Raw genomic sequence first — 55,570 nt, 5'->3', positions numbered from 1 at the left:
CAGCGCATAGGCGCGGTGCTGGTGCTCGTAGGCCGTGCGCCATTTGCCGCAACGGCGCGCGCACTCGGCGGTGTATTCGATCAGGCGTATGCGGTCCAGCGGCATCACGGTTGCATCGTCTGTCAGACCGCAGTGCGCCAACCCCCACGTCAGTGCCTTAGCCGAGCGGCCGTCGGCCACCATCACCTGCATCTCCAACCACACCCGGGTGGCGGTGGTGGCATTGGTCAGCACGTCCGACTGCGGAGCACGAGCGAGGTATTGGCGGGCCTCGTCGAAGCAACCCGACGCCACCAGGGCCTGGGCGATCTCTTCGTCGCGCTGCAGCACAGGGGGGTCGCCGGGCTGAATCACCGGGATGAGGTGCGTCCGCGCCAGCACCAGCGCCTCATCGTTCAACCCCATCGCCGACAGGCACTGCAACAGGTTTCCAGCCGCGAAGATGCGCTGCCGCCGGGAGCCGATGGCGAGCGACAACTCAAGACAGCGCCGCAGCAGCGGCTGCGCATCTTCGAGGTTGTACAAGTCCAGTTGCACCGAGCCCAGGTTGTTGAGGGCATTGACTTCCAGGCTCGGCAGGCCCGTGCGGCGGGCGATCGTCAGGCCGGCGTAAAAGCTGGCCAGCGAATTGTCCTGGTGGTCCAGCATGCCCTGCACCGTGCCCAAGGCCATGACCGTGAAGAAGGCATCCACCGGCGGCCGCTGAGCGGCCAGCGCGTGCAGCCGCGTCAGTTCGCCCAGCGCGTCGTCGTTGCGGCCCTGCCGACGAAGCGCCTGCGTGCGCACGTGGCGGGCCAGGAGCTCCCCACGCGCATGCGAATGACGCGACAGCGCGGCTTGGGCCTCATCCAGCCGGTCGATTCCGGCCGCCAGTTCGCCCTCGCGCAATTCGACGAAGGCCAGAATCAAGCGGCCCATGGCCTCACCGCCTTCGTCGCCTGCAGCCCGGGCGTCCTGAGCCATCGCCTCGGCGCGGCGGCAGGCCTCGGCGGTATCGGACAACACCGCGGCCAACGCAAGATCGACCGCGTCATGCGCGGTGCTGGCCAGAGTGGTCGGCGGCACGGCTTGGCGAGCAGGCATGGCGGCAGGAATGGCAACAGGGGCTGCCCGGTCGCAATGGCCGCTGCAGGCTGCCGGCCCATCATATCGGCGAGCCGGCGTTCCGGGGTAGGCTGATGGCCTTGACACCTGTCAACGGGCGAGACGAATGCCTCGCCTATCGTCTTTGACAGACGTCGACCGATTTCCATCGCCAGAAGCCCCCATGACCACCACCGCCGAGACACCGAACCAATTCACCATCGAGCTGAACCAGTTGAAGGACTTCCAGTTCCAGGTTCAATTCGACAAGCCGGGCCTGCCGCTGTTGGCCACCGACGAGCCACCTCCGCTCGGGGGCGATGCCGGGCCCAACCCCTCTCGCCTGCTGGCGGCTGCGGTGGCCAACTGCCTGGCTGCCAGCCTGCTGTTCGCCATGCGCAAGTTCGGCAACCAGCCCGATCCGTTGCGCGCCACGGCCACGCTACAGCTCGCGCGCAATGAGCAAGGCCGCTGGCGCGTGGGCCACATCGCGGTCGACCTGCATCTGGGTCAACCCTCGGATGGCTTCAAGAGCCTGGAGCGTGTGCTGGCCCAGTTCGAAGACTTCTGCGTGGTGACCCAAAGCGTGCGGGCGGGCTTCCCCGTCGCCGTGCAGGTGCTGGACCCGGCCGGCACCGTGCTGCACCGCCACGAAGGCTGAGGGTACAGCCGGCCGCGCCTCAGCTCAGGGGCTGGCCGTTTCGGCCGAGTCGATGAGAACGATGGCCGGGTGGGTGCGCGCGGAGCCCAGTTCGCCCGCCGTCTGGGCGCGCAGCGTGGACCGAGGCTGCCCCCGGACTACACGCTCAGCCAGGCGCACGTGGACGAAGCTCCTGCCAACGGGTGGCGGCCAGCGCATGACCGCCCCGCGCCGCACCGACGAGACCAGCGGAACCCAAGGATCCGGTGGCCCGTCGTCACGCATCGTCGACACGATCTGGTGCGACTCGCGTGCCCTGGAGAGCGCCACCTGATGCGCCTGTTCTTCACGCCGGAACACTGTGTCGGCAATGTCGATGATGGGGCCGGCACCGACGCGGTAGGAGGCGGCCCATCGATGAAGGCCGCGATCCCAGGTGAATGTGCAGACTTCCTGTGCCCCGCATCCGTAGCGGTTGATCGACATGTGCGGCTCCGATGCCCTTCTACATTCTTTGAGGATATGCCCGTCGTCGAGGAGACTTCTGGACCGCTGTCAATCCCCTGCCTCTACCCGATCCGAGCCGCTCTGAAAAGACTGAACACGATGTGGATAGGCCGCCAACACGTTCCGTGGTCGATCCCCAGCCCCCGTGACGCATACCATGCCTTTACGGCGTTAGCGGCTGGAAGCCAGTGCAATCGCCGTCGACCAGAAACCCAATCAACGGAGACTCTCAAACGATGCAATGGAGTCGATCTGCCGCTTCAATGGCGGTGGCCGCCGCAGTGGGCGCGATGTCGGCAACCGCAGCAGCAGCCGACCGCTATACCTGCCAGGTTGCCGAACTCCCTCATCCGTCGCCGAGCTTTGCTGTCGCCTACAGCCTCGACGTGAACGGCCAGTTCGTGGGCGTAGGAGACGCTGACGCCGTAACCTGGAAGGAGACCGGTGAAACGGCCACACTGCCCAACCCCGTCCCGGGCAGTTCGGCCAGGGCGCTCGACATCAACGACGTGGGCGATGTTGTTGGCTTCAGCTACGACGGCACCCAGGGCCTGTCGCTGCCGCTGCATTGGAAGGACTCCCGAGCCACTGTATTGCCGCTGCCGGCCTTCCAGTCCAGCGCCGAAGCCAGTGCCGTCGATGGCATGGGCATCATCGTCGGAACAAGCCGCCGGGGCAACGGCGAGCCCAAAGTTGCGACCATATGGCGCAACGGTGGTCCCGCCCTGCTGAACAGCGGCAATGCGGCCTCCAGTTCGGCCAGAGACATCAATGGTTCGGGGACCATCGTTGGCGACATCTATGACACCAACTCGCACCAGTCCCAAGCGGTCTGGTGGGACCTTGACGGCACGATGCATACGCTGCCTTCCCTGACCGGCGCCAAGGTCACGCTGGCCGAAGCGGTCAACGACTACGACGTCATCGTGGGATCGAGTGGCGTCGACTCCACCTCGCCTCGCGCAGTCACCTGGACTGACGGCAACATTCGAGAGTTGGGCGCCCTGCCCGGCTACAAGGTCAGCCGGGCCAAGGGCATCAACCGCGCTGGCACCGTGGTGGGCGAAGCCGTATCAGACACCAAGCTTTCGAGCATCGCGGTCGTCTGGAAAGGACCCAAACTCCACCCCAGAAAGTTGTCCAGCCTGTTGGTCGCCCCCTGCGAGTACCAGGGCAAACGCTTGAAACTGGAGCAGGCCACGGCCGTCAACGACAAGGAGCAGATCCTGGCCAGGGCCAGCTTCGCCACCGCTCAGGGCTCGCCTCAGTACGTTCCCGTCCTCTTGACTCCTTCAACACAAGAGGCCAACACGGGTTCCGACGGCCAGAACTAGCCACCACACGCGCTTTCGCGTTTCCCAACCCGCCTTGCAGCATTGGTCGCTATCAGTGTTTGACGTAAGTCGGGACATGAGAAAGCCGATGGCCTGGGCTGTCTGGCGAGGCGCAATCCACAGCGATACCCGGTGCATCGCGAGGATTTGCAACGGCGTCAGGCGGCCAAAGGCGCGGGCTTGTGCTCCGCACAGCGTCGAACACTGCACCAGCACTTGAGGAGATCCAGATGTATTCCTTCAGTTTTCGCTGGGCGCGCCATTTGCTGCACGCCCTGCTGCTCGTCATCTCCGGCGCGGCCCTCTCTGCGCCCACCTACCGCCCCGAAGTCATTGCGGCGCCGTACTTCGACCTTGGTTGTTGGTGGTATGACACGGCGATCACGATGAACAACCACGGCGAGTCGTTGCTGTGGAGCCGCCAGTGCGGGACCCCGGACATGCGAACAGATCTCTATTCCTCGACCGGCGAATTGCTCAAGGTGGTAGGCAGCTTTAGCGGCCGATACGGCTCGCGCGACGTGCGGATCATCAATGACCGAGGCAGCCTTGCCGGCAACGACTCCACGGGGTTCCCGCACTTAGTTTTCGTCGACCCAGCCAAAGGCGAGGACTTCTACATCTCCGGCTTTGTCGAAGGCGACTCGGGTGGCATGCTCAGCGACGCCTTTGCCTATGGCGCGAGCGATGCCGGACACATTGCGGGACAGGCGCTCGGCGCACTCGACGGACGACTTCGTGGCTACGTTTGGCACCGGGGCGTCATGCAAGAGATTGGCACGCTGGGTGGCAAGTCCAGCACCGCCTACGGAGTAAACAGCCACGGCGTCGCCGTGGGCACCGCGGATGTCCACGGCAGCACCCACCATGCGTTCGTTTTCAGGAAGGGCAAGATTGCCGACTTGGGCACCTTGGGCGGAAAGAACTCCGTGGCCAGGGCCATCAATGACCGCGGCCAGATCACCGGTTTCGCCGACAAGGCCAATGGCTATGAGCACGCGTTCATCTTTGCCGATGGTCAGATGAAGGCCTTGCCGACACCACAAGACACCGTCATGTCCTTTCCAGAGTCGATCAACGAGAGTGGCCACGTGGTCGGGGAGTACCACCTCCCGGACTACAGCGTCATCCCGTTCTTGTTCGACGGCAGCGTTGTGCATAGGATTCAGGACTTGCTGAGCCCTGAGGATCAACTCCTCTGGACGGTCACCCGTGCTGTCGCGATCAATGATCGGGGTTGGATCCTGGCCGACGCCTTGCGGGCCGGTGACACGCTTTCCACCGTCGTTCTCCTCAAGCCGATGCCTTGAGCCTGGAGGCCTGGAGGCCTGGCGCCTCCCTCGCCCCTTGATCCATTCTGGCTCCTGATGCGTGGCGGCAGCAGTCTCGCCAAGCGCGGCCTGCAGCCGCTTTGGATCGATGTGTGCCGGAGAGACAGCGCCGAATCGACCGCCGCGTCCACGCGTCGTCGCCTCGGTGCCGTGACAACCTAGTCCATGAGAGAACTTGCTCACGAGTATCTGAACGCCTACGCACGCGGTGAAGAGATTGAAGGTGGATGGGCGTTTGCCAAAGCGTTGCGCCAGGCCCAGCTCGACCTCACCGACGACAGCCTGGAACGACTCGAACTCTTCCTCCAAGCGCTGCGGCGAGAGGTCCGGCCCGCGGCGCAGGCCGTCAGGGAGACGACGCCAGGGCGCAACCTCTGCGCATTGCTCGCCTTCTATCTGATAGAAGTTGTGCAGCGTCGCACCGGTGCGACGATCGAATGGCACACCCGTGACGACGCGGCGGCACTGCTGCCACTCGGTACATCTCTGCCTGATATGTCCTTCACCCGCTTGGTCGCCTTTGCAGCGGACCATCGGGTTCTGTTCATGCCGCTTGGGTGGGTGGAGCGGCGGGTGCTCGGTATCGGCCAACAGCACGGCACCCGCGAATTCATCGACAGTCTGGTGGCCAGGCTGAATCGCGACGGGCCGGCCGCCTGGAGGACGGCCATGAACGCCGTCGGGCGCATGGCCTCGTGGCAGATGATGTTCGCGGCCGAAGGCGGCCGGATCTCGCCCACGCTGATGACTTCCCACTCCCCCTCCACCTTCCTCCATTTGACGACGAAGGGCGATGGTGGTGCGGCGCTTCAACGTGGCGCCCAATTGGTGAAAGAGAATCCGCGCAACGCGATGTGGCAAGTGCTCAGCTACGACGGCATGGCTTGCCTGGAACAGGGTCGCTGTGACGCGATCATGGTGGTAGTGCACAGCTACGGCACATCACCTCTGCGACTCAAGATCGCCTTCCCCTATCGCCAGTCCAAGGACGGCCGCGTCTCGGCCGTTCTGGATCCGACGCTCGTCACGGCCAACGTGGAACCGTACAAACTCGCCATGCTGAACGGCTCGATGCGTCGAGGTATCGAAAGTATCAAGTGGCCGTTCGGCACCACCTGGGACCAGTTGAGGGCGTGAACACTCGCACGCATCCGTGCCGACATGTCCCGGCCCCTCGCTTCAGCGGTCTTGCCAGTCGCGCGACACGGCGCATCTCACAGGCTGGCGATGACGAGAAACTCGTCTGTCGGGACCACGGCGCCTATGCGCTGACAACCATCGATCGACCTGCTCATGCGACATTGCCCCGATGCTCAAGTCTTCAAGGAAGCGCTGATCGCAGTGGCGCACGGCCCCTTTGTGCCGGAGCACAGATTCCGGAGGCTGTTTGGTATAGAGCGAAGCGTGGCCGCCGTGATCGCGGAGTCGTTTCCGACCAATACCCCTCTCGAACAGGACGCCGCGTTGACGCTACGGCATGCCGTGATGCAACTGTTGAGCCAGGCTCATGCCCTGGAAACTGAATGGCAGCACTGGCTGTCCGTCACTCCCGCCGAATTGCGAACGATCTGGTCGCGTTGGCGCACCGTCAACGACTTCGCTTGAAACGGGCCCTCGGCCAGCCAGCTGAAAGCATCGTGTGGCCACCGTAGACGATGTCGTCCAGCAGAACGGGGGTACGGCCGCGCAGGCTCGCATCGGGCCGCCAAGCGTCGGCATGGACGTCGACGTCGCGGTCACCATGGCGCTGCTTTCGCATCACGCGCCACGGGCAGGCGGCCAACTCGGCGACCCGCGCCACCCATTGCTCGCTCTCTTCGTCGGGCCCGATGATCAGGGGTCGATCCACCTCGCGCTCGATCCACTTCGCGATCGCCTCGGCGCTGGCCACCACCTCGGTGCGCATGGAGTACACCGCGTCGAGAGACGCATAACGGTGAAGGTGGGGGTCGACCGTCACCAGCCAATCGGCGCAACCGCTCAACAGCCGCCCGCACGATCGCGAGGTGATCGCCTCGCCGGGCCGGAAGCGGGCGTCCTGCCGCATGTACGGCAGATAAGGCAGGACCAGGCCAATGCGCCGGGCCCCCAGATCGCGCAGCGCATCAGCCAGGAACACGAGGCCGATCAGTTGCTCGTCGGGCTGCTGGACCTGCGCCACGATGATCGCCTCTCGCTGGTCGACCGGCTGGCTCACCCGAAGGTAAAGCTCGCCATCCGGGAAGCGACGCGATTCCACGGCCACCGTTTCGGCGCCGATGGCCGCCGCCAGCGTACCCGCAGCGAGCGCCGAACCCCCAAGGCCCAGCACCACGGGTGCGGGCACGCCGTCTCCTGTCATGCCCACGCGCGGCAATGTGCGGCGGGCTTACCGTTGGATGCCGCAGGTGTTGATGCCCAAAACGGTGTAGAGCGGGCACCAGCCGACGGCGGCGGTCAGCAAGGGCACCACGCCGATCCAGCCCCACACCCCGATGACACCGGTGGCAGCGAGGCCGATGAGTGCAACGCCTGCGATGCCGCGCGCGGCTCGGTCCAAGGTTCCTTCATTGCGGTTCATGCTCGGCTCCTGGTGAATGACAACAGGACACATTGGGACGCGAACGGCACCGCACGGGCCTGACGCAGATCAAGCCAGGGCGCCAGTGCCTGCGGGACCGCGCCACGCGCCCCGCGCCGGCTGATCAGTGATTGACGCGGCTCAAGCGACAACCCAGACAGCGGGATAGCCTGTGAAGACAGCCCCCCACCACTCGAACTTCAGGAGATTCACGATGACCATCGCCGACATCTGCAGCAAGCACGTCATCACCATCGACCAGAATGCCTCATTGCAAGAGGCGGCCCTGCTGATGCGCTCGCATCACGTGGGTGCACTCGTGGTCACGGCCGACGAGGCCACCGACCCGCATGTGGTGGGCATCGTCACCGACCGCGATCTGGCGATCGAGGTGATTGCCCAGGGCCTCGACGTCGGCAGCGTGCGGGTGGGCCAATTGGCCAGCCGACAGATCGCCGCGGTGGCGGCCAACGGCTCGATCGGCGACGCGGTCATGGCCATGCAGCGCGCGGGCGTCCGTCGCCTGCTGGTCATCGAGGGCGAAGAGCAGCTCGCGGGCGTCATATCGAGCGATGACGTGTTCGAAGCGCTGGCCGGCCAGCTCGCCACGCTCAGTGGCGCGCTGCGTGCCGGCATTGCCCGCGAAAGCGAGCAGCGGCCGGCCCCGCCGCCGGTGCAGCGTCGCCCAATCTTTCGACCCCACGGCACCGCAGGCTGGCAGGCCTGAAATATTCAGAGGCCGGGCTGGCGGACGCCGTCAGTCCTGCAGTTCCACCTGGGCGACACCGCCGGCTCGCAGCGTCCAGCGCAAGGCGTGCATCGGACCGTTGGGCACGAGGTTGCCCTCGCCCACCACCACGCCCTGATCGCTGATGCCGTAGGCCCGGCTTACCGTGCCGCCGGGATACCGGCCCAGATCGATCGCCTTGCCACCGCGCCACAGCACGGCCGTGTCCAGGTAGGGCGCCTTGACCGCAGGCGCAAACCCCACGGCCTGCCCCTTGTTGTTCATGGCAGACAAGGTGTGTCCGTAGGCGATCGCCCCGCCACCCAAGGCCGGCAGGTAGCTGCGCACACCACCGCGCCACACCACTGGCATGCCGCCCGGGGCGGTGCCCGCGATGGTCAGCCCATCGTCTGTCACCTCGCGGGCTACTCCCAGGCCCAGGTCGGTGAAAACGCCGTCTTGCCATGAGAAGGCATGGTAGTCATTGCCAATGAGCGCCGTGCCCACCACGACGTTCTGGTTGTTCAAGCCATAGGCCATGCTCTGGTTCGCATACCCGGGCCCGGCCTGCCCCATGAAACCCAGGTCGACTTCGAGCACCCCGCCGCGCCACAACACGGCGTGCCGGCTTTGCCCATTGGCATCTCGCGTGTAGCCGGCCACGTAGCCGGCGTCGTTGATGTCGTGGGCAGCCCCGCGGGTGTTGCCCCCGGGCAGGCCGGGCAACTCCACCGCCACGCCCGATGCGCTCCAGTACACCGGGTAGGTGTCGAAGCCTCCCTCGTTGTAGCCTGCGACCTCGCCGGTGCGGTTGATGGCCACCGGCACACCCAGCCCCGAACCGCAGCAATCGCCCCAGGCGACCACAGTACCCTGCCACCATTGCGCCTGCCGCGTCGAGCCGGTTTCGGTGTCGTAGGCGTTGCCGACCACGCGCCCCGCCCGGTTGACGGCGCGCGCCGATCCGTACGCGTCGGCGCCATGCAGGCTGCCCAGATCAGAAGCCGGCGAAGGCTTGGCGGCGTGAACCACGCCGGGCGCCACCACCATGCCGATGCCGCAGGCCAACGCGGCGGTCGCCATGCGGGCCGCCCATCGTGCGCGATACAGATGGGCGAGACGGCGGGCGGTGGTGTTCGTGCGGGTGGTGCTCATGGTGTTGACTGCTCCTGATGATGGATTGTTGGGGTAAATCCGCGCGTTGCACCGCGGTGGGCTGCCCTACAGAGGCCGCTCACGCGTCGCTGATACGTGGCACGTGGGGGCGGACACGCAACCTCGCCCACCGCCACCCTGCCCAGGCCATCGCCGGCAAGGCTACCGACAGCCCCCACACCGGGTCCAGCATCACTGGAAAGCCCATGGCGCCACGCAACGCAGGCACCAGCGTGATGAGCAGGACCATGACGCCGATGCCCAGCACCAGCCCATGAAACGCCGAATTCGGACGGCCCGCGCGACGCAATCCCCCCAGGAACCACTGCAGCATGGCCACATTGCCCACCACGATGGTGGACAGCGCGGCGAGGCGCAACACGTCATCGGGTGCACCGTTGCGACGCCCGATCCAGTGCACCAGCACCACGCTCGCCAACGAGGCCATGCCGACCATCATCGCGCGAACCACGGCGCGCAGGGTGAACAACGGCGCGTCGGCCGGCCGAGGCGGGCGCCGCATGCCATCGGCGGCCAACGGCTCGGCCTCGAAAACCAGGGAACAGGCCGGGTCGATGATGAGCTCCAGCAACACCACGTGGATGGGCAACAGCAGCACCGGGCCACCGAACAGCGGCAAGAGCGACAGGCCGACGATGGGCACGTGCACTGCGAACAGGTAGCCCAGGGCGTGCTGCAGATTCACGAAGATTCGCCGGCCTGCCCGAACCGCCTCGACCAGCGAGCCGAAGCGGTCGTCCAGCAGCACCAGGCTGGCGGCCTCACGGGCCACATCCGTGCCCCGCTCGCCCATGGCCACCCCGATGTCGGCGGCCCGAAGCGCCGGGCCATCGTTGACCCCGTCGCCCGTCATCGCGACCACTTCACCGCGCCGCTGCAGCGCTTGCACGATGCGAAGCTTCTGCGCGGGCGCCACACGGGCAAACACCGCCACATGGCGGACCGCCAACTCAAGCGCGGCTTCGTTCATGCCGTCCATCGCCAGTCCGGTCAGCACGTCCGAACGCACGGTCGCTTCAGGACGCGCAAGCCCGGCCTGCTGGGCAATGGCCAGCGCCGTGGCTGGACCGTCGCCGGTGATCATCACGACCCGCAGACCCGCGCGACGGCAGTCTTCGAGCGCGGGCAGCACATCGTCGCGCAGCGGATCCAGAAACCCGATCAGCCCGAGCGGCACGAAGCCTGTTTCCGGCCAGGCCTGCCCTGGCTCGACTCGGTGATGCTCTTGCACCGCCACGGCGATCACCCGCAAACCCTGCTCGCCCCAGCGCCGGGCCTGGTCCAGCCAGTGCTCACGCCACCCGGCGGGCAGCTCGCCATCGCCACACCGGGCCAGCACCGCCTCGGGTGCGCCCTTGATCGCGACGGTGGCTTCGGAGGCCGCCGCTTGCCGGGCCTCCGGGAGGGCGTCGCTGGGGTGAGCCGCCATACGCCAGCCCTGCACCACGAAGGGCCGCCTCGGCGCCAACACGCTGCGGTACAGCAAAGCATCGGGCGCAGGCGTCGCCACCGCCGACACATCCGCCCGGAAGATCGCCTGATCCATCGGCTCGAGGCCCTCGCGGACGCTCGCCAGCGCGGCTCCTCTCAAGAGGCGGTCGAAGCCCGACGCCGTCGCGCCTTCGGCCGCGAGCCAGGCCTGTGTGCCGTTGAACAGCGCTGCCACGGCCATCCGGTTGCAGGTCAATGTCCCGGTCTTGTCCACGCACAGCACGGTGGTGGAGCCGAGTGCCTCGATGGCCTGGGGCTGCCTCGTGAGAACCTTCTGCTGCGCGAGCCTCCACGCCCCCAGCGCGAGCATCACCGTCCAGACGACGGCAAACTCTTCCGGAACGATGGACATGGCCAGCGTCAGCCCCACCAGCAAGCCGGCACTCCACGAGCCTTCTCGCAGCGCGAAAAGGGTTGCCGCGATCAAGCAGGTCACCAGGGCGAGGATCGCCACTGCCCGCACCATGCGCTTGAGCTCCAGATGCAAGCGGCTCACCCGCGGCTGCACCGAGGCCAGGGAACCGCCGATCTTTCCCAACGCCGTGCGGGCACCCGTGGCCGTCACGATCGCCACGCCGTCGCCCTGCACCACCAGCGTTCCGGCGTAAAGCATGTCGGCATCCGCCGCCACGGCCTTGTCGATCGGCACCGATTCCCCGGTCAGCAGCGACTCGTCGATGCGCAAGGCATGCACCTCGACCAGCCGAGCGTCGCACGCGAGTCGATCGCCCTCTTGCGCCAGCAGACGGTCACCGACCACAAGGTCTCGGCTGGCAATGCGCAGCAGTCGCCCGTCGCGCACCACGGTACAACGCGGGCTGGCCAAGCCTTTCAGGGCCTCCAGCACGCGTTGCGTGCGCCGCTCCTGGATGACCGAAATGGCAGTGACCGCAACGATCGACACCGACAGCACCGCGCTGTCGAAAAGACTTCCCAGCAACGCATACAGCACGGTGCACGCGAGCAACAAGAGCACCATCGGCTGTCCGGCCGCTTCCCACACCGAGCGCAGGATCGACTTGTGATCGGCCGGGGGCAGCGCATTGGGGCCATCGCGAAGCAGGCGGGCTTCGGCTTCGGCCGAGGTGAGGCCTGCGGGTGGGTCGAGCGGCGCCGTGGTTTGCATGGTGGCAGGCTATGCCCTGCAGCCCCGGGCGTCTTGAGCTTCGTCAATCGCGGCAGCATCGAGGCGCCTTAGGGCGTGTTCACACTACGGAGCCCCGATGCGTAGTGTGAACACGCCCTAGTTTGCGCGGGCGCAAGGCCACGGTGCCCTCGCTGCCTACGATGGCAACAAGGGCATGCCCTCTGCCCGTCACCACGAAAGGACTTCGCATGAACACCGCTTCGACCATCTCAGACACCCGCGACCAGATGGCTCAACACCTGCGACGCATGATCGACGAAGCCGACCGGGTGCTTGCATCAGCGGCGGAAACAGGCGACGAGGCGCTGGACAGCGTTCGCGATCAATTTGCAGACCAGGTCCGCCGCATGCGCAGCCAGCTCGACGAGCTCGAAGACGCGGCGTTCTACCGTGCGCGCCGCGCCGCCCGGGCCGCTCATCACACCGTCCACGAGCACCCCTATGGCGCGATGGGTGTCGCAGCGGCTGTGGGCCTGCTGGTGGGCTTCTTGGTCGCTCGCCGCTGATCACGGCACCCGTGGGTCGCCGTACCCACGGGCTCGGCCACCAGCCGCCGACGATCAGCGCCGCTCGACGGCGGCTTGGCAGGTGGCGCAGCGCAGCGCTGCCGGCAGCGCGCGCAGCCTCTTCATGGAGATGGGCTCACCGCATTCGGCGCACTCGCCGTAGGTGCCATCGCCCATTCGCTGCAGCGCCTGCTCGATGAGCGTGAGTTCGTGGATGTCGCGCAGCACCTCGGCATCCTGAACCTCGGCTTCCAGCCATTCGGCGGCCTGGTCCTTCAGATCTTCCACTTCACCGCCGGCCTCATGGGCCTGCCGTGCGGCGGTGGCCGCCTGCATGTCGGCACGCAGGGCCAGCCCGCGCTCGATCAGTTGGCTGCGCAATGCATTCAGATCGTTCTGGGTGATGCTCACGGTGTCCACGATGTTCCCCTTTCAGACACTTCATTGTTCGCACCCCTGCCAAGCCCGGTATTGATCGCCCTCAATGAGGGCCATCCCTTCGGTGCAGCAGGGGCGCACCGTGGGCGCTACAGGCCCTTGCAGTTGGCGTAGAACGACACCGTGGCCGGCCAATCGCTGAAGATGCCCATCACGCCCACATCCTGCGCGAGCACGTCGATCACCCGCAGCACATCGCCTTCGCGGTGAATGGCCGCATCGATGGTCTGGTAGTACGACCCGTTGTTGCCATCGGCCAGGATGCCGCTGCGCTCGAGTGACCAGGTGATCAGTCCGAGCCCAGCAGCCTTGGCATCTTTCGCGGCCTGCGATGGGACGATGTTGTTGCCCGCATCCAGAGCCAACAAGGCCCAGGTGGGCGGCGCCCAGATGTTGATGCCCTGGGCCTTGAAGGCCTTCAGGTCGCTGGAGGTCGGCAGGTCGGCGGGCGTGCCGGCGTCATCGAGGTACACCGCCTGCTTGCCGAACGCGGGCTCTTTCGAGATCCAGTACAGCACATCATCTTTCAAGAACGATTGGGCGTAGACACGCCCCGCACCGATGCCTGCGGCCTTGTACTCGTCGATGAGCTTTTGCGCGTAGTCTTGCTGGCTGAAGCCGTCGAACGGCATGGGCACCACGGGCGTCTTCAACTCGGGGGTCATCTTCACCCCCAGCTTCTTGAAGAGCTGGATGCTTTCCGCATGGGTCATCAGCGTGCCGCTCGTCGGCCCCGAGTACAGGTCGGTGCGGAAGGTGGGCGTTCCGGCCATGTACTCGTCAACGGTCTTGCCACGCGGGTTGAACGCATCCATCTTGCCGCGCAGGGTCTTGAACTCTGCCAGCGTGATGTCGCTGGTTCGGCATTCGGCCTTGGCCGACGTGACCAGATTGCCGGCGTTGTCGTACACGGCCGGCTGAAATGGCGTCGAGCACTTGCTGGCCAGCGGCGTGGCCAGGATGTTCGTCGTCGTGTGCAGGTCGTTTTGAGCGTGGCGGCACACCAGCTCCTTGTCCTTCGTGAAGGCCACGTCGCACTCGATGATGCCGGCGCCCATGCGCGCAGCGGCCTCATACGATTCGCGGGTGTGCTCTGGAAACTGCAACGGCGCGCCGCGGTGACCGATCGAGAACTCGCTCACGCGGTAGTGCTGGAACGATTTCGCACACGACTGAAGCTGCCGTTGCAGCTTGCCATCGGGCATGTCATTGACCAGGAAGAAAGGGCGCGGCCCGAGTTGAACCGATGCCACCGGATAGGCGCTGTGCCCGGTGCCGGCACAAGCCGGCCCTGCGGCCAGCAGCAGGCTTGCCAGACCGACGTGGTGGATGGCGGATGGGATACGCATGTTGATCCTCGTATTGGTGTTTGCGTGTTGGTATGGGCGTGCTGGCAGCGTAGGCCGCCCGCGTGTCAGCGCGATGAACGACGAAGGCACATCCGCGGCCAGCCGGGTGGGGCCCTTCGGCTCACCCGCATGGTCGTCTGCCAGCCACCGACGCACCGTCCAGGTGCCTGGCGCCGCGCCAATGGCTGCGGCGTGACCGATGTGCCCGTCCAGCGCACCCCACCTCGCGCCGCGCTGGCTAAAAACAACGACATGACTGTGCTGTTTGCGCTCGCGCTGGCGCACCAAGGCAGCGATGATGTTGCCTCGACAGGAGAGGACTACATGCCCATTGCGCCTGCCACGTCGCAGTCGTTCGCCGCCGAGCTCGACCGGCGTTCCGGGGCCAGACGCCCCCTTCGCACCGAGGCCGCCATCTCGCTGGCCTCGGGCCCGCCCTGGCCCGCGCAGATGGTGGATGTGGGCCTGCGCGGGCTGTCACTGCACCTCGATCACGACAACGTGCCTGCAGGCTCCGGCTGTGACGTGACCTTCACCCTGCCGCTGAAAGAGGCCGAGCACCCCATCCGGATACGGGCCAAGGTCACCCGTCGGTTGGTGCGCAGCGGTGGCTACAAGCTCGACCTGGAGGTGCAGCACGCCTCGCCCGAAGACGCTCAAGCGCTGGAGCGCTTTGTCATCGAACGCTGACGGCACCCCTGTCCCAACGCCTTCGAACGACTCCAAACGACTCCGGGGGTCTCCGAGGCCCCTGGCGCCCCAGGGCAAGGAGGGCCTTGTCACGCCATACTGTATGCCTGTACAGTATGCGCATGATGACCGGCCAACTCCGTCAAACCTACCGCCCCTCCCGCCAGCGTCTGCCCGTTTGGGTGTACCGGCTCTGGGGCTGGCTCTGACGCCTTTACGCCTCTACGCCTTTCGGGCCATTGAGGTCGCAGCAGCTTCTGCGGCCTTGATGGCGTCCCGACGGGCCGCTGAATCCTGACAGCGCGACCACCGGCCCGCCCGCGCCGGTGGAGGTTCGCTTCGTTGCTTCACCTCCGCGGTCGCCCCGTGTGACTTCAGCGAGCTCGACAGGCTTGCATCCGCCGCACACTTCCAATATCATCGAATAATGGAAGAAAAGGATGTCATCCGCGCCCTCGCCGCACTGGCCCAACCGGTGCGCCTGCAGGTGTTCCGCGCCCTGATCGTGGCCGGATCAGAGGGCCTCACCCCCGGCACCATGGCTGATGCGCTGGCGGTTCCGCAGAACACGCTCTCCTTCCACCTGAAGGAGCTGACCAACGCGGGACTGGTCACGACCGAACGCGCCAGCCGGCACATCATCTACCGCGCCGCCTTCGATCACATGAACGCGGTACTCACCTACCTCACCGAAAACTGCTGCCGCGGCGCTGCCTGCGTCGTCGAGCCAGCCGCGTCCTGCGGCTGCTGACGGAGACATTCCATGAAGCGATTCCACGTTCACGCCCACGTCGACGATCTGGCCGCCAGCATCTCCTTTTACACCCGCCTGTTCGGGGCCGAACCGACCCGCATCGAGAGCGACTACGCCAAATGGATGCTCGAAGATCCCCGCGTCAACTTCGCGATCTCGACCCGCGGCAGCAAACCCGGCATCGATCACCTGGGCATCCAGGCTGACAACGCCGACGAACTGGCCGAGCTGAAGCATCGGGCCCAGGCGGCCGACGTGCCACTGGCCGACGAAGGCGAAACCACCTGCTGCTACGCACGCAGCGAGAAGCACTGGGTGACCGATCCGCAAGGCATCGCCTGGGAGCACTTCCACACGCTCGACAGCATTCCAGTGTTCAGCGAAAACAGCCAGGCCATGGCTGGCAATCACACCGCGGCCACCGCCGGCACCAGCGCGTGCTGCGCGCCCAGCCCGGCGGCAACCACGACAGCACCCGGCGCCGCCAGCTGCAAACCGCGCGGCAAACCGATCGGCATCCCCGTCACCGCGAGTGGCGGCGGCTCTTCCTGCTGCTGAAGCCATGCTCGCCCGATTCCTCGCACGCCAGATCTATCTGCTGGCGGTCGGCGGCAGCCTGGTCGTGTTCACGGTGGCCATCTCCCAGGGGTGGCCGCTGGGGCTGGCGGTCACCGCCTGGAGTGTGGTGGTGCTGGGCGTTGGCATGGCGCTCGAACGTGCCCGGCCCTTCAACCCAGCGTGGTCGACCGACCACGGCGACACCTCGACCGATGCCTCCAGCGCCGTGGTGCTCATCGCAGCGGCAGATCCCGCCATCAAGGCGCTGCTGCCGATGCTGGTGTCGGCCTGGGCTCCCGGCGTGGCTGCCGGCGCCGCGTCGAGATGGACCGGTCCGTTTGTCGCGCAAGTGGCCGCGGCGGTGCTGTGGATCGAGCTCGCGAAGTATGTCTCTCACCGAGCACACCACACGGTGCCAGCGTTGTGGTGGCTGCACGCCATGCACCACAGCAGCCGGCGCCTGTACTGGCTCAACAACTTCCGATTCCACCCGCTGAATCACCTGATCAACACCAGCGTGGCGATGCTGCCGCTTCTGGCCCTGGGAGCCCCTCACGACGTGCTGTTGGCGGCCCTTGCGGTCACCCAGCCCGTGCTCATGCTGCAGCACTTGAATGCGGACACGCGCAACGGCTGGGCAAACCACGTCTTCAGCACCAATGAGCTGCACCGCTGGCACCACTCCACCGTGCCGGCCGAAGCCAACTCCAACTTTGGCAGCGCCTTGGTGCTCTGGGACCTGGTTTTCGGCACCTATCGCCCCGCCGATGCCCAGCCCGCCCAGGTGGGGTTGTTCGGCCAAGGTGGCGGCTACCCCGCCCACGGTTCCTATTGGCGCCAGTTGGGCGCCCTCTTCTCGCCCGCCTGCTGCCGCGCCTGACACCGGCCCAGCCGCCCACCTCTTTCAAGCCCTGCTCGTTTCGCCATGACCACGAATGTCCTGATCCTGTGCACCCACAACTCCGCGCGCAGCGTGTTGAGCGAAGGCATGCTCAACCACCTGGCCATGCAACAGGGCAAAGACGTGCGCGCCTTCAGCGCCGGCAGCGCCCCGAGCGGCCGGCTCAACCCCTTCGCACTGGACGCCCTGCGATCGGCCGGCGTCGATGTCGAGGGCTATCGCAGCAAGAGCTGGGACGAGTTCACCGCCCCCGGCGCACCGGTGATGCGCATCGTGATCACGGTGTGCGACAGCGCCGCTGCCGAGACCTGCCCTTACTGGCCCGGCAGCCCGGTGAAGGTGCACTGGGGCTACCCGGATCCATCGAACGCCCTGGGAGGAGACGAAGGCAAACGCACCGCTTTCGAGCTCACCCGCCAGGCCATCGGGTACCGCATGCAGCAACTGCTCGCGCTGCCCATTGATTCGATGAGCGACGAGGCCCTGCAACAGGCCCTCGTGCAAATCTCGCAGAGCTGAACAACGCCATGGACATGCACCGCAAACTCGCCGCCGAAGGCCTCGGCACCGCCTTGCTGCTCACGGTGGTGATCGGTTCGGGCGTGATGGCCGAACGGCTCTCCGGCGGCAACGTCGCTATCGCCTTGCTGGCCAACACCTGGGCCACGGTGTGCGGCCTCTATGTGCTGATCGAAGTCTTCGGCCCGATCAGTGGCGCGCATTTCAACCCTGCGGTCTCGCTGGTGATGGCCTGGCGCGGCGAGTTGCCCCGGGCCAGCCTGGCACCGTACATCGCAGCCCAACTGCTGGGGGCCATGCTGGGCGCCTGGCTCGCCCACGCCATGTTCGAGCTGCCGATCTGGCAATGGTCCACCAAGCTGCGGGGCGGCACGGGCCAGTGGTTGGCCGAGGGCGTGGCCACGGGCGGCCTTTTGCTGGTGATCTTGCGTGCCCCCGCTCAGCGGGTGTCGGCCATGGTGGCTGCCTACATCGGTGCGGCCTACTGGTTCACCGCGTCCACCTCCTTCGCCAATCCGGCTGCGGCATTCGGCCGCATGTTCAGCGACACCTTCGCCGGCATCGCACCCGCCAGCGTGCCCGGCTTCGTGACGGCCCAGTTGGCCGGTGCCGCCGCGGCCCTGCTGCTGCACCAATGGTTCGAGGGCCGCAGCCCACAACAGGCGCAAACGACCGGACACGCCCATACCATCGAGGCCACTCGCGACGATGGCGGAGCAATCACCTGAGCTTCTGATCAGCCACGGCTGAGGCGCCGACAAGGTGCGGATGAGGTGCGCGTGACGTGCGTGTAACGTGCGCATGAGGTGAGTACCGTGCACCGGCAACGGGCCTTCACGGCCCCTTTTTTCGACCCGATAGTTGCTGTTGACAACCACTTCCCGAGCGCCTATCGTCAGCCTACATAGTTGCTATCGACAACAACATGAGCGAATCCGCCATGGCCGGCGAACTGCTGCGAGAAGTGGCGCGCCTGTATGTGAGGGCGCAGCGCGCCGTCGCCGACTGCTGCCAGACCACCAGCACCCAATGCCACATCCTGACGGAGCTGGCCCGCTCCGGGCCCATGGCGATGGGCGAGCTGGGCAGCCGCCTGCTGCTTGAAAAGAGCTGGATCAGCCGGGCCATCGACAGTCTGGTCGCACTCGACCTGGTGTCCAAAGCGCCCAATCCAGCGGATGCTCGCAGCTGGATCGTGAGCCTCACGACAGCCGGCAAGCGGCGCGTCAAGAGCTTGAACACCTCGCTCGATCAGCATGCCGAGCACCTGCTGGATGGCTTGAGCGATCGAGACCGTCAACAAGTCCGCCAGGCGCTGATCGTGCTGTTGAGGCAACTTCGCTCAGACCCGAACGCCCGGGGCCCTCTACCGATCACTGACCGCCAGGAAGCTTCACCGTGTCGCTGAACGACGCCATCACCCTTCGCCAGGCAGACATCGCAGACTGGCACGCCATCGCCGCCCTCTTGCAGGCCCATCACCTGCCGCTGCAAGGCGCCCGCGAGCACCTGTCGAGCTTTGTCGTCGCGCTGCGAAACAATGAAATCGTGGGTGTCGCCGGCATCGAAGTCCATGGCCATGCGGCGCTGCTTCGATCGGTGGCGGTGGCACCGGGCCAACAGCGTGCCGGCATCGGTGAGTCGCTGGTCGCCAGGCTGCTCGATGAGGCGCGCCTGCGGCAGATCCGCCAGGTGGTGCTGCTCACCACCACGGCCGCCCAGTACTTCACCCGCTTCGGCTTCGAAGTCGCCGGGGCCGATGCCGTGCCCGACGCACTCCAGGTGTCTGCCGAGTTCCAGGGTGCCTGCCCGGCCAGTGCCACCTTCATGCGGCTGGCGCTGGACTCTTCAGGTGGGCAAGTGCAAGCGACACCCAACGCCGCCGTGCACCCGGAGCCCGCCATCCCGCATCCACCAACGTTCGGCTGTGGTTGAAGCAGCGTCCGGGGCTGCAGGCCGCCCCCGGTTCATCGTGGCGGCGTTGGGCATCACGCAGATCATCTCCTGGGGTTCGCTGTATTACGCGTTCTCGCTGGTGATCCACGCCTTGGCTTCGGCCACACAGGCCAGCAACGCCACCACCGTGGGCGCCTTTTCGGTGGCCTTGCTGGCCGCCGGCGTGGCATCCGCCCCGGTGGGCGCGTGGATCGATCGACACGGTGGCCGTTGGATCATGGCCGGCGGTTCGGTGCTGGGCGGTGCGCTGCTGATCGCGCTGCCATGGGTGCATTCCGTCGCGCAGCTTTACCTCGTGTGGGCGGGCCTTGGCGTGGCCATGGCCGCCACCTTGTACGACCCCGCCTTCGCCGTGCTGGGGCAACTTTTTCGCGAGCATCAGCGGCGCGCGATCACGACCTTGACACTCTTCGGCGGTTTCGCCAGCACCGTGTTCTGGCCGCTGACGCAAGCACTGATCGACCACCACGGCTGGCAGATGGCGCTGATGGTGCTGGGCGGTCTGAACCTGCTGGTCAACGCACCGGTGCACGCCATGCTGTTGCCTTCTCGGCAGGCGCCGCCTCGCGATGACAGCCCCAAGCCGCCCCAACCGGCCCGGCCTTCAGGGTTGCGCGGCATCTGGCGAGACCCGGCCTTCTACGGACTGTGCGCATCGTTCACGGTGAATGCCCTGGTCTTCTCGGCCATGTCGGTGCACCTGCTGTCGTTGCTGCAGACCCAGGGGCTCTCGGCATCGCATGCGGCCTGGGTCGGCGCCTTGATCGGGCCCATGCAGGTACTCGGCCGATCGATTGAGTTGGTGTTCCTGTCCAAGGTACATCCTTCGCGCATCGGGGTGTTGGCGATGTGGCTCTTGCCAGCGTCCCTCGTGCTGCTGGCCGTGGCGGGTGCTCAATGGGCGCCGCTCGTCTTGTTCGCGTTGCTCTACGGCTGCGGCAACGGTGTGATGACCATCGTTCGCGGCGCGATTCCTGCCGAGCTCTATGGCCGCGAGCACTACGGCGCCGTCAACGGCGCGATGGCCACGCCGGTGTTGCTGGCCAAGGCAGCAGGGCCGCTGGCGGCCGCTATGGCGTTGTGGCTGTGGCCCGATCCCCGCGACCTGCTGCTGTTGCTGGCGCTGGCCGGCACCGTGTCGGCAGCCCTCTTCGGGTATACGGTGAGACGGCGCGCGGTCCTTGCAGCCGCCTGAGCACAGCCCTTTGCGCCGTGGCTGGGCTCGCGCCTAGGGCGTGTTCACCCTACGCAGCCCCGTGCGAACGGGTTGTCCAGGGATGCAGGGCAAGGCGCCCGACGCCGCCCAGGCTGGTGCCTGGGCAAGTTGGGCAACGCCGCCATGCGCCCTGGACGGCCCGTTCCCGAAGGGTGAACACGCCCTAACCCAGGCCAGCTGGCCTGTTGACATCTGCATCGATGACCGTGCCTATGGCGGCGATTAAGCATTCTCAATGGATGTGCCACGCCCTGACTTCTAGACTGCCTGCACCACAGGAGAAGCAAGGAGTTGCAGATGTCCAGCGAATCGAAGTGCCCGTTCTCAGGCGCCGCCCACGGTGCCGGCGTTCGGCCCCAGGCACGCACCAACCGAGATTGGTGGCCCGAGCAATTGAACCTCGGGGTGCTGCACCAGCATTCGCCGCGTTCGAACCCCATGGGCGAATCGTTCGACTACGCCCACGCCTTTGCCCAGCTCGATCTCGACGCGGTGGTGAAAGACCTCCACGCGTTGATGACCGATTCGCAGGATTGGTGGCCCGCCGACTGGGGCCACTATGGCCCGCTGTTCATCCGCATGGCGTGGCACGCCGCGGGCACCTACCGCACCATTGATGGCCGCGGCGGCGCGGGCACGGGCAACCAGCGCTTCGCCCCGTTGAACAGCTGGCCCGACAACGGCAACCTCGACAAGGCACGTCGGCTGCTGTGGCCCATCAAGCAGAAGTATGGCCATCATCTGTCGTGGGCCGACCTGCTGGTGCTCGCCGGCAACGTGGCACTCGAGTCCATGGGCTTCAAAACATTCGGCTTCGGCGGTGGCCGCGTGGACATCTGGGAACCTGAAGCCGACATCAATTGGGGCTCCGAGAACACCTGGCTGGGCGATGCCCGCTACAGCGGCGATCGTCAGTTGGCCAACCCCCTGGCCGCCGTGCAGATGGGCCTGATCTACGTGAATCCGGAGGGCCCGAATGGCCATCCCGACCCGGTGGCTTCAGGGCGCGACGTGCGTGAGACCTTCGCCCGCATGGCGATGAACGACGAAGAGACGGTCGCCCTGGTCGCGGGCGGTCACACCTTCGGCAAGGCCCACGGCGCAGGCGACCCCCGGTTGGTGGGCGCGGAGCCCGAAGGCGCGGCGATCGAAGAGCAAGGCTTCGGCTGGATCAACGCATTCGGCAGCGGCAAGGGGGTTCACACCACCACCAGCGGCATCGAAGGCGCCTGGAAGCCCCACCCGACCCGCTGGGACAGCGGGTACTTCGACATGCTTTTTGGCTACGAATGGGAGCTGACGCGCAGCCCCGCCGGCGCGCACCAATGGGTGGCGAAGGATGTGCGCCCCGAGCACATGATCCCGGATGCGCACGACCCGTCGAAAAAGCATCCGCCGATGATGACGACCGCCGACCTGTCGCTGCGCTTCGATCCCGTCTACGAAAAGATCTCGCGCCGGTTCCACCAAGACCCGCAGGCCTTTGCCGACGCCTTCGCCCGTGCGTGGTTCAAGCTCACTCACCGCGACATGGGCCCCCGCGCCCGCTATCTCGGCAAGTGGGTGCCGGCAGAAGAACTGATCTGGCAGGACCCGTTGCCGCCAGTGGATCACCGCCTGGTCAGCGACGCTGGACAGGCCGCCCTGAAGGCACAGATCCTCGCGTCCGGGCTGTCGATCGGCCAACTCGTCCGGACCGCCTGGGCCTCTGCCTCCACCTTCCGCGGCAGTGACAAACGTGGAGGGGCGAACGGCGCGCGCATCCGGCTGGCGCCTCAACGGCAATGGGCCGTCAACAAGCCCGAGGAACTGGGCCCCACGCTCGCGGCGCTCGAACGCATCCGCCAAGCGTTCAACAGCACCCAGACCGACGGCACCCGCATCTCATTGGCCGACCTCATCGTGCTGGCTGGCAACGCCGCTGTCGAAGCGGCAGCGCGCCGCGCAGGACACGATCTGACCGTGCCATTCGCGCCGGGCCGCACCGACGCCACACCCGAGCAAACCGATGCCGAATCGTTCGCCGTGCTGGAGCCGCAAGCCGATGGGTTCCGCAATTACGCTCGACGGGGCCTGGAGGAAGCGGCCGCCGAATGGCTGGTGGAGAAGGCGCAATTGCTCACCTTGAGCGCACCGGAGATGACGGTGCTCATCGGCGGCCTGAGAACGCTCGGCGCCAATGTGGGCGGGTCGCGCCACGGCGTGTTCACCGATCGCCCCGAGACACTCAGCAACGACTTCTTCGTCAACCTGCTCGACATGCGCACCCGCTGGCATCGCTCACCCCATGCCGTGGGCGTTCTCGAAGGCCGCGATCGGCAGACCGGCGAATTGCGTTGGACCGGCACGGTCGTCGACCTGGTGTTCGGATCCAACTCGCAGCTGCGCGCCTTGGCGGAGGTGTATGCCGCCGATGACGCCGCGGACAAGTTCGTCCGTGACTTTGTGACCGCGTGGACCAAGGTGATGAACCTGGACCGATTCGACCTGCGCTGAACCCGGCATCACCCCCAACGACCTGGGCGCCGCGAGCGCGCCCGCCCCAAAACAATGGCCGCCTTCGGGATCAACCGAAGGCGGCCTTGCATGACATTCGTCGAGGGTCGGCACGCGGCTCAAACACCACCGCCCCGCCCCGACCTGGCGGGTTTCAGGTCGACTTACTCAGCCGCAGCGGGCGTCTCGCTCACCGCTGGTGCCGGCGGCGGCGGCGCCACCTTGACGGGCGCCTTGGCCGTGCGCTTGCGCGACACCTTGGCCTGGGGCGCCGCGGGCATCGCCGTTGCTGCAGCCTTCTTCGGCGCGCGGGTCTTGCGCGGCGCATCCACCGGGGCTTCAACGGGCTGGCTCTTGGCTGGGCGGCCCGGCTTGCGGCCCTTCTTGACCAACGCGGCCTTCTTCGCGGGGCCTCGCGCGAAAGCCTTGCCCGCCACATCGGCCACAGGCGCATTGGCGCTGCCACTTGCCGAAATCAGAAACGCCGACCGGTCCTTGGCCTTGGCGATCCAGTTCGGCGGCTTGCCCCGACCCGTCCAGGTCTTGCCGGACTTGGGATCGCGGTACATCGGCACACCCACTGTCGCCGCGCCTTTCTTGCCCGCCGCGCGAGTGACCGACCGTTTCTTCGGTACGCCAGCGGCGGACGTGCGCGCCGATCGTTGCGTCTTTTCAGCCTTGGCGACGGCGCTGGTGCCGGCCAGGCCGAGATCTTCTGCCGTGAGTTGGTGTTTCTCGATCAAAGCCTTGATTCGATCAATGACCTTCTTGTTTTCGGCCTTCATCAATTCAATGGCCCGCTTTTCCAGCGCAGCAATTTGTTTGCGAATGTTCGCGAGTCGATCAGCCATCAGGTACTTCCAAGCAGTTGCGACCGCGCGAGTCTATTCAACGACAACATCGCTTGCTCATTCCATGGACATTAATTGCCCATGGCCCATCGGCTGATGGCACAAAAGAGACAACAGAGCCTGAAATCATCGAACGGCGGCTGCGCAATGGAAAGCCCGCTCTGCGCCAGTCCAGTGAAACGGAGAAATCAGAAGTTCGTGGTCACCTGCCAGCGATGCAATCAAGGCGCCAAGCGCAGCCGGGTTGGACACCCGGCGAGCATTGGCAACGCCGAGTGCGCCGCTCGCAGGTGCCCACCCTGTGGGCCGGTGCCTGGCAGGGCGCGCCGCGGCGTTGCGACCCTTGCCCAGGCGTACAGCCTGGGCTGCGGGCCGCGCCTTGCTGCGCGCCCTGCCAAACACCGGCAAACATCCGATTTCTCCGTTTCACTGGACTAGAACCAATAGTCTGCTACGCAGCGCCCATCGCGTGGCAGATCGTCGAACGAAACAAGCCCATCGAAATGATCGATCGGTATATGACCCACCGTATCGGGCTCAGCGAGCCGCAAATTCACCGCGATGCGACGCCGGCCCTGCTCGTCCACACTCAATGCGCGCCAATAGGCCATGCATCCGCACACCGGGCAAAAGTGAAAAGCCAGTGCTTTGCCACGAACAAATGGCCGCGTGTCGCCCTCGACCTTGATGCCCTCGCCGTCATAGTCATAGGCCCACAACACGCCATAACGGCGGCACGCCGTGCAATTGCAGGCCGTGGCGCCGTCCGGCTCGGCTTCAAAACGCCAGCGAACCGCACCACACAGACAAGCTCCTTGAATCATGAACAGTCCTTTGAGGTAGATCCATGGACATCATGGATTGAGCCAGATTGCCGGCGAGCCGGCGGGAACCCAAAGATCATGCAGTTCGGTGGGCAAGGCGTCCAGTGCCGTTCAGTGCACTTTGGGCGCCACAAGACGCGCCCGCGGCACGCGGCTCAACGTCGCCAATCGAGCATCTCAGCCAGCCGGGCCATCACCCACTCAGCCTCACGCTCATTGGCCACCACCTCACCGCTGCGCAGGCCTGTGGCGATTCGGTCGAGCACATCCGATTCATCGATGCCCAATTGGGCCTTGCGGGTACGCGCCGTATCGACGAGCAGGCTGGCCAAGTCTTCGCAGTACCCATACCGCTCGCGAATGGCCGACAGCGGCTCGACGGGCTTCATTCGCCCGGAGGCGGCAAACAGCGCCATGAACGACTCGGGAATGGCGGTCTGGTATTCAAGATCCATGGTTTTTCGAGGGTGCGTCGCGACCAATGCGTGAACTGTATATCCATACAGCATTCGTTTCCAGCCCTGATCGAGCGTTGCTCCGGCCGGCGGCGTTTCTTCGGCAACCCCGCCCGGCAGGCCGCTTTCCGTGCGGTATGCCTGCGATTTACACCACACACCCGCGCGACACGCCCACCATGGCGACGGCGGCGCCGCTGAAAATGACGCGAAGCTGACAATTCCCCGCCGTGCGGGCCCTTGAACCTTGCACATGCCGCCAGCCGACCCGACACACGCCACCGCAGCGCTTGATCAGGCTCGACAGCGTTTCGCCGAAGGTGCATTGGTCGAAGCCGTGGGGCTGCTTTCGGCCATGGATCGGCAGGGACGGCCCGCTTCGGAAATTGCGGCCATCGAGCACCTGCAATGCCTCGCGTGTTATCGCCTGGGGCAATTGAGCGACAGCCTTCAATGCGCCCGATCGTTCCTGCAGCAGGCGGACCCGGGTATCGAAAACGAGGTGGAGCTTCGATTCTCGGTGCTGACCGTCGCGGTGGTTGCGGCGGGTGAGTTGGCGCGTTTCGAAGAGTCTCTTCAGTGGCTGAGCGAGCTGCTCGGGCTGTCCAGCCGCCTCGGAAGCCTGTCGCACTATGTCCGGGCGCGTGGCAGCGCCGCATCCGCCTTCCTGCTTTTGGGCGACCTGTGGGCCGCCGAGCGCGTCCTCGGCGCATTGGCCTGCGAGTTCGATCGGCCACACCAGGAGCAGCGGCTGGAGACCACCATGCGCTGCAACCACGCATCGCTGGCGTTCGACCTGGCGCGCATGGCGCGCGACGCCGGAGACGTCGAAGCCGCCCAGCAATCACTGGACAGCGCGGCCGCCAGTGTCGAGCGCGCCACCCGCGCCGCGGCTTCACTGGAAGACTGGCGCCTGATCACCTTCGTCCGCCTGCACCAGTTGGAGTTGTGCCTGCTGCAGGGGCGATGGGACATGGCCGAAGAACACCTTCGCGCCGCCAAGCAAGACGCCGAGCAAGCCGGCCTGAACGCCCACTGGCGTCATCTTCAGTTGCTGGAAGCCAAGTGGCGGCTGGCCCGCGGCGAGGCGCGATCTGCGCTCGACCTGCTGGATGGGCTGCTCCACACGGAACTGCCGACCAACGAGCTCAGCACCCGGATTCGGCTGCGCGATTTGCGCTACCGCTGCCTCGTCGCACTGGGTGAACCGATCGCCGCCCTTTCGGCGCGTCAGAGCTTTGACGAGTTGAGCGGTCTTCGCGCCTACCGCCAGGCCCAGGCCCAATCCAGGCTGATGCGCACGCGGTTGGAGATGGAGCACCTGTTCTTGCGCCGATCGGACGGCAAGGCGTTTGGCAGCACCACACCCGCGGCCGCGGCCGCCACTGCAGCCGCATCGCAGCCTCAATCCGTGGGCCGCGCCCCGATGTCTCGAGGCGTTCGGCGCCCCCAGCGCAAGACTGGCTGAGGCTGGCGCGCTTCTCGCTTGGTGCGCCCACTCATGAGCCCGCACTTGTCCAGCCTCGCCGCCCTCCTGCAATCGCTGGAGCCCTCGCGCCACGACGGGGTTTACGCCTATGCCGTGCTGCCGTTCGATACCGATCCCGCCTCGCTGCAGCCGGTGGTCACCGTCCGCGAAGCCGAGGGCGTGACCGTCATCGTGCCGATCGAGCAGGCCGAACGCCACGGGCTGCGGGTCCTCTTCAGAGCCGCCTGGATCACCCTGACGGTGCACTCCGATCTGCAGGCGGTTGGCCTCACGGCGGCTTTTTCCGGTGCCCTTGCGATGGCGGGCGTCAGCTGCAATGTGGTGGCAGGCGCCCACCACGACCACCTCTTCGTCCCCGAAGAGCAAGCCCAGCAAGCGCTGGATGTCCTGCGCGCCTTGCAGCGCACGGCGCCTGACTGAGAAGGCAGGAACGACGCTTGCCGCCCGCGCATCGGCGACGGCCGATCTGGCTGCCCCCGTCTTTCAGATCGAGCCGCCATCACGCGGCGAGGCTGCGGATGGTCGTAAACAGTTACCCACAAGACGGGTCAAGAGCTTTACATTGGGGACGGGCTGACGGTTGCATCTTCTTTCCTCTCAAGTATCGCCAGTCCTTGGGGCGCCGTTCCGGCTTCGGAACTGGCGCCCTCTTTTATGGGCGAGAGGGCACGTCATCCGTGCGCTTCATGCCCGTGACCATCGCGCGGGCGAGATTTTCTTTCCAGCGCCAACTCATCGCGACGACGCCGCCGACGTGGATGCCGGCCGCCACGATGAGACCGTTGGCCAGCCATTCGTGCAGTTCGGTGATGCGGTCGTCGCCCCAGAAGGCGTCCAGGCGGCTCATCCAGCCTGTCAGCGCCAGGCCGAGCACCAGCGCCCACAACAGCCAGACCATCCACAGGCCCAGCGGATCGTGGCCCACGCAGCGGGGCGCCCCCTGACGCAGGTAGGCCCAGGTGGCGCGCCACGACGGCCAGAGCGACCGCAAGCCACCGTGCCCCGCGCTGAAGAGGGCCCAGACAAGCCGGATGCCCACGGCGGACGCGGCGGCGTAGCCGATGAGGCGATGCAATTCGTCGCCATCGTCGCGCAGGTAGTTCGTCAGCACCAGCACGGCCACACAGGCGTGCGATACCCGTACCACCAGATCCCAGACGCGGACGCCACCGGAGGCGGGCAAACCGCCCGTCGCCGGTGTCGACGGCGAATCGAGATTACTTTTCAATCTCGGACTTGACCGGCTCGAGCGTCTTGGCGTCGTAATAGATCTCGACTTTCTTGCCTTCCTTGTTCTTGCCGTAGATCTCGTAGCAGTTGCCGTCGACCTTGAACTTGGCGATGGTGTAACCCTGGGCCTCGATCCTGGCCTTGGCGTCGGCCTCGCTCATCCACTCATTCTTCGGGTAGGCCTTGCAATCGGCCTTGGCCCATGCTGACAAAGGCGAGAGTGACGCAACCGACACGAGCAGCAAAGACAGAGCGCGGACTTTCATGCGGGGGTTCCTTTAAAGAGGGCCCACTGGGCCAAACGGGGTACGGGGCCAGATGGTATGCGACAGCCCGATGCCCCAGCTTGCTGAATGTCAGCTGCCCTCCAACTCGGACGGGCCCGGTCAGGACCCCAGACTCCAGACGAACACCTCGCCGGAATCGCTGCTGTGCGCCACAAACTGTTTCACGCACTGCTTGTAGGAAAAGGACCGGGGAGTGTTCCATCCGCCATGCGGCACGTCATCAGGCCACCACGAGCGGCGCAACGGCGGCGGCGGCACCTCGCGTCCACTGCGCGCCTCGCACTCGGGCAGCAACCGCAACGCAGCCCCCTTGGGGATCTGGAACCGCACCATGACGGCCTGATTGGCCACATCATGGGCCTCGCGAATCGCCGTCGCTTCAGCAGGTATCCAGACGGGCAGCCACCCATGGCTGAACGCGCCAGCCGCCGCGGCTTCGGCGACCGTCGCGTACCGTGCCTCGGCAGCTTCGCCACAGGCCACGAGCGGGAAGACCGCCAGCGAGGCCAGGCACGCAGCCCATGCCCGAAGAAAGGTGAACTCCTTCAATGACTTCATGAATGACGTACTCCGCGTTGAATTGATCCATCCGGCGCCCGCCCCCGCAAGCCCTAGCTCACTTCCCTCGATGCCGCTTCTTCGCCTTATCGCGCGCCAGCAGGTATTGCTGCCGGGCCCGAGCCAGCCTCTGCTCACGCGACACTTCAACCCGGACCTTCTTTCGCGACTCGTAGCTGGCCTGAAGTGCGGCATCGGCCTGGCGGGTCACCCCATGTCGCAGCATCTCGCGGGCAGCCTGCCGCGCCAACCGTTTCGGGTTGACCGCGCCTGGTTGGGCAACGACGGCGTCGATCGCCCCGGCGACACCTTCGAGCAACGATAGCGCTTCTCCACGGATGAAAGCCGCGACCTCCTCGTCGTGAGGTTCGGCGCCGAACACATGGCGTGCGGCCCGCAACGAGCCAGACTCTTCTCGCTCCAGCACACCCACCCAAAACTGGCCATCGAAGTAGAGGGTCAATTGAATCCGACTGGGCACCCGCACATTCAAAATGTCGCGCCAGACCGCGGTCAACGGCCTGACCCCAAGTCCGCCCACGGTCTGCATCCACGGGTCGCCCGCACGGCCAGCCAGGCCAAGGTCAGCAGGCCCGCAGCCACCACCAGGCACAACGACAACGCCAGCATGCCGCGCCGTCCATGAAACTCTTGCTCGATCGTTCGATCGAACATGGCCACCACTGCCAGCGAAAAGCTCATGCTGCATACCGCAGTGCCGATGCACCAGCGCAGCCACTGCAGAAGTTTGTCCTCCGACGGCCAACCGAACACGATCCCGGTGACGCCCAACGTCAAGCCCACCTCCGCACAGGCCTCGATGGTGGCTTCCATTCAGTCGAGCCTTCGCCAGTAGTACAGGCTGACTCCCCAGACCAGCACCAGGCCGATCCATCCTGCTTCGGGGTGACGCCCCATCACCGTGTAATAGATATGCAATGCCAGCCAGATTGTCGTGAAGGCCACAGGTGCCCAACGCTTCACGCGCCACAGCCCTACGCCGGTCAGCGTCATGTTGACGGCCGATACCAGCACGTACGGGATGATCGATTCGAAGTGAACCCTATACATCGGCACACACAGCATCACCAGCCCGGGAATTCCGAGTGCGAAGTTGATGAGGCTGACAAGCGTGATGGGCCAAGGTCTGGAAAACATGTGAGTTCGCCCGCGAGGCGCGGGAGCTATTCAAGTGCTGCGGCGGATATCCGGTCGGCCCTCGTGGCTTAGCTCGCGCTTCGGCTCGCGGGCTGGCCATGCGATGCGCTGCCATCCCAGCCAGAGCGACGCCACGATGCCGACCATGAAACAGGCGCCGTGGAGGACAGGCAAGCCGATCGCATCCAGCATCGGGTTGGCAGATGACAGAGGCCAGAACGGATGCATATCGGCGTGCATCAGGCTGTCCAGCGCCACGTGCGAATAGACGCCAGCCGCCGCGCCCAGCGCCACGGGTTGGCGGCCCAGCGACTTCCAGCCGAACAGATCGGGCAGGTGGCTCTGCAGCGCCCTGCCGCCCGCGTGAAGCAACACGACTGCGGCAGCGACCGCGGTGGCGCCCAGGTAGGTGTGGAAGGTTCGGTGCAAGGGGAACTGGGCCGTCACCATGTAATACAGCGGCTCCACGTCGATCAGCACGTTGGCCGCCACAAAGGCCAGGAAACTGATGTGGGACGGCGCCATGGCGTGCAGTGCAGCGCCTGGCCCGAAGTGAAACGGCGTGATGGGCATGCCGAAGCGTCCGTGTGCGTTGAAGTGGGCCGATCCTGCCACGCCTCACGCCGGCGCCTGCATCGGCTCAGCCACCCTTTCTGCGATCTCGCGCCCGACGTCCAACGTCGACGCCCAGCCACCCAGATCGCGGGTGCGCGGACCGTCTCGCAACACCGATTCGATCGCCGCCAGGATCGCATCGTGCGCCGCGCGGCCCGCCCCTGTCCCATGGGTCAGGAAGTCGAGCATCATGGCCCCGGACCAGATCATCGCCATCGGATTGGCCACACCCAGGCCGGCAATGTCGGGCGCCGAGCCATGCACCGGTTCAAACAAGCTCGGGTGCTTGCGCTCGGGGTTGAGGTTCGCCGATGGCGCCAGGCCGATCGTGCCCGTGGTGGCCGGCCCGAGATCAGACAGGATGTCGCCGAACAGGTTCGTCGCCACGACGACGTCGAAACGGTCCGGTTGCAGCACGAACCGCGCGCTCAGGATGTCGATGTGCTGCTTGTCCATCGCCACGTCGGGATAGCGCCTTCCGACGTCATCCGCTCGCCGGTCCCACCACGGCATCGCGATCGCCACGCCGTTGCTCTTGGTGGCCACGGTCAGCCGCCTTCGCGCTCTGGCGCGCGCCGTCTCGAAGGCGAACGACAGCACCCGATCGGCGCCAATGCGCGTGTAGATCGACTCCTGGACGACCAGCTCACGCTCGGTGCCTTCGAACAAGATGCCTCCGGCTGACGTGTATTCACCCTCGGTGTTTTCACGCACGATCAGGTAGTCAATCTCACCGGGACGACGGCCCGCCAGCGGGCTGGGCACACCCTCGAACAACCGCACCGGCCGCAGGTTGATGTATTGATCGAACTCGCGGCGGAACTTCAGCAACGAGCCCCACAGCGAGACATGATCCGGCACGGTGGCAGGCCAGCCCACGGCGCCGAAATAGATGGCATCCACGCCCTGCAGGCGGTGCTTCCAGTCGTCCGGCATCATCTCGCCATGGGCGGCGTACCAGTCGCAACTCGCCCACTCGATCCACTCGACGTCCAGCTCGATACCGAATCGGTGAGCAGCCGCCTGCACGACCCGCACCCCTTCCGGCGCCACCTCCTTGCCGATCCCATCACCGGGAATCACCGCGATGCGGAATCGGCCTGGAGACCGCCCTGGAGATTGGCCATGGGTCGGGTCGACGGCCTCGTCGCGATTCGACGGGCGGTCTGGAGTGGGAGTCGGGCGCCCCGCCCGGCGGTGTACATCGTCGGTCATGGCTCCCATGCTAGGGGCGACGCACCCCCTGCTGCGCACACGCTGCGTGACCACTCTCAACACGAATCGTGTTGAATCAACCGATCCTGCCACCGCGACGCTTCGCGCGCCATCGCCACGGGCACAGAGAGGCAACCGGGCGCCGGGTGCGGCACATGTCAGGGCGCGCTCAGGCGCAGCAGGCGTAGTAGCCGGTGTACTCGGCGTGCTGGTGGGGAACACCCGGAACAAAGGTGACCCGCTTGCCCTTGGACAGCGAGTTGAAGATGACGGGGTAGCCCACGCCCTTGATGGCCGAGTTGATCACCACATAGGCCGCATTCAGGTTGTTGATCTCATCCCAGAAGTACCGCAAGACTTCAAAAGTCAACAAGGGCTTGGTACGGCGAGCCGTATCTGGCGCCACCGCATGCAGCATCTCATGGGCCTGCTCCGGGCGGATCCGCGCGTGCGCTGTCTCCACCAGGAAGATCGAACTGATGTCGGGCGACAAAGGCTCATTGAACTCTGCAGTGGCGAACGCGGACTGTCGCGAGGTGTCGAAATGGCACTGCATGTGCTCAGGCACTGTGCCATTGCGTTGCCGCACATAGACCTGCCAGTCCTTGTAGTCGAACGGCAGAGGCTCAGCGGCCTGCCGGAATGCGAGCCCACCCTTGGGTAGTTCGAGCACGCTCATCGGTTCGCGGGCCTTGTCCTCGAGTTCGACCAAGCCCAGCGCGAACTTGAGGCTGAAGTGCAGATGAGCAGGCCGTGTCAGCAAACGGCGAACGTGCCCCTCCTGAAGGCCCGCAGAGGCCAGCGAATCGAAGAGATCCTTGCAGAGGGCGGTGTGCATCGAAAGCTGCTCCGGAGTCGGTCGACGAGCCGCGCGCGGCGTGCCACGCGCCAAGGTGGCCCCGGAGTGATCGGCTGAAGCCCGGCGCCGTACCGCCCGCGCCAAGAACCTGTTGACCCGCCCTCCCTGGAACCTGGTCGTGCGCACCCGCCTCGCAGCGAGGCCCCGAGCGCGCCCAGGCAGTATTCGGCACACCCTTACCCCGCGATTGACCGAGTTGGCCGGGATTACGCGCCCAGTTCGATGCAGGCCCGCCGAACCGACATCACGAATCGTGAAGTCTGACAACACAGAACGTGCGGAACGCCTTGTCGGAAGGTTCGCTGTCGCTGGAATCGTCCGGTTCAAGCCGATGCGGAATCGGCGGGGCGGCGCACCGGGTTTCATAGGTGAATGCCCGCCCTGTGGGTGTCGCCGTGCACGGCCGTCGATATGCCCTGATGCGTCGCAGGCCCACGCGTCACGCACGCGAGTTACCAACTCCTGCCCGTGCATGAACAGTGACTGCAGACACGCCCGGGTGCGGTTCAGACGGGTTGATAGTCGTCTGGCCGACCTGCAAAGGGTCGGGCACTTGTTCGACTACCCCCCAATCACATGAGACCCCAACGATCTTTCACCACCATTGCAGCCCTGGCCATTTCCGTGATGGCCACCGCTTGGAGCCCTGCCACCGCATCGGCCGCCGTGCCGGGCCAGTTCGTGGCCAAGCTCTACACCGAAGCCCTTGGCCGCGCACCGGACCCAGAGGGTTGGCGCAATGCCATGCCCTACTTCGAGCAGAACACGTGCTCCCAGTCGGTCCTGGCCGAATGGGGCCAGTCGTTGTTCGACTCGCCGGAATATGCCGGCTTGGCCTACGACAACGCCGCGCACCTGCTGGTGGCCTATCGGGCCATTCTCAACCGTGAGCCCGACACCAACGGCTACAACCAATGGCTCCAAGCACTGGACAACGGCACGTCCAGCCGTGCGGGCGTCGTGGAGGCGATGTTCAACTCGAGCGAATTCGGCAGCTTGTCATCCAAGATCTGCGCCGGCGGCACCTACTCGTTCGGAACCCAGCCTGTGATGCGCGTTCCCATGCCGGCATCCGGCGGCTACGACTTCAAGACTGGCCAGGATCTGCAGGCCCTGATCGACAAATCTGCACCCGGCACGGTCATTGCGCTGCGGCAGCGTTCGGTCATCGTCATCGACAAGACTCTGCAGATCCGCAACGGCATCACGCTGGCCACGGCGGGTTCACCGGATTCACGACATCACGCCAACATGGCCAGGCTGGTGCGCGGCAACCAGGCTGATGGCAAGCCCTTCAACAGCGCGCTGATCGGCCTGGCGTTCGGATCTGCCACCCACTCGGGCACGTTGCGCAATGTCTGGGTCGATGGCCAGCGCAACAGCGGCAGTGCATGGACCTTGAACGCCATCAATGTCGAAATCCGCGGCGGCAAAGGTGTGGTGGTGAAAGACAACTTCATCTCGAACACGCTGGGTTGGACGGGCATCCAGGCCAGAGGCTCGTTTGACAAGTTCCCGTGCAGCAGCCTGCGCATCACCAACAACGTCATCACGTCCTATTCTGCGAGGCACTATGAATCGGGCAAGTACACCGATGGCTTGAGCATCGGCTGCGAGGGCGCCACGATCACCGGCAACGCCGTGATCGACGCCACCGATGTGGGCATTGCCGTGTTCCCTGCCGCAACGGTGCCACAGAAGAGCGTGATCGAGAGCAACACCATCCTCAGCGCTGGCAACAGCGCCTTCGCCGCGCTGGGGTACGACGGCTATCTGAAGCCCGATGGTTCGCAGATCACCACCAGTGATTTCAAGGGGGCCAGGTTGTCGAAAAACACCTTGTGGACCAGCCCGAATACCCACTTCATCATCGGGCTGTCGGTCGGCTCAAAGGCCTGGTGGGGCGGCACTGGCTTGAATGGCGATGGAGGCGCAGCCAGCGGCAATACGTCGGCGAAGATCCCGACCAACGTCGCCATTGCCGTGGGTGTATCGGGCATGTTGAACGCCAGCGTTCTGGACAACAGCATCGTCGCGAATCTCATGCCCGACAGCGACACCCTCTGCCCGTCGGGCAACGTCGTGGCTTCGGTGAAGGCGGGCTACGCCAGCGGCAGCATCCAACCCTACGCTGATCAAACCATCTCCGGCTGCATCAGCGACTTCGCGGCCCACCCGCCCGAGTACTGAGCGGCGCAGACGACCGGATGGACAATCCGTCCGCCCCGCCAGGCAGCCCCTTGATCCCGGGCTGCCCTCGGCGATGCCTCCGCGGCGGCTCCCCCGGTATTGATAGCATCCGGCTCTTACCGTTTCACCACAGTTCGTGTTGAATTCCACTCCCGACACCAACGACCTTCGCGTGTTCTGCGCGGTCGTCCGCACTGGCAGCTTCGCGTCGGCTTCTGTGGACTTGGGCAGTTCGCCGGCGTATGTCAGCAAGCGCATCGGCTTGCTCGAACGTGCACTCGGCGTGCAGTTGTTTCACCGCACCACACGGCGCGTGCAGCTCACCGAGGAAGGTCAGCGGGCCCATCAGGCCGCACAGCGCGTTCTCGAGGAAGTGGGCCTGCTCATGGAGAGTGTGGGGGGCGTCAAGCACCGCGCGCGCGGGCATTTGCAGGTGTGCAGCAGTTTCGGCTTCGGTCGGCTGCAGGCGGCACCTGCGCTGGCGGCGCTGCAGCGTCGCCACCCGGGCCTTCAGGTGAGGCTCGACCTGTTTGACCGGCTGGTGGACATCACCTCCGAGGGCTTCGATCTGGATATCCGGGTGGGCGACGAGATCGCGCCGAACCTCATTGCGCGCCGGCTGGCGCGAAATTGGCGAGTGTTGTGCGCGTCGCCAAGCTATGTGGACACCCACGGCCATCCCGGCACGGTCGATGAACTGGCCATGCGCGATTGCCTGCCGATCAAGGAGCGTGACCACCCCTTCGGACTGTGGCGTCTGGTGGACGGGCATGTCGAGCGCGCGGTCAAGGTCAGGGGCCCGCTGGCCAGCAACAACGGCGAGGTGGTGCTGCAGTGGACGCTGCAAGGCCACGGCATCGCCCTGCGTTCGCTGTGGCAGGTCGGCCCGTTGCTGGCGTCGGGTCGACTCGTGCACGTGTTGCCCGAGGTGACTCAGCCCGCCGACATCTGGGCCGTCTACCCGATGCGGCTGGAAAGGTCGGCGAAGCTGCGCCTGGCCGTCAACTTTCTGGTCGATTGGTTTGGCCGAAACCTGCCTGACCCAGAGCGGGTCTGAGCAGGCGCCCGTTGTCTGACAACATCGTGCAGAAGCCGATCAAGCGGGCTCCGGCTCGCGTAGGTAAGTAGTTTCCCCCTGGGAGAGATGTTGCCCAGCCGCATTTGTAGTTGTACGATGACTGACAACAAGAATCGCCGGAGCCCTTCATGTCGCCGCAAGAACTCAAGCAAGCCCTGCAAGCGGGCCTGCTCTCCTTTCCCCTGACCGATTTCGATGGCGACGGCCAGTTCGAGCCGCGCGGTTACGCCGCCCGCCTGGAATGGCTGATGCCGTACGGCGCCACCGTGCTGTTTGCCGCCGGCGGCACGGGTGAGTTCTTCTCGCTCGAACCTGGCGAATTCAGCCAAGTCATCCGGGTGGCGGCAGACACCTGCCGCGGGCGTGTGCCCATCGTGGCCGGTGCGGGCGGCGGCACGAGCTTGGCGGTGAAGTACGCCCAAGAGGCCGAGCGGGCCGGCGCCCAGGGCATCCTGCTGCTGCCCCCCTACCTCACCGAATCGACCCAGGAAGGGCTGCTGAAGCACGTCGAGGCGATCTGCCGGGCGGTGAAGATCGGTGTGATCGTCTACAACCGCGGCACCACACGCTACGCGCCCGACACCTTGCTGAAGCTGGTCGACAGGTGCCCCAACCTGATCGGCTTCAAGGACGGCATCGGCGACATCGAAGCGTTCGTCAACGTGCGCCACAAGCTCGGCGATCGGGTGGCCTACCTCGGTGGGCTGCCCACCGCGGAAGTGTTCGCAGGCGCGTACAAGGCCATGGGTTGCCCGGTGTATTCATCGGCGGTCTTCAACTTCATTCCGCGCACCGCCATCGAGTTCTACAACGCGCACGCTGCCGGCGATCACGCCACCACGCAGCGTTTGATCCAGGACTTCTTCCTGCCCCTGGTCGAGTTGCGCAACCGCGGGCCGGGGTACGCCGTCAGCATGGTGAAGGCCGGCGCCACCATCGTCGGCCACAGCGCTGGCCCGGTTCGCCCACCACTGTCCGAACTGACCGCCCCCGAGGTGGAACAACTGCGCGCATTGATCGGGCGGCTGGGCCCCCAATGAACCACCGGCCGGGGCCCTGCGGCTCGCCCCTTCTTTGACGGACCGGCTGCCGACCTGCCCGTGGGTCTGCGTGCCGGTCAGAAACGATCTCTTCCCCACCATGCCCTCGACCCCGACCGTCGTCTCGCTGCGTGCCATTCCCGTGGCCGGCCGCGACAGCATGCTGCTGAATCTCAGCGGCGCTCACGCCCCTTTCTTCACCCGCAACTTGCTGGTGCTCACCGACAGCTCCGGCCGGCAAGGCGTGGGCGAAGTGCCCGGTGGCGAGGCCATTCGCCAGACGCTGGAAGATGCGCAGGGGCTGGTCGTCGGCCGCAAGCTGGGCGACTGGCAACGCGTGCTGAACGACATTCGCCAGCGCTTCGCCGACCGTGACGCAGGGGGGCGCGGGCTTCAGACATTCGACCTGCGCACCACCATCCATGCGGTGACGGCCGTCGAATCGGCGCTGCTCGACCTGCTCGGCCAGGCGCTGGACGTGCCCGTGTGCGCCCTGCTGGGCGAAGGGCAGCAACGCGATCGCGTGCCCGTGCTGGGCTATCTCTTCTACATCGGCGACCGTCGCCGCACCGACCTGCCCTACGACAGTGCGGCGGATGCGGATGACGACTGGCTGCGACTTCGCCACGAGCCGGCCCTCGATCCGCAAGCGATCGTGCGCCTGGCCGAAGCGGCGCAGCAACGCTACGGCTTCCAGGATTTCAAGCTCAAGGGCGGGGTGCTGCGCGGCGAAGACGAAGTCGAAGCGGTGCGCGCGCTCAAGGCGCGCTTCCCGCAGGCGCGCATCACGCTTGACCCCAATGGCGGCTGGCTGCTGAAAGACGCCATCCGCCTGATGCGCGACATGCACGGCGTGTTGGCCTACGCCGAAGACCCCTGCGGCGCCGAAGGCGGGTTCTCGGGCCGCGAGGTGATGGCCGAGTTCCGCCGCGCCACCGGGCTGCCCACCGCAACCAACATGGTGGCCACTGATTGGCGGCAGATGGTGCACTCGCTGGCGCTGCAGTCGGTCGACATCCCCTTGGCGGACCCGCACTTCTGGACGATGCAGGGCGCCGTTCGTGTCGGCCAGACCTGCCGCGACTTCGGCCTCACCTGGGGCTCGCATTCGAACAACCATTTCGATGTGTCGCTGGCGATGTTCACCCATGCCGCCGCAGCAGTGCCGGGCCGCATCACGGCCATCGACACCCACTGGATCTGGCAGGACGGTCAACACCTGACCCAGCAGCCCTTGCGCATCGAGGGCGGCGAGGTGGAAGTCCCCACACGCGCCGGCCTCGGCATCGAGTTGGACATGGCCGCGGTGGAGCGGGCCCACGCCCTGTACCAGCGGCACGGGCTGGGCGCCCGCGACGATGCGGTGGCGATGCAGTACCTGATGCCGGGCTGGAAGTTCGACCCGAAGCGCCCTTGCCTGGTGCGCTGATACCCGCCCCTCGCCTCGGCCCCCGGCCACGTCGTCACCCCAGGAGACCTGCCATGCCCCGCCACCGGTTCGGCCTGATCGCTGCTGCGATCCTCTGTGCGACCCACCTTCCATGGGCGCTCGCCCAGTCGCCCGCGACTCCGGCCACGTGGCCCAGCAAGCCGCTGCGCATCGTCGTGCCCTATCCACCGGGCGGCTCGTCGGACATCATTGCGCGCGCCATCAGCCAGCCTGTGTCCGCGGCGCTGAAGCAACCCGTGGTCATCGACAACAAGCCCGGTGCCAACGGCAATATGGGCACCGATGCGGTCGCGAAATCGACCGACGGCCACACATTGCTGCTGTGCGATGTGGGTGCGCTGGCCATCAGCCCATCGGTGTACAGCAAGCTCTCGTTCGACCCATCGCGCGATTTGCGCGGGGCCGCCATGCTGGCCTATTCGCCCCACCTGCTGGTGGTGCACCCGTCAGTCTCGGCCAACAACCTGGGCGAGTTGGTGGCCCTGTCCAAGAACAGCAAGCTCGACTTCGCCGTCACCGCCATCGGCAGCGCACCACACCTGGCCGGCGTTGCGGTCGAAAAAGCCACTGGCGCGCGCTGGGAGTACATCCCCTACAAGGGCGGCTCGCAAGCCATCAGCGACACCATCGCGGGCCAAACCCAGGTCTTGATGAACGGCATGCTGGCCACGCTGCCCTTTGTGCAATCGGGCAAGTTGAAGGTGCTCGGCGTGTCCAAGGCCACGAGGGTACCGCTGCTCGCCCAGGTGCCCACCCTTCAAGAGCAAGGCGTCCAGGGCTTTGAATCAGGCACCTGGCAAGGCGTGTTGATGCCCGCCTCCACGCCGCCGGCGGTGCTGGCGAAGCTGTCGGCCGAGCTGACCCGCATCATCCGGATGCCCGAGGTGCGCGAACGCCTGGTGGCGCAAGGCGCGGAAGTGCACACCATGAACCCCGCCGAGTTCGGCGCCTTCTTCGAGCGCGAGCGGCGCCACTGGGCCACCGTGGTGGCGCAAGGCGGCGTGAAGCTCGACTGACGTCGATCGGCAGCGCAGCAACGCTGCGCGCGCTGGCTTGCCGTGGGCGCTGGCAGGCGGTTCCATGGCATGTTCCATTGCATGATCACGGGATGACGCTGCCTTCCTCCCCTGAACCTCGCGCCCCGGGCGCTTTGGCCTCACCCTCCGAGCTGCTGCGCGCGATGTTCGATGCCGCGGTGGCCGCGGCGCAGCCAGCGCGCTGCGTGGCCCACCACCTGCCGCCGCGGCCGAAGGGGCGCACCATCGTCATCGGCGCTGGCAAGGCCTCTGCCGCCATGGCCAGGGCGCTGGAACAGCACTGGACAGGCCCCATCGAGGGGCTGGTCATCACCCGCTATGGCCACGAGGTGCCGTGCGAGCGCATCGACATTGTGTCGGCGGCGCACCCTGTGCCGGATGCGGCCGGCCTGAACGCCACAGAACAGATTCGCCAGCGGGTGGCCGGCCTCACCGAAGACGATCTGGTGATCGCGCTGATGTCGGGCGGCGGCTCGGCGCTGATGGTGGCACCGGCGCCCGGTCTCACGCTGGCAGACAAGCAGGCCATCAACCGCGCCTTGTTGGCCAGCGGCGCCAGCATCAGTGAGATGAACTGCGTACGCCGCCACCTGTCTTCGATCAAGGGCGGGCGCCTGGCTGCCATGTGCTACCCGGCGAAGGTCGTCACGCTGTTGATCTCCGATGTACCGGGCGATCGGCCGATGGACATTGCCTCGGGCCCCACCGTGGCCGACACCTCAACCCGCGCCGACGCGCTGGAGATCCTCGCCCGTTACCGCATCCCGGCACCTTCGGCCGTGCAGCAATGGTTGGCGCGCGACGAGAGCGAAAGTATCAAGCCGGGCGACGTGCGCCTGCAAAGGCACGAGGTGCACATGATCACCACGCCGCAGGTGGCGCTCGAAGCCGCGGCTCAGGTCGCGCGCCAGGCGGGCTACACCCCCCTCATCCTGTCCGATTGCATCGAGGGCGAAGCGCGCGACGTGGGGCGGGTGCATGCGGCCATCGCCCGGCAGGTGGCCGGGCACGGGCAGCCGATCAGCCCACCGTGCGTGCTGCTGTCCGGCGGCGAAACCACCGTGACGCTGCGGGGCGATGGCCGCGGCGGCCGCAACGTCGAGTTCCTTTTGTCACTCGCTGTTGCACTGGAAGGCCTGCCCCTGGTGCACGCCCTGGCTGCCGATACCGATGGGGTCGACGGCGCCGAAGACATCGCGGGCGCGGTGATAACGCCCGATACGCTGCGACGCGCCTGGGCGCTCGGCATCAACCCGCGCCAGAGCCTGGATCGAAACGACGGGCACGGCTTCTTTCAGGCCCTGGGAGACTCGGTGATCACCGGCCCCACCTGGACCAATGTCAATGACTTCCGCGCCATCCTGATCGAGCGGCCCGCCTAGCCACCGGAGGTCACGGCTACGAAGGGCCTGATTCCCTATCTTGCTTGATACTCTGCGGCCGTCATTTGGAGTATGTTTCAGGTCGTCGAGCTGGCATGGAACTGGCTCGGCCCGCCCTCATCCAAGGACGCGCACCAGAACAAAGCAGCCGCGCGCCCATGAGCCGCGCGGGCAGGAGGGATGCCAAGAGCCGTCATCTTGAACTCCCACACTGCCCTCATCCGGGCACTGAACTGAGATGGACCTGCACCCTGACATCCGTATCGACCGCGCCTCGGCCGCCCAGCCTGAGGAATTGCTGGCCTACCTGAACGAGCTGCAAAGCCAGCCGTTCGCCGCCGATCCGCTGGGCACCATCACCCACTTCGCGGCACCCACGTCGCACACGGCCGCCCTCACCGAGGGTTGGTCGCCTGCGTCGTCGCCCCTGGTGATGGGCAACGAATTGCCAGTCACCCAACCCGGCTGGCGCCGAGTGTGGCTCGCCCGCACCACCAACCACCAGATCGTCGGCCATGTCGACCTGCGCAGCCACCCGGTGCGCTTCGACGTGCGCCGGTGCCTGCTGAGCATGGCGGTGCGTGAGAGCCAACGCCGCCGGGGCATTGGCAAGCTGCTGCTCGCCCACGCGGAACGCTGGGCCGCGGCCACCAATGTGTTGCGCCGGATCGACTTGCAAATCCGGCCCAACAACGTGGTGGCGCTCGCGCTGTGCAGGCGGGCTGGCTACGCCAACTCGGGCGAGTTCACCGACCCACGCGTCGACGGCCGCGGCTGCGCCCGCTATGTCCGCATGGAGAAGCGGGTCTCCCATCTGCAGAGCCTGTCCTCGAGCTGAGCTCGCCCGGCACTCGGCGCCCCCACAGGCGCCAGGTGCCTTGCATCGCCAGGTGGCGGGCCCGCGACAGCCCGGCCGCCCGGCGCTTGCCGCCCAGCCAGGCTGAGCGGCGGCCAGGGCCTGCGCACGGAAAGCGCACGGCTCATCCACGAACCGCGGTGCCTTGCGCCATCCGCCGTCGTGTTGCACCTGGTAACTCGTCAGCTGGTGGCCTTCTCCTTCGGGAGCGACCACGGCCCACCGGCGCCAGCGACCGTGCTCATGGCGGGGCGCATGAACGAGCCATTCATGCGCCGCTGCCGCTCGTCAAGACCCTGGCCGCGGGCAGGCCTTGTGCGTCATTCGGCGCCGCCTGAACTGCGAACCACAAAAACGACAACGTGGCAAATGCCGACAGGGCCATGACGCGACGCCTGTTGAACATGCTAAATCTCCAGTGAGGGGTTTCGTTGATGGGCGCGAGCACCCGGGGCATAGTCGACAGGGGGCGGCCAGGCATTACGGCGAGACACCCCCCATGAACACGGCCCCCGTTCATGTAAGTTGGCAGTCCGTCATCACGACTCAGCGCGCCGGCGCCTGCCCTCGCGCGAGATCTGCGTTGCGTGGAGATTCAGACCGCGATCAATTCACAGAATGCATAAGCCATGACCCTTCAACTCACGACCGAGGCCAGTACCACGCTCGTCGACAACCGATGAACCACCAGGTGCACAGGCCACCCGCCCCCATCAACCAGGACTTCTCGGTGTGGGCGCCTGCCCGGGCCAAGCTCGAAGCCCTGAGAGCACTCGACGCGCAGTGCCAGATCTTTGGCGCCGACCATCACCGCCACCACGCGGGCCCTTGCCTCAATGACACCCAGATCGCCGTGACGGAGGCCCGGCTGGGTATGCGTTTACCTCATGAGCTTCGAGGCTATTACCAGCAGATTGGCGACGGTGGCGTCGGCCCCCACCACGGCATCGTGGCGTCATCGAAGCTGGCCATGGCGGAGAGCGGCTATCTCTTCGTCTCTGACCAGGGCGGCGACCATCGCACCTACCTCAGCGCAGACCGTGGCGTGGTCGCCTTCAGAGACATGGATGACGATGAGGGTTTCTTCGCCACCGGGATGTCCTTCGCGGCGTTCTACAACGATTGGCTGGACGGCGAACTGGCCGCCTTCAACATGGTCCTCGGCTGGATCGACGCCGGCTGGAGCGTCGAGCGCATCGATGCCGAACTGCTTCATGCCACCGGGCGGCACGACGGGCGAGACCGCGTCTTGAGCCTGATCAATGTGGCCAAGCCGGCAGACCTGGTCGATCACTCCGAGTCAGAGGCCCTCCACGAGCCAGTGCCTTGGCCCTGGTACGAACAGCGGCTCAGCGAGTTTCGGCAACGCCGAAGCGGCCTGAGCCTACGCCCTGCCCCCAGCGCGCAGCGCCCCGGGTGGTGGCAGCGTTGGAAGTTCTGGCGATAGCGCCACGCGCGTCAGCGGGGCGCTGGCGATGCCCCTGTCGCGCCGGCGCTCAGCCGCGCAAACGCGCGATGGCGGCAGCCAGGTTGGCGCGAGCCGCTTGCTCCAGCGCGTCAAACGCCGGCGCTGAGTGATAGAGCCGATCGCGCTGAAGGAATTGCGCCAGCACCTCGGCCCGGCGTTCCCGGTAGACCGCCTCGGGCACCCAGCCGTACTCGGCACGCACATCGCGGTCGTATTCGTCAAAGCGTGCCGGCGTGGCGCCGAGCACGGCCAGGTCGATGTCCACCAGCAACTGCGCATCGGGCGTGTGGGCCGGCGCATCGTGGCAGGTGGCCATGACCAGCTCGTGCACCCGGTCGGCGGCCTCCGGTGGGGCACCATGGGCACGCATCACCGCCGCGGCGCGATCTGCGCTGCGCCTCTCGTTGTCGCTGGCTTTCGGGTCGTAGACGATGTCGTGGTACCAGAGCGCCAACCCCACTTCGCCCGGCCGCTGGGCCAGGCTTCGCCAAGCCTGCCAGCGCTGAAGGCATTCACGCAGGTGGCGCAGGTCATGGTAGTGGCGCCCGGGTTCGCTCCAGGCGGCCAGCACTCGGGCCAGCTCATCGGCGGGCGCAGCCACACCCAGGTCAGCCCAACACTCCTGCCACCACAGCGGCGCCTCTTCCAGATCTCGTGGGGTCATGGTGGTGTGTCGCGCTGGCAGCGCCCTTGCTTTTCGAACCAATAGACCACATTGCCGACGATCACGATGCTGCCGGAAATGACGGCCGAGGCGGCGGCCGTGGCACCGGCCGCCGCCAGCAGCGCCCCGCAGCTGCGATCGGTGCAGCCACGGATGGCCGCGATCTGCACGGCCTCGAGATCCATGGTGCGGGCCATCACCCGGCAATCGGGGTCGTAGACCTCGGTGGTGCGCGGCACCACCACGCACGCCTGCAAGGCGGCGAGCACTGCGACAGCGGCCAACCTTAAAAGCCATGCCACCAGGGCTTCGGTCAACCCGCCGCTCATGGGCGCGGCCGACAACATGGGGCAAGGTTCGACGGATTCATCCGCGCATTCTCGCCAGATCCGGCGAGCAGGCACCGCGCACCGCTCACGCGCCACGCCGCGCGCGCCGCGGCGGCTCGGGCTCGGTGGCGCCCAGCGCCCGCACCACGTGCTCGACAAATCGCGCCAGCTTGGGCAGCGGCCGCCGATCCGAGGCGTAGACCAGGTTCACTGCGCGCGGCTCGGGCAGGCAATGGTGCAGAACGGGCACCAGGTGGCCCGCGGCCAGGTCTTCGGCCAGCAGGACTTCGGGCTGCATCACGAGCCCCAGGCCCGCCAGGGCCGCACGGCGAAGCCCGTCGCCCTGGTTGCAGACAAAGCGCGCCGAGGCGGGCCATCGCACCGCAGAGCCGCCGTCGTGCAAGGTCCACTCGTTGCGACGCTGCCACACCGCGTGGCTGAGGCACACATGCCGCGAGAGGTCCGCCGCGCGCTGGGGCACGCCGTGCTGCTTCAGATAGGCCGGCGAACCCGCAATCACCATGCGGTATGGCGTGAGCGGGCGAGCCACCAGGCTCTCATCGCTCACACGGCCGATGCGAATGGCGGCATCCAGGCTTTCGCCGGTCAGATCGGCCACGCTGTCGGTGAGCTGCAGGTCGAGTCGAACCTGTGGATGCTCGTGCAGAAACTCGGCAGCGAGGGGGGCGATCACCAGGCTACCGAGCGTGACCGGCGCGCTGACGCGCAGCAGCCCCTGGGGCGCCTGCCGGCTCCGCTCGACCGCCGATTCGGCCCATCGCACCTGCTCGAGCACGCGCTTGCAATCGTCCAGGAAGCTGCGTCCCACCTCGGTCAAGCCCTGGCTTCGCGTGCTGCGCTGCAAGAGCCGGGCACCCAGATGCGCTTCCAACTGCTGCACATGCTTGCCGACCATCACAGCCGACATGTCCAGGGCCTTGGCCGCGGCGGCAAAGCTGCCCGCATCGACCGCCGTCACGAACACTTCCATGCTGCGCAGTTTGTCCATCACCGCCCCCTAACTCCACTCGACCCACTGGCTGTCTACCCGCCCTGCTTCACTCGATCTATTACTAACCCATGGTTAGCTTTGAGTGAACCGAGCCGTACTTTATGCCACGAACGGTTGCTAACAGAATGCAGTCCATCCACCCACCACCTCGAAAGACCACCATGAAGATTCTTCTCATCGGCGCCCATGGCACCATCGGCCAAGCGGTCGCCAGCCAGTTGTCCGCCCGCCACCAGGTGGTCACCGCCGGGCGAACCCGCGGTGACCATCGCGTCGATCTGGCTGACGATGCCAGCGTGGCTGCGCTGATGAAGGCCGTCGGCCCGATCGACGCCATCGTCTGCACGGCCGGCAACCTGCACTTCGGCCCCTTGGCCGACATGACGGCAGAGCAGTTCAACATCGGCCTCCAGGACAAGCTGCTCGGACAGGTGCGGCTCGTGCTGCACGGCGCACCGACGCTGCGCGACGGCGGCTCCATCACGCTGACCAGCGGCGTGCTTGGCATCGAGCCCATCCGCAACGGCGCCAACGCCACCGCGGTGAACGCCGCGCTGGAAGGCTTCGTCACGGCTGCCGCGATCGAACTGCCACGAGGGCTGCGCATCAACGTCGTCAGCCCCACGCTGCTGACCGAATCGCTGGACACCTACGGCCCCTTCTTCCCCGGCTTCGAGACCGTACCCGCCAACCGCGTGGCCCTGGCCTACCAGCGCAGCGTTGAAGGCGCGCAGACGGGACGCGTCTATCGCGTGATGTGAGCGATCTCACCGTCGCCCACGCTCTAACGAGTGAAAGACACTGACGTCTCCTGATGAGTCCGGCAACGTGATGTTTGTTGAAGCCTCATCACCATGTGGTGCCTATAGTCGTCGCGAACACCACGCTTCGATTCACCCACGATGAGGTTTCTCATGGATTCGCTCCAACCCGCCGCGCGGCAGACCGCCCGCCTGTCTTCCCTGACGGCCCTGTCGATGGCCTGCGCCGTCGCACTCGGGGCCGGTCTCCTGGCCGCCTCCCCAGCCATGGCGGCGTCGGCTGCTGCTCGCCCTTGGGTGTCGGGCCAGCAGACGGTGCCCTACTTCAGCATGCAGGAAGCGGTGAAGGAGGTCGTCAACGTTGAGACGGGCTTCGATCGCGAGAACGACGGAAAGATCGACACCCTGCGTGTGGAGATCACCCGGCCCAAGACGGCACCTGGCGCGAAGGTGCCACTGATCATCCACGCCTCGCCCTACTTCTTCCAGCAGCCTCGCGAAGCCTGGGAGACCGAGTTCTTCGTACCACGCGGCTATGCCGTGGCGACCGTGTCGCTGCCAGGCACCGATTTCTCCACCGGCTGCGCCGACGTGGGCGGCAGCCGCGAGGTGAAGGGCACGAAGGCCATCATCGACTGGGCCAATGGCCGAGCCAAGGGCTTCCATGAAGACGGCACGCCTGCCGACGCCACCGAGTGGACGAACGGCAAGTCCGGGATGATCGGTGTGTCGTGGGACGGCACCATCGCCAATGCGGTGGCCTCGACCGGCGTGCAGGGCCTGGAAACGATCGTGCCCGTGGCCGCCATCTCCAGCTGGTACGACTACACGCGTGGCCACGGCACACCGTTCTACGCGGAACACGTGACCTTCCTGAACGACTACGTCAGCCACTACGACAGCACCGTCTGCCGCGACCTGACGCCGAAGCTGCAGACACAGTCCGACGACCCGACCGGCGACTACAACAAGTGGTGGTCGGTGCGCGACTTCCGCCTGGACGCCTCGAAGATCAAGGCCAGTGTCTTCGTCGTGCACGGCCTGAACGACGAGAACGTGAAGACGCGTCACTTCGGCGAATGGTGGGATCTGCTGGCGCAAAACGGTGTCCAGCGCCGGCTGTTCCTGCACCAGGGTGAGCACGTGGAGCCGTTCTACGACTACGGCGATGCCTACAGCACCCCGCTGCTGCAATGGTTCGACTACTACCTGCAAGGCATTGACAACGGTTTGCCGAACGAGCCCCAGGCCATCATCCAGCGCGAAGACATGAGCTGGTCGACCGATGCCGTGTGGCCCCCCGCAGGCACCGCCGATCAGAAGCTCAAGCTCACCTCGCCGCTGGGTCGCCGGGCCGGCGCGCTCAGCCACCAAGCCGCCGCGCCGATGGCCTCTGAGCGCTACCTCACGCTCAAGCAGGCCGCGGCCTACTCGGCAGACTCGATCGTGGCCAACCCCACGCAGCAGCGCGATGACCGCCTGGTGTTCCTGAGCGACAAGCTGATCGATCAGGTGCGCGAATCCGGCACCGCCACCCTCACGCTGCGGGTGAAGGTCGATCGCAAGGCGGCCGGCTTCCAGGCTCGTGTCGTCGACTACGGCAGCACCGGCAAGGCCTTCATCGTCTCGCGCACGATCGCCGACCTGGGGCACTTCAAGTCGCTCAAGCAGAAGCAGGAGCTCGAGCCGGGCAAGTGGTACACGCTGACCTGGGAGATCAACGCAGATGACCGCATCTTCGCCGCGGGCCACAACCTGGGCTTGGTCATCACGGCTGAGAAGCCCAACCCGCTGATCGCCTACGAGCCGGTCACCGCCACCATCGATACCGAGAAGTCGTGGATCACGCTGCCGCTGTCCGGCAGCCTGCCCAGCCTGGCGAGCCTGGGTGCCGCGCGCGAGCTGGCCCCGATCGTGACCACCTCGGTCGGCCCGCGCGGCCCGACGAGCGATGTGCGCGAGTTCGTGCGCGAGTTCTTCGAGGGTTCGAAGAAGTAAACCTCACGGCAGCGGCGCAGCAGCGGTTTCAGGCATGGCGGCTCGGCCGCCCTGCCTAATCGCTGCCTTGCTGCCCTGCTGCTGCAGTGATGCTTGAAGAGGCCCGCCAGTCCAGTGCTGGCGGGCCTTTTCGTTTCAGGCCCGCCGAACCGGCAGGCTGGCCTGGGGCATGATGCGGCTGGCGGCAGCCGATGCCGCGATCGACTCCGCCACCCGCCTGCGCACGCCTTTCCGTAACGGCCCAGCACTCGGCTGGCGTTTGGCAACCCGGCGTCAAAGCGCGGTGGCATCACTGATGCAGTGAGACCATGTGCGCTTGCGGCGGTTGGTTCGTTGCCGGCACCAGCGTGATGACCACGTAGTAGCCATTGACGGCGAAGTTCAAGGCGGGCACGGGCACCGACACATTGGCGATCGCGCCAGCCGCAGGGCTTGCCACGCTGGCGACCACCGCCGCGGCGCCCGTCACCTTGTTCTTCGCGTACAGCGTGGCCACCACGCGGCCGCCCACCGTGTCCAGGTACTGCAGGGTCAGGTAATTCCAGGTCGTCACGGAGGTGGCGAACGAGTCCAGAACATTGCAGGTGTAGCGCACCGTGCCCGAACTCGGGTTGTTGGCCCGGATCGAGCCGTTGGCGGTATTGATTTGCACCATGCTGAGGGCGGGCAAGCTCGACGGCGCGCATGCGGCTGCCACATGCTGCCAGTCGTCCACGAACTGCGCCCGGGCGCTGCCTGCGCTGAGCATGGCCGCCATGGACAGCGCGGCCAGCGCGATGAATCGGTTCCGACTACTCATGATTCTCTCCTTGGGGGGTGATGTGAGGTGCCGGGCCAGGACATCAGCGTCGGCCTATGTAAGAACGACATGAGCGCGCCGAATCCGGACACGCCCGCCGGGCACGGGGAGCGAGGCGTGCCCTGCCGGACAAGAAGCGACGAGGTGACAACCGTGTACACACATCGCGTCTGCGGTGCGCCAGAATGAACCGGTGCCTCAACGGGTGCTGTATGCCGGTGCCGGCGCCGACGCTGCCAATTCAACCGCATGTCAGTGATGCCGCAAACGAACATCGCTCCCGGCTCCTCAACATCGTTCAGCCGTCAGTTGCTGTGGCCTGTGGGAGGGCTGGTGGTGCTGACCTTCGGCATTGCCTCTCTGCTGGGCAGCGTGTTCGGCTCCAATGCCACCCACTTCCTCGTCCAAAAGATCGTGTCTCAGGCCAACGAAGGGCTGGAGACCCATTTGCGGCGTTACCTGGAAAAGCCGCACCTGCTGACGCGCATCAACGCTGACGCCCTGCACAGTGGCCAGATCACCACCAGCTCATTGTTCGCCGCGCCGGAGCACTGGTTCGCTGACCAACAGCAGCAGTTTCCGGAAGTCGACGACATCTACTTCGGCCGAGCCGACGGCGCCATTGTCGGCATCGACAAAGTGCGCGGGCGCAGCGTGTTGAAGCTCACCACGGCATTTCCCCGACGTGAATTTTTCGAGCTCGATGACCAGGGCCGCCGCGGCCCGGCCGTAAGAAGCGAAGACTACGATGCCACCCAGCGCAACTGGTACCGCGCCGCGATCACCAAGGCGGGCCCGGTCTGGAGCGACGTCTACGTGCTGCTGAACCGCGGTGAACTCGGTATCAGCGCCGCACGCCCCGCCATCGATGCAGCCGGCCACACGGTGGGTGTGATGGGCGCGAACTTGACGCTGAGTTCAATCTCAGAGTACCTGCGCGAGCACGCCATTGGGCCCAGGTCAGTGGCCTACATTGTTGAACGCAATGGCCAACTGGTGGCGACATCCGCCTCGACCCAGGACCTGGTGGGCAGCGCGGGCGATGCCAGACGCGCGCGCGTGCAAGCGGCAGAGGCGAGCAACCGGCTTGTCGCGGCCAGCCACCAGGCATTGATGCGTGCCGGCGAAGCGGCTGCCGACGCGGCGCACGGCCCCATGGAGATGGACCTCGACGGCGAGCGGCTCTGGATCTATCGCAGCGCCTACCGTGACGCTTTGGGGCTGGATTGGAGCCTCGTCACCGTGGTCGACCCTGAGCCGTATCTGCAAGGCGTGCGTCAGCTCGCTCTGGTCACGCTGGCGCTGGGCGGCGTGGCGCTGGGCCTCTTGCTGTTCATGGTGCCGCGCTTCACGCGCAAGATGGCGCTCCCTCTGAAGGCGCTGGCAGAGGCAAGCGGCCGCGTGGCTGCGGGCGACTATGGGACCACCGTGCCAGTGCAGGGCAACGCACGAGAGATCGACCAACTGGCGCAGGCCTTCAACGACATGTCCCGCAGTCTCGTGCAGGCGCGAGATCGCCTGCTGAAGAACGCGCAGGATCTGGAGAGCCAGGTGCAGGCCCGCACCGCGGAGCTGACCCAGCTCAACGGGCTTTACGAGAACGAACGCAACCGCGCGCAGGTCGCCAGCGAGAACAAGACCCGCTTCTTGGCGCACGTGAGCCATGAAATCCGCACGCCCTTGAACGCCATCTCCGGCCTGGCGTATCTGCTGCGCAGTGAACCCGATCGTGCAGATGCCGCCGAACAATTGCTGCGCATCGAATCGGCCAGTCGCTTCGTCGCCAGCATCGTCAACTCGGTGCTTGAGTTTTCAAAGATCGAAGCCGGCGGCGTGGAGTTGCAGCAGGTGCCACTCCATGTTCCCGCCATCATCGACCACGTGACGGGTATGCTGCGGCAAGAAGCGCAGGCGCGTGGATTGCGGCTGCACGGCCGCGTGGGCCCGATGCCCGAGGGCCTGGTGGGCGACCCCATGCGCCTGCAACAAGCCTTGTTGAATCTGGCGTCCAATGCCGTGCGGGCTACCGCCCAGGGCAGCGTGACGGTGGAGGCGATGGCCAGCGACGTCGATCACGTGTCGGCGACCGTGCATTTCAAGGTCACGGATACCGGGCCGGGGCTGCCGGCCGACAGCCTGGAAGGCTTGTTCGAACGGTACAAGCAGGGCGACCAGGCCCGGGGCAGCGTGGGCCTGGGCTTGGCCATCACGCGGGAACTGGCACGCAGCATGGGCGGCGATGCCTGGGCTGAGAGCGTGCTGGGCACGGGCAGTTGCTTCAGCTTCAAGGTGCGTCTGGCACGTTTGGCGCCGGCTCCGGACGCGCCGCAACCTGCCCAGCAGGCTGGGGCCGCAAGCGATCAGCCCAGCCCATCCGGAGCGGCCGCATTGCGAGCGCTGCTGTCAGCCTGCACGCGTCCGCCCCGCGCGCTGGTGGTGGACGACGATGCGGTGAATCAACTGGTGGCCCAGGCCATGCTCCAACAGGCCGGCCTGAGCGTTGTCACTGCCAGCGGCGGTGCAGAAGGCGTTCAAGCGGCGACGGCAGAGCACTTCGACGTCATCCTGATGGATGTGTCCATGCCCGGAACCGACGGCCTGAGTGCCACACGGCAGATCCGCGCGACAGCGCTGAACGCAGACACGCCCATCATCGGCTTCTCGGGTCATGCCTTCGACGATGACCGGTCGCGCGGCCTGGGAGCCGGCATGAACGACTTCCTGATCAAGCCCGTAGATCCCGACCAGTTCTTCGGCGCCGTGAAGCAAGCGTTGGCGCGCCGCATCTTGCCTGCCGGCGTGTGCTGATGGGGGTGGAGGCCCTTGCTTCTGCCCCCTCCCCTCCTTGCTGGCTGTTCTCACGCCGGCGTCAGTGTGGCGATCAACTTATCCAGGCCCCGCCGGACGTCTTCTGCGCCATGACGTCCGCTCCCGCGCCGAGCCTGGCGTCGGATGGGTCTCGCGCGGGGCCTCGGCGCCACCTGCCGGCAAATCGGGCGTCATCCTGTGCATGACTGTCCTGGATTCGCCGCATGCACAGGTGTGCGAAGAATCAGTGAAGAAGGCGAAGTGCGCGTCGCGAGCCCGCCGGGAAATGACTCGCTCGCTGGCGCCGCAATGAGGTCGAAAGACTGTTCTGGCACCACAAGGGCGCTGTTGGCACCTAACGGCCCGCAAGGACGTGGTGCCTGTGTTGCACCTGGGCCAGGTAGGCGTTGAGCTCGGCTTTGTCTTTCATCGCTTCCCGCTTGGGCTTCATTTCCCTGTACGCGTCAGCCCACTGTTGGCGAAAGCTGTCGAGCTCAGCGGCATCGAGGCGGCTGGAGCCCGGCGGTGCCAGCGGGCGCTCCAGCGCCACACCGTCCCGGGCGTAGCCGGCCAGCGTCTTGACGGTGTATTTATCGCGTCCGTGGAAGACGCTGGCCTCGCTTTGCGTGCTGGTCACTACCGCCTCGGCAATCTTGACCGCCAGGCCGGACTGGCTGTACCGAAGCGCCTGCGGCGAGGGGATCAACAGATGGCCCCGATCATCCCGGCCTTCCTGTTGGCCGTTGCACAACACCAATGAGTGGTCCCGCAGTTGCTCACAGTCGTTCTTGAGGTACTCCTTCATCGAAGCCATACCGAGTGAGGCACATTCGGTGTCCCCAGCTTGCGGATGTGCCGATTTCGAATTCGAGTGGGTCAAAAACACGTTCAAGTCCATGGTGGCCATCAGCTGCCCGCGGCTGGCAAGCTTGACATCAACCATAAAGGACGAAGGCAATGGGTATCCAACGAGGTTCAGCAATCGGCCAGACGGTGTGGCGATGAAGGCATCCAAGTGCCCCATTCCTGACGAGATGGCCTGGGCCTCTGCCGGGCTCACCATATTGGTCACCAACAATGCGGCGATTGGCTTGCCCGACCGCTGCGCATCCATCGTCAAGGCCTGCAACTGATCGGCCACCGCTGTCGTTCTTCCCGTCGTGATGGTTCGGACATCCACCCCCAGCTTCGATTCGTAGTGAGTCGCCAGTCTTTGGATCTGCTCGACCGTCAACTGTTGTTGCTGTTGGCGCTCTTCAGGCGTCAGCTTCGGCGGAACCAGGGGCCGGCTGGCCAGGAAGGCCTCCTTGTTGGCCGAGACAGCGAGGCGAGCCGGTGTGGCCGACGCGGTGCCTGCGTCTGCCTCGGCTGCCGCAGGGCGCCGAGATGGCAACGGAGACGAGCCCTCGCCCAGGCCCGGCCTCGGAGTGGCAGCTCGACGTGTTGGAGTGGAATCACCTCGAGGGCGCGCCGTGTGCGCGCTCTCCGCCACGTCGGTGGCGTTGCAGCAGTTGCCGAAGATCTTCATGGTTGAGGCCCGCCCAAGAGTCTGAGATGACGTTGAAGGAATCCTCACGCAGCGGGCGCGCCGCCGAGGGTCGAGGACGAAGCGATGCCTCCGGAACCGAAAGGACGCCCGGCGCCGAAGCTGGCGGGTCTGGCCCAAGGTGATCTCCACCGGTCTCGCCCTCGCAGTCGACGGTGCGCGGGCGACGCGCATCGATACAGGCGTTCAGATACAGCGATGGCGGCCAAGTCCCGCTTGCGCGAAATAGGCACCCGGTGGTCGACTCAAACTGCGGCTGCATTTATCGACAACAGCCTGCCAGTCGATCTACTGGGCCAGCTCAGCCAACTCGACCAACTCGTGACCGTGGTTGATCAGGTCGACCAGCTCGGTGCGAAACAGGTCGTGGACGCTGGGCTCGCCAGCCGGCTTCGGACCCATTCAAACCTCGGTGCAGTTCGCAAAGACTCAATATCCATCGGGCCCGATTCCTGCGAACTCCACCATCGGCAATCGCCCGAAACACCAGCATTCATGTGGGTTGTGGGCGGTGCGGCCGCTTTGCAGCGGTTGCAGTCACCGGGCCGCAGCCTGAGAACTGGCCGCTGTCGGCCAGGAGCAGCCTCTCGCGAGCGTTAGGTTTGGGGCGGCCGATCGGCAACTTCGCTTCACTCGGTCAGGTCCATCGAGTCGATGGGGCTACGCACGGCGGCTCCCCCGAGCCGAAGCACATGGTGGAGTTGCGGAAGTGAAGCCTAACCCCTCCGTCAAGGGGACGTCCCGCAAGCGGTACGCCCCTTACGTCGAACGTTAGGCGTCATGGCAATGCAGCGCAACGCCCAGCAGCAAGCTGCCGACACTCGAGCCAAGATCAAACGAGCAGCTTCAATCGGTACCACGATGCCTCAGTGGCTTCGCTTGTCACTGGAATCGCATGCTTTGGCGCCTCAAGGCGGCTTGTTGGTGCACTACTGCTTGATAGAGGAACAGGAAGGACATCTCCATTCGGGCATCTGGCTTACCGATTCGTTGGAGTTCTGGGAGTTTGAGGTTATGGTTTCGTACGGTCAGCAAACCGTCAATGTTGAAGAATTCACCAATGCCACAGCGTCGCATCCAGTCATCGCGAGACTGCCCGGAACTGGCCCATCTTTCGGCCATTTGGCTTGCCAAGTGCTACGTGAAACGCGTGACGCCTAACCCCTCCGTCAAGGGGACTGGCCTGCGGCCAGCCCCTTCCGTCGAACGTTAGGCCTCAGAAGGCGCTACATGTCACTCGATCGCCGGAGTCTGCTTCAGAACTGTGCTGCCTTTTCGGTATATGCATTGGTCGCGGAGCTTGCATTCGCGAGACCTCGGACATCCAATCTGCAAGCCCGCCGCTGGCTCGCCGCGCAGAACGATCTCGCCGATCTGCTTTCCGCGGGCAAGATGCGCCCATCAGACTGGCATCGCGAAGTCAACGAACTCTCAGAGCAAGTCGACCTGGAATCTCTTGCCTTCGAGTTGAGGCGCGCCCGAATCAGGGACGCAGGCGCTCCTTTCGGACACGATCCGCAGAAGCGATATGTCACGGTCCTCGGGGAGGATGGGCTCCCGCTCAAGCTTGGCTACGGACTCGCACTGTTCGACTTTGGGCCAAACAGTGTGATCACTCCGCACGCACATCGATACATGGCCAGCGCACACATGGTCATTGACGGTCGCGTGAGGGTCCGTACCTTTGACCGGGTCAGGGACGACGAAGGCTTCCTGGTCATCCGACCGACCCAAGACGTCGTAGCCGAGCCAGGGCACTCCGCTGCAATGACTTCAACCACCGACAACGTCCACTGGTTTGCTCCCAGGTCCAAACGAGCCATGACCATTGACGTAATCATTGATGGTCTCGACAAGGGCAAAAGTCGCTACCTGATCGAGCCCGTCGATCCGCTGCGAGGGAGGCGACTCGCAGACGGTACGATCCGAGCGCCCCTTGTCTCCTTCGAGCAATCAATGGAGCTTTACAGCGCGGAAAGCTGAGGCCTAACAGGTCGTTCAACCGGACCGCCAACGGCAGGGCGCCTTGGCCGCGCGGCGCCTTTGGTTCATCATGCACCGCGCGGCCAAGGCGCCCTGCCGTTGGCGGCCGGTTAACTCTGCGCTAGGGAAGGTCTGCAGAAATCGCGCGGCCTGGTGCTTGGCGGGAAGCTGAAGTGCTGAGACGATATGGCGCATGAAACAACACAGCCTGGGCCTGGGGACGACGGCCAAGCGCACGAGGCGACGAGA

57 protein-coding genes (1 of these 57 cut by a window edge) are annotated in these 55,570 nt (G+C 65.9%); 32 read left to right on the top strand and 25 right to left on the bottom strand.

Annotation, left to right across the window (positions count from 1 at the left end; translation table 11 throughout):
- A protein-coding gene (locus AACH06_RS28280; protein ID WP_341429164.1) for a diguanylate cyclase crosses the window boundary here: on the bottom strand, positions 1–1,083 show its 5' portion. It extends 687 nt beyond the left edge of the window; only the first 1,083 of its 1,770 coding nucleotides appear in the window; the start codon lies at positions 1,081–1,083; the stop codon falls past the left edge of the window.
- 184 nt (positions 1,084–1,267) lie between these two features.
- On the opposite strand from AACH06_RS28280, the gene AACH06_RS28275 reads away from it, so the two are divergent.
- Positions 1,268–1,744, top strand: a complete 477-nt coding sequence (locus AACH06_RS28275; RefSeq protein WP_341429163.1) for an OsmC family protein — start codon at positions 1,268–1,270, stop codon at positions 1,742–1,744.
- 24 nt (positions 1,745–1,768) lie between these two features.
- Here AACH06_RS28275 and AACH06_RS28270 read toward each other — a convergent pair whose 3' ends face one another.
- Positions 1,769–2,209 carry a hypothetical protein gene (locus tag AACH06_RS28270; protein WP_341429162.1) on the bottom strand — a complete coding sequence of 147 codons (441 nt, stop codon included), beginning with the start codon at positions 2,207–2,209 and terminating at the stop codon, positions 1,769–1,771.
- Between the two features lie 257 nt (positions 2,210–2,466).
- On the opposite strand from AACH06_RS28270, the gene AACH06_RS28265 reads away from it, so the two are divergent.
- The 4 genes from AACH06_RS28265 (at position 2,467) to AACH06_RS28250 (ending at position 6,500) form a co-directional block, all read left to right on the top strand.
- Positions 2,467–3,564 (top strand): DUF3466 family protein, encoded by a 1,098-nt coding sequence (locus AACH06_RS28265; protein ID WP_341429161.1) that lies wholly within the window; start codon positions 2,467–2,469, stop codon positions 3,562–3,564.
- A gap of 230 nt (positions 3,565–3,794) precedes the next feature.
- Positions 3,795–4,874 (top strand): hypothetical protein, encoded by a 1,080-nt coding sequence (locus AACH06_RS28260; protein WP_341429160.1) that lies wholly within the window; start codon positions 3,795–3,797, stop codon positions 4,872–4,874.
- A 186-nt stretch (positions 4,875–5,060) separates the two neighbouring features.
- Positions 5,061–6,032 carry a hypothetical protein gene (locus AACH06_RS28255; protein WP_341429159.1) on the top strand — a complete coding sequence of 324 codons (972 nt, stop codon included), beginning with the start codon at positions 5,061–5,063 and terminating at the stop codon, positions 6,030–6,032.
- A gap of 156 nt (positions 6,033–6,188) precedes the next feature.
- A complete protein-coding gene (locus tag AACH06_RS28250) occupies positions 6,189–6,500 on the top strand; it encodes a hypothetical protein (RefSeq protein WP_341429158.1) in 312 nt (103 codons plus the stop codon).
- Here AACH06_RS28250 and prs read toward each other — a convergent pair.
- Positions 6,484–7,221 carry a ribose-phosphate diphosphokinase gene (gene prs, locus AACH06_RS28245; RefSeq protein ID WP_341429157.1) on the bottom strand — a complete coding sequence of 246 codons (738 nt, stop codon included), beginning with the start codon at positions 7,219–7,221 and terminating at the stop codon, positions 6,484–6,486. The genes AACH06_RS28250 and prs overlap by 17 nt on opposite strands.
- Positions 7,222–7,263: 42 nt before the next feature.
- Positions 7,264–7,455, bottom strand: coding sequence for a YgaP family membrane protein (locus AACH06_RS28240; RefSeq protein ID WP_341429156.1), 192 nt, complete (start codon positions 7,453–7,455; stop codon positions 7,264–7,266).
- 214 nt (positions 7,456–7,669) lie between these two features.
- On the opposite strand from AACH06_RS28240, the gene AACH06_RS28235 reads away from it, so the two are divergent.
- Complete coding sequence (locus tag AACH06_RS28235) at positions 7,670–8,182, top strand: CBS domain-containing protein (protein WP_341429155.1); 513 nt, start codon at positions 7,670–7,672, stop codon at positions 8,180–8,182.
- A gap of 30 nt (positions 8,183–8,212) precedes the next feature.
- Here AACH06_RS28235 and AACH06_RS28230 read toward each other — a convergent pair whose 3' ends face one another.
- Positions 8,213–9,337, bottom strand: a complete 1,125-nt coding sequence (locus AACH06_RS28230) for a hypothetical protein (protein WP_341429154.1) — start codon at positions 9,335–9,337, stop codon at positions 8,213–8,215.
- Between the two features lie 79 nt (positions 9,338–9,416).
- Complete coding sequence (locus AACH06_RS28225; RefSeq protein ID WP_341429153.1) at positions 9,417–11,975, bottom strand: cation-translocating P-type ATPase; 2,559 nt, start codon at positions 11,973–11,975, stop codon at positions 9,417–9,419.
- Positions 11,976–12,184: 209 nt separating this feature from the next.
- Between AACH06_RS28225 and AACH06_RS28220 the strand changes: the two genes are divergently transcribed.
- The gene (locus AACH06_RS28220; protein WP_341429152.1) at positions 12,185–12,502 is read left to right on the top strand and encodes an ElaB/YgaM/YqjD family protein; all 318 of its coding nucleotides are present in this window, start codon (positions 12,185–12,187) and stop codon (positions 12,500–12,502) included.
- A 54-nt stretch (positions 12,503–12,556) separates the two neighbouring features.
- On the opposite strand, the gene AACH06_RS28215 is transcribed toward AACH06_RS28220, so the two are convergent.
- Both AACH06_RS28215 and AACH06_RS28210 read right to left on the bottom strand, forming a co-directional pair.
- Positions 12,557–12,922, bottom strand: a complete 366-nt coding sequence (locus tag AACH06_RS28215) for a TraR/DksA family transcriptional regulator (RefSeq protein ID WP_341429151.1) — start codon at positions 12,920–12,922, stop codon at positions 12,557–12,559.
- Between the two features lie 107 nt (positions 12,923–13,029).
- On the bottom strand, positions 13,030–14,289 hold the full coding sequence (locus AACH06_RS28210) for a glycerophosphodiester phosphodiesterase family protein (RefSeq protein WP_341429150.1): 1,260 nt from the start codon (positions 14,287–14,289) through the stop codon (positions 13,030–13,032).
- A 252-nt stretch (positions 14,290–14,541) separates the two neighbouring features.
- Here AACH06_RS28210 and AACH06_RS28205 point away from each other — a divergent pair, with 252 nt between their 5' ends.
- From AACH06_RS28205 to katG, 10 genes are all read left to right on the top strand, one after another.
- Complete coding sequence (locus AACH06_RS28205) at positions 14,542–14,979, top strand: PilZ domain-containing protein (protein WP_341429149.1); 438 nt, start codon at positions 14,542–14,544, stop codon at positions 14,977–14,979.
- A gap of 427 nt (positions 14,980–15,406) precedes the next feature.
- Complete coding sequence (locus AACH06_RS28200) at positions 15,407–15,730, top strand: ArsR/SmtB family transcription factor (RefSeq protein ID WP_341429148.1); 324 nt, start codon at positions 15,407–15,409, stop codon at positions 15,728–15,730.
- 12 nt (positions 15,731–15,742) lie between these two features.
- Positions 15,743–16,291 carry an ArsI/CadI family heavy metal resistance metalloenzyme gene (locus tag AACH06_RS28195; protein ID WP_341429147.1) on the top strand — a complete coding sequence of 183 codons (549 nt, stop codon included), beginning with the start codon at positions 15,743–15,745 and terminating at the stop codon, positions 16,289–16,291.
- 4 nt (positions 16,292–16,295) lie between these two features.
- Entirely contained in the window at positions 16,296–17,171 is an 876-nt protein-coding gene (locus AACH06_RS28190) for a sterol desaturase family protein (protein WP_341429146.1), read from the top strand.
- 45 nt (positions 17,172–17,216) lie between these two features.
- Positions 17,217–17,711, top strand: a complete 495-nt coding sequence (locus tag AACH06_RS28185) for an arsenate reductase ArsC (RefSeq protein WP_341429145.1) — start codon at positions 17,217–17,219, stop codon at positions 17,709–17,711.
- 8 nt (positions 17,712–17,719) lie between these two features.
- On the top strand, positions 17,720–18,439 hold the full coding sequence (locus AACH06_RS28180) for an aquaporin (RefSeq protein ID WP_341429144.1): 720 nt from the start codon (positions 17,720–17,722) through the stop codon (positions 18,437–18,439).
- Between the two features lie 197 nt (positions 18,440–18,636).
- Positions 18,637–19,119, top strand: a complete 483-nt coding sequence (locus AACH06_RS28175) for a MarR family winged helix-turn-helix transcriptional regulator (RefSeq protein WP_341429143.1) — start codon at positions 18,637–18,639, stop codon at positions 19,117–19,119.
- Positions 19,110–19,646, top strand: a complete 537-nt coding sequence (arsN2, locus tag AACH06_RS28170) for an arsenic resistance N-acetyltransferase ArsN2 (RefSeq protein ID WP_341429142.1) — start codon at positions 19,110–19,112, stop codon at positions 19,644–19,646. Before AACH06_RS28175 ends, arsN2 begins: the two co-directional genes overlap by 10 nt.
- Complete coding sequence (locus AACH06_RS28165; protein ID WP_341429141.1) at positions 19,639–20,862, top strand: MFS transporter; 1,224 nt, start codon at positions 19,639–19,641, stop codon at positions 20,860–20,862. The genes arsN2 and AACH06_RS28165 overlap by 8 nt, the downstream gene beginning before the upstream one ends.
- Before the next feature lie 318 nt (positions 20,863–21,180).
- Complete coding sequence (katG, locus tag AACH06_RS28160; RefSeq protein ID WP_341429140.1) at positions 21,181–23,379, top strand: catalase/peroxidase HPI; 2,199 nt, start codon at positions 21,181–21,183, stop codon at positions 23,377–23,379.
- A gap of 164 nt (positions 23,380–23,543) precedes the next feature.
- On the opposite strand, the gene AACH06_RS28155 is transcribed toward katG, so the two are convergent.
- The 3 genes from AACH06_RS28155 to AACH06_RS28145 all read right to left on the bottom strand — a co-directional run bounded on the left by AACH06_RS28155 (position 23,544) and on the right by AACH06_RS28145 (position 25,509).
- A complete protein-coding gene (locus AACH06_RS28155) occupies positions 23,544–24,230 on the bottom strand; it encodes an H-NS histone family protein (protein WP_341429139.1) in 687 nt (228 codons plus the stop codon).
- A gap of 434 nt (positions 24,231–24,664) precedes the next feature.
- Positions 24,665–25,054, bottom strand: coding sequence for a GFA family protein (locus AACH06_RS28150; RefSeq protein WP_341429138.1), 390 nt, complete (start codon positions 25,052–25,054; stop codon positions 24,665–24,667).
- A 155-nt stretch (positions 25,055–25,209) separates the two neighbouring features.
- Positions 25,210–25,509 (bottom strand): ATPase with chaperone activity, encoded by a 300-nt coding sequence (locus AACH06_RS28145; protein ID WP_341429137.1) that lies wholly within the window; start codon positions 25,507–25,509, stop codon positions 25,210–25,212.
- 253 nt (positions 25,510–25,762) lie between these two features.
- Here AACH06_RS28145 and AACH06_RS28140 point away from each other — a divergent pair, with 253 nt between their 5' ends.
- The gene (locus AACH06_RS28140; protein ID WP_341429136.1) at positions 25,763–26,977 is read left to right on the top strand and encodes a tetratricopeptide repeat protein; all 1,215 of its coding nucleotides are present in this window, start codon (positions 25,763–25,765) and stop codon (positions 26,975–26,977) included.
- A gap of 33 nt (positions 26,978–27,010) precedes the next feature.
- The gene (locus AACH06_RS28135; protein WP_341429135.1) at positions 27,011–27,418 is read left to right on the top strand and encodes an ACT domain-containing protein; all 408 of its coding nucleotides are present in this window, start codon (positions 27,011–27,013) and stop codon (positions 27,416–27,418) included.
- A 232-nt stretch (positions 27,419–27,650) separates the two neighbouring features.
- On the opposite strand, the gene AACH06_RS28130 is transcribed toward AACH06_RS28135, so the two are convergent.
- The 9 genes from AACH06_RS28130 to AACH06_RS28090 all read right to left on the bottom strand — a co-directional run bounded on the left by AACH06_RS28130 (position 27,651) and on the right by AACH06_RS28090 (position 32,899).
- Positions 27,651–28,226, bottom strand: coding sequence for a cytochrome b/b6 domain-containing protein (locus tag AACH06_RS28130; protein ID WP_341429134.1), 576 nt, complete (start codon positions 28,224–28,226; stop codon positions 27,651–27,653).
- Entirely contained in the window at positions 28,216–28,494 is a 279-nt protein-coding gene (locus AACH06_RS28125; protein WP_341429133.1) for a PepSY domain-containing protein, read from the bottom strand. The genes AACH06_RS28130 and AACH06_RS28125 overlap by 11 nt, the downstream gene beginning before the upstream one ends.
- Positions 28,495–28,614: 120 nt before the next feature.
- Entirely contained in the window at positions 28,615–29,064 is a 450-nt protein-coding gene (locus AACH06_RS28120; RefSeq protein WP_341429132.1) for a YbbD-related protein, read from the bottom strand.
- 67 nt (positions 29,065–29,131) lie between these two features.
- Positions 29,132–29,590 carry a YjdF family protein gene (locus AACH06_RS28115; protein WP_341429131.1) on the bottom strand — a complete coding sequence of 153 codons (459 nt, stop codon included), beginning with the start codon at positions 29,588–29,590 and terminating at the stop codon, positions 29,132–29,134.
- Entirely contained in the window at positions 29,587–29,907 is a 321-nt protein-coding gene (locus tag AACH06_RS28110; protein ID WP_341429130.1) for a hypothetical protein, read from the bottom strand. Before AACH06_RS28110 ends, AACH06_RS28115 begins: the two co-directional genes overlap by 4 nt.
- Complete coding sequence (locus AACH06_RS28105) at positions 29,908–30,231, bottom strand: hypothetical protein (RefSeq protein ID WP_341429129.1); 324 nt, start codon at positions 30,229–30,231, stop codon at positions 29,908–29,910.
- A gap of 30 nt (positions 30,232–30,261) precedes the next feature.
- On the bottom strand, positions 30,262–30,804 hold the full coding sequence (locus tag AACH06_RS28100) for a hypothetical protein (RefSeq protein WP_341429128.1): 543 nt from the start codon (positions 30,802–30,804) through the stop codon (positions 30,262–30,264).
- 45 nt (positions 30,805–30,849) lie between these two features.
- Entirely contained in the window at positions 30,850–32,061 is a 1,212-nt protein-coding gene (locus AACH06_RS28095; protein WP_341429127.1) for a tartrate dehydrogenase, read from the bottom strand.
- Positions 32,062–32,230: 169 nt separating this feature from the next.
- Positions 32,231–32,899: a hypothetical protein gene (locus tag AACH06_RS28090; protein ID WP_341429126.1), complete on the bottom strand. Its 669-nt coding sequence runs from the start codon at positions 32,897–32,899 to the stop codon at positions 32,231–32,233.
- A 597-nt stretch (positions 32,900–33,496) separates the two neighbouring features.
- Between AACH06_RS28090 and AACH06_RS28085 the strand changes: the two genes are divergently transcribed.
- The 8 genes from AACH06_RS28085 to AACH06_RS28050 all read left to right on the top strand — a co-directional run bounded on the left by AACH06_RS28085 (position 33,497) and on the right by AACH06_RS28050 (position 43,400).
- On the top strand, positions 33,497–35,110 hold the full coding sequence (locus AACH06_RS28085) for a DUF4214 domain-containing protein (protein ID WP_341429124.1): 1,614 nt from the start codon (positions 33,497–33,499) through the stop codon (positions 35,108–35,110).
- Between the two features lie 139 nt (positions 35,111–35,249).
- Entirely contained in the window at positions 35,250–36,167 is a 918-nt protein-coding gene (locus AACH06_RS28080) for a LysR substrate-binding domain-containing protein (protein ID WP_341429123.1), read from the top strand.
- 149 nt (positions 36,168–36,316) lie between these two features.
- Positions 36,317–37,228 carry a 5-dehydro-4-deoxyglucarate dehydratase gene (kdgD, locus tag AACH06_RS28075; RefSeq protein WP_341429122.1) on the top strand — a complete coding sequence of 304 codons (912 nt, stop codon included), beginning with the start codon at positions 36,317–36,319 and terminating at the stop codon, positions 37,226–37,228.
- A 100-nt stretch (positions 37,229–37,328) separates the two neighbouring features.
- On the top strand, positions 37,329–38,657 hold the full coding sequence (gudD, locus tag AACH06_RS28070) for a glucarate dehydratase (RefSeq protein ID WP_341429121.1): 1,329 nt from the start codon (positions 37,329–37,331) through the stop codon (positions 38,655–38,657).
- Positions 38,658–38,710: 53 nt separating this feature from the next.
- Positions 38,711–39,694 (top strand): Bug family tripartite tricarboxylate transporter substrate binding protein, encoded by a 984-nt coding sequence (locus AACH06_RS28065; RefSeq protein ID WP_341429120.1) that lies wholly within the window; start codon positions 38,711–38,713, stop codon positions 39,692–39,694.
- A gap of 92 nt (positions 39,695–39,786) precedes the next feature.
- Positions 39,787–41,097 carry a glycerate kinase type-2 family protein gene (locus AACH06_RS28060; RefSeq protein WP_341429119.1) on the top strand — a complete coding sequence of 437 codons (1,311 nt, stop codon included), beginning with the start codon at positions 39,787–39,789 and terminating at the stop codon, positions 41,095–41,097.
- Positions 41,098–41,335: 238 nt separating this feature from the next.
- A complete protein-coding gene (locus AACH06_RS28055; protein WP_341429118.1) occupies positions 41,336–41,935 on the top strand; it encodes a GNAT family N-acetyltransferase in 600 nt (199 codons plus the stop codon).
- Between the two features lie 697 nt (positions 41,936–42,632).
- Complete coding sequence (locus AACH06_RS28050) at positions 42,633–43,400, top strand: hypothetical protein (protein WP_341429117.1); 768 nt, start codon at positions 42,633–42,635, stop codon at positions 43,398–43,400.
- 49 nt (positions 43,401–43,449) lie between these two features.
- On the opposite strand, the gene AACH06_RS28045 is transcribed toward AACH06_RS28050, so the two are convergent.
- From AACH06_RS28045 to AACH06_RS28035, 3 genes are all read right to left on the bottom strand, one after another.
- Positions 43,450–44,085 carry an HD domain-containing protein gene (locus AACH06_RS28045; protein ID WP_341429116.1) on the bottom strand — a complete coding sequence of 212 codons (636 nt, stop codon included), beginning with the start codon at positions 44,083–44,085 and terminating at the stop codon, positions 43,450–43,452.
- Positions 44,082–44,432, bottom strand: a complete 351-nt coding sequence (locus AACH06_RS28040) for a hypothetical protein (protein ID WP_341429115.1) — start codon at positions 44,430–44,432, stop codon at positions 44,082–44,084. Before AACH06_RS28040 ends, AACH06_RS28045 begins: the two co-directional genes overlap by 4 nt.
- Before the next feature lie 67 nt (positions 44,433–44,499).
- Positions 44,500–45,423, bottom strand: a complete 924-nt coding sequence (locus AACH06_RS28035) for a LysR family transcriptional regulator (RefSeq protein ID WP_341429114.1) — start codon at positions 45,421–45,423, stop codon at positions 44,500–44,502.
- A gap of 164 nt (positions 45,424–45,587) precedes the next feature.
- Here AACH06_RS28035 and AACH06_RS28030 point away from each other — a divergent pair, with 164 nt between their 5' ends.
- Positions 45,588–46,187, top strand: a complete 600-nt coding sequence (locus AACH06_RS28030; RefSeq protein ID WP_341429113.1) for a short chain dehydrogenase — start codon at positions 45,588–45,590, stop codon at positions 46,185–46,187.
- Positions 46,188–46,340: 153 nt separating this feature from the next.
- Entirely contained in the window at positions 46,341–48,185 is a 1,845-nt protein-coding gene (locus tag AACH06_RS28025; RefSeq protein ID WP_341429112.1) for a CocE/NonD family hydrolase, read from the top strand.
- A 289-nt stretch (positions 48,186–48,474) separates the two neighbouring features.
- Here AACH06_RS28025 and AACH06_RS28020 read toward each other — a convergent pair whose 3' ends face one another.
- A complete protein-coding gene (locus AACH06_RS28020) occupies positions 48,475–48,984 on the bottom strand; it encodes a hypothetical protein (protein WP_341429111.1) in 510 nt (169 codons plus the stop codon).
- A gap of 258 nt (positions 48,985–49,242) precedes the next feature.
- Between AACH06_RS28020 and AACH06_RS28015 the strand changes: the two genes are divergently transcribed.
- A complete protein-coding gene (locus tag AACH06_RS28015) occupies positions 49,243–51,792 on the top strand; it encodes a hybrid sensor histidine kinase/response regulator (RefSeq protein ID WP_341429110.1) in 2,550 nt (849 codons plus the stop codon).
- A 355-nt stretch (positions 51,793–52,147) separates the two neighbouring features.
- Here the strand turns inward: AACH06_RS28015 and AACH06_RS28010 are convergent, their stop codons facing one another.
- A complete protein-coding gene (locus tag AACH06_RS28010; RefSeq protein WP_341429109.1) occupies positions 52,148–53,320 on the bottom strand; it encodes a hypothetical protein in 1,173 nt (390 codons plus the stop codon).
- A gap of 804 nt (positions 53,321–54,124) precedes the next feature.
- Here AACH06_RS28010 and AACH06_RS28005 point away from each other — a divergent pair.
- Together AACH06_RS28005 and AACH06_RS28000 are read left to right on the top strand one after the other, a co-directional pair.
- Positions 54,125–54,499, top strand: a complete 375-nt coding sequence (locus AACH06_RS28005; protein WP_341429108.1) for a hypothetical protein — start codon at positions 54,125–54,127, stop codon at positions 54,497–54,499.
- A gap of 69 nt (positions 54,500–54,568) precedes the next feature.
- Positions 54,569–55,321, top strand: coding sequence for a cupin domain-containing protein (locus AACH06_RS28000; RefSeq protein ID WP_341429107.1), 753 nt, complete (start codon positions 54,569–54,571; stop codon positions 55,319–55,321).
- Positions 55,322–55,570 lie beyond the last annotated feature (249 nt).

It is taken from the genome of Ideonella lacteola (assembly GCF_038066555.1).
GTDB classification, from domain to species: Bacteria; Pseudomonadota; Gammaproteobacteria; order Burkholderiales; family Burkholderiaceae_C; genus Ideonella; species Ideonella lacteola.
The sequence above is the reverse complement of the archived record's forward strand: the minus strand, read 5'-3'. Positions and strand labels throughout refer to the sequence as shown.

What these genes read in the sequence shown, in the direction of transcription:
- AACH06_RS28000 (WP_341429107.1), top strand. Translation starts at nt 54,569, where the DNA reads ATGTCACTCGATCGCCGGAGTCTGCTTCAGAACTGTGCTGCCTTTTCG.
- AACH06_RS28185 (WP_341429145.1), top strand. Translation starts at nt 17,217, where the DNA reads ATGACCACGAATGTCCTGATCCTGTGCACCCACAACTCCGCGCGCAGC.
- AACH06_RS28020 (WP_341429111.1), bottom strand. Translation starts at nt 48,984, where the DNA reads ATGAGTAGTCGGAACCGATTCATCGCGCTGGCCGCGCTGTCCATGGCG.
- AACH06_RS28140 (WP_341429136.1), top strand. Translation starts at nt 25,763, where the DNA reads ATGCCGCCAGCCGACCCGACACACGCCACCGCAGCGCTTGATCAGGCT.
- AACH06_RS28095 (WP_341429127.1), bottom strand. Translation starts at nt 32,061, where the DNA reads ATGACCGACGATGTACACCGCCGGGCGGGGCGCCCGACTCCCACTCCA.
- AACH06_RS28150 (WP_341429138.1), bottom strand. Translation starts at nt 25,054, where the DNA reads ATGATTCAAGGAGCTTGTCTGTGTGGTGCGGTTCGCTGGCGTTTTGAA.
- AACH06_RS28125 (WP_341429133.1), bottom strand. Translation starts at nt 28,494, where the DNA reads ATGAAAGTCCGCGCTCTGTCTTTGCTGCTCGTGTCGGTTGCGTCACTC.
- AACH06_RS28025 (WP_341429112.1), top strand. Translation starts at nt 46,341, where the DNA reads ATGGATTCGCTCCAACCCGCCGCGCGGCAGACCGCCCGCCTGTCTTCC.
- AACH06_RS28135 (WP_341429135.1), top strand. Translation starts at nt 27,011, where the DNA reads ATGAGCCCGCACTTGTCCAGCCTCGCCGCCCTCCTGCAATCGCTGGAG.
- AACH06_RS28010 (WP_341429109.1), bottom strand. Translation starts at nt 53,320, where the DNA reads ATGAAGATCTTCGGCAACTGCTGCAACGCCACCGACGTGGCGGAGAGC.
- AACH06_RS28065 (WP_341429120.1), top strand. Translation starts at nt 38,711, where the DNA reads ATGCCCCGCCACCGGTTCGGCCTGATCGCTGCTGCGATCCTCTGTGCG.
- AACH06_RS28260 (WP_341429160.1), top strand. Translation starts at nt 3,795, where the DNA reads ATGTATTCCTTCAGTTTTCGCTGGGCGCGCCATTTGCTGCACGCCCTG.
- AACH06_RS28155 (WP_341429139.1), bottom strand. Translation starts at nt 24,230, where the DNA reads ATGGCTGATCGACTCGCGAACATTCGCAAACAAATTGCTGCGCTGGAA.
- AACH06_RS28015 (WP_341429110.1), top strand. Translation starts at nt 49,243, where the DNA reads ATGCCGCAAACGAACATCGCTCCCGGCTCCTCAACATCGTTCAGCCGT.
- AACH06_RS28275 (WP_341429163.1), top strand. Translation starts at nt 1,268, where the DNA reads ATGACCACCACCGCCGAGACACCGAACCAATTCACCATCGAGCTGAAC.
- AACH06_RS28240 (WP_341429156.1), bottom strand. Translation starts at nt 7,455, where the DNA reads ATGAACCGCAATGAAGGAACCTTGGACCGAGCCGCGCGCGGCATCGCA.
- kdgD (WP_341429122.1), top strand. Translation starts at nt 36,317, where the DNA reads ATGTCGCCGCAAGAACTCAAGCAAGCCCTGCAAGCGGGCCTGCTCTCC.
- AACH06_RS28200 (WP_341429148.1), top strand. Translation starts at nt 15,407, where the DNA reads ATGGAAGAAAAGGATGTCATCCGCGCCCTCGCCGCACTGGCCCAACCG.
- AACH06_RS28225 (WP_341429153.1), bottom strand. Translation starts at nt 11,975, where the DNA reads ATGCAAACCACGGCGCCGCTCGACCCACCCGCAGGCCTCACCTCGGCC.
- AACH06_RS28210 (WP_341429150.1), bottom strand. Translation starts at nt 14,289, where the DNA reads ATGCGTATCCCATCCGCCATCCACCACGTCGGTCTGGCAAGCCTGCTG.
- AACH06_RS28230 (WP_341429154.1), bottom strand. Translation starts at nt 9,337, where the DNA reads ATGAGCACCACCCGCACGAACACCACCGCCCGCCGTCTCGCCCATCTG.
- AACH06_RS28085 (WP_341429124.1), top strand. Translation starts at nt 33,497, where the DNA reads ATGAGACCCCAACGATCTTTCACCACCATTGCAGCCCTGGCCATTTCC.
- AACH06_RS28265 (WP_341429161.1), top strand. Translation starts at nt 2,467, where the DNA reads ATGCAATGGAGTCGATCTGCCGCTTCAATGGCGGTGGCCGCCGCAGTG.
- AACH06_RS28270 (WP_341429162.1), bottom strand. Translation starts at nt 2,209, where the DNA reads ATGTCGATCAACCGCTACGGATGCGGGGCACAGGAAGTCTGCACATTC.
- gudD (WP_341429121.1), top strand. Translation starts at nt 37,329, where the DNA reads ATGCCCTCGACCCCGACCGTCGTCTCGCTGCGTGCCATTCCCGTGGCC.
- AACH06_RS28145 (WP_341429137.1), bottom strand. Translation starts at nt 25,509, where the DNA reads ATGGATCTTGAATACCAGACCGCCATTCCCGAGTCGTTCATGGCGCTG.
- AACH06_RS28195 (WP_341429147.1), top strand. Translation starts at nt 15,743, where the DNA reads ATGAAGCGATTCCACGTTCACGCCCACGTCGACGATCTGGCCGCCAGC.
- AACH06_RS28090 (WP_341429126.1), bottom strand. Translation starts at nt 32,899, where the DNA reads ATGCACACCGCCCTCTGCAAGGATCTCTTCGATTCGCTGGCCTCTGCG.
- AACH06_RS28050 (WP_341429117.1), top strand. Translation starts at nt 42,633, where the DNA reads ATGAACCACCAGGTGCACAGGCCACCCGCCCCCATCAACCAGGACTTC.
- AACH06_RS28250 (WP_341429158.1), top strand. Translation starts at nt 6,189, where the DNA reads ATGCGACATTGCCCCGATGCTCAAGTCTTCAAGGAAGCGCTGATCGCA.
- katG (WP_341429140.1), top strand. Translation starts at nt 21,181, where the DNA reads ATGTCCAGCGAATCGAAGTGCCCGTTCTCAGGCGCCGCCCACGGTGCC.
- AACH06_RS28105 (WP_341429129.1), bottom strand. Translation starts at nt 30,231, where the DNA reads ATGTTTTCCAGACCTTGGCCCATCACGCTTGTCAGCCTCATCAACTTC.
- AACH06_RS28045 (WP_341429116.1), bottom strand. Translation starts at nt 44,085, where the DNA reads ATGACCCCACGAGATCTGGAAGAGGCGCCGCTGTGGTGGCAGGAGTGT.
- AACH06_RS28205 (WP_341429149.1), top strand. Translation starts at nt 14,542, where the DNA reads ATGACTGTGCTGTTTGCGCTCGCGCTGGCGCACCAAGGCAGCGATGAT.
- AACH06_RS28055 (WP_341429118.1), top strand. Translation starts at nt 41,336, where the DNA reads ATGGACCTGCACCCTGACATCCGTATCGACCGCGCCTCGGCCGCCCAG.
- AACH06_RS28030 (WP_341429113.1), top strand. Translation starts at nt 45,588, where the DNA reads ATGAAGATTCTTCTCATCGGCGCCCATGGCACCATCGGCCAAGCGGTC.
- AACH06_RS28040 (WP_341429115.1), bottom strand. Translation starts at nt 44,432, where the DNA reads ATGTTGTCGGCCGCGCCCATGAGCGGCGGGTTGACCGAAGCCCTGGTG.
- AACH06_RS28005 (WP_341429108.1), top strand. Translation starts at nt 54,125, where the DNA reads ATGCAGCGCAACGCCCAGCAGCAAGCTGCCGACACTCGAGCCAAGATC.
- AACH06_RS28175 (WP_341429143.1), top strand. Translation starts at nt 18,637, where the DNA reads ATGAGCGAATCCGCCATGGCCGGCGAACTGCTGCGAGAAGTGGCGCGC.
- AACH06_RS28255 (WP_341429159.1), top strand. Translation starts at nt 5,061, where the DNA reads ATGAGAGAACTTGCTCACGAGTATCTGAACGCCTACGCACGCGGTGAA.
- AACH06_RS28100 (WP_341429128.1), bottom strand. Translation starts at nt 30,804, where the DNA reads ATGCCCATCACGCCGTTTCACTTCGGGCCAGGCGCTGCACTGCACGCC.
- AACH06_RS28235 (WP_341429155.1), top strand. Translation starts at nt 7,670, where the DNA reads ATGACCATCGCCGACATCTGCAGCAAGCACGTCATCACCATCGACCAG.
- AACH06_RS28220 (WP_341429152.1), top strand. Translation starts at nt 12,185, where the DNA reads ATGAACACCGCTTCGACCATCTCAGACACCCGCGACCAGATGGCTCAA.
- AACH06_RS28180 (WP_341429144.1), top strand. Translation starts at nt 17,720, where the DNA reads ATGGACATGCACCGCAAACTCGCCGCCGAAGGCCTCGGCACCGCCTTG.
- AACH06_RS28035 (WP_341429114.1), bottom strand. Translation starts at nt 45,423, where the DNA reads ATGGACAAACTGCGCAGCATGGAAGTGTTCGTGACGGCGGTCGATGCG.
- AACH06_RS28060 (WP_341429119.1), top strand. Translation starts at nt 39,787, where the DNA reads ATGACGCTGCCTTCCTCCCCTGAACCTCGCGCCCCGGGCGCTTTGGCC.
- AACH06_RS28190 (WP_341429146.1), top strand. Translation starts at nt 16,296, where the DNA reads ATGCTCGCCCGATTCCTCGCACGCCAGATCTATCTGCTGGCGGTCGGC.
- AACH06_RS28110 (WP_341429130.1), bottom strand. Translation starts at nt 29,907, where the DNA reads ATGGAAGCCACCATCGAGGCCTGTGCGGAGGTGGGCTTGACGTTGGGC.